40 protein-coding genes, 18 tRNA genes, 3 rRNA genes and 5 pseudogenes are annotated in these 57,671 nt (G+C 40.0%); 59 read left to right on the top strand and 7 right to left on the bottom strand.

Annotation, left to right across the window (positions count from 1 at the left end; genetic code table 11):
- From dnaA to EL076_RS00200, 40 genes and pseudogenes are all read left to right on the top strand, one after another.
- The gene (gene dnaA / locus EL076_RS00005) at positions 1-1,365 is read left to right on the top strand and encodes a chromosomal replication initiator protein DnaA (protein WP_003095243.1); all 1,365 of its coding nucleotides are present in this window, start codon (positions 1-3) and stop codon (positions 1,363-1,365) included.
- A 154-nt stretch (positions 1,366-1,519) separates the two neighbouring features.
- Positions 1,520-2,656 carry a DNA polymerase III subunit beta gene (gene dnaN, locus EL076_RS00010; RefSeq protein ID WP_003095281.1) on the top strand — a complete coding sequence of 379 codons (1,137 nt, stop codon included), beginning with the start codon at positions 1,520-1,522 and terminating at the stop codon, positions 2,654-2,656.
- Between the two features lie 51 nt (positions 2,657-2,707).
- Entirely contained in the window at positions 2,708-2,899 is a 192-nt protein-coding gene (locus tag EL076_RS00015; protein ID WP_003095294.1) for a DUF951 domain-containing protein, read from the top strand.
- 210 nt (positions 2,900-3,109) lie between these two features.
- Positions 3,110-3,505, top strand: a pseudogene (locus EL076_RS00020) (GTPase); the annotation flags it as partial.
- A gap of 38 nt (positions 3,506-3,543) precedes the next feature.
- Positions 3,544-3,735: a DUF951 domain-containing protein gene (locus tag EL076_RS00025; RefSeq protein ID WP_003095294.1), complete on the top strand. Its 192-nt coding sequence runs from the start codon at positions 3,544-3,546 to the stop codon at positions 3,733-3,735.
- Between the two features lie 210 nt (positions 3,736-3,945).
- Positions 3,946-5,061 (top strand): redox-regulated ATPase YchF, encoded by a 1,116-nt coding sequence (gene ychF, locus EL076_RS00030; protein ID WP_002883967.1) that lies wholly within the window; start codon positions 3,946-3,948, stop codon positions 5,059-5,061.
- Between the two features lie 72 nt (positions 5,062-5,133).
- On the top strand, positions 5,134-5,703 hold the full coding sequence (gene pth, locus EL076_RS00035) for an aminoacyl-tRNA hydrolase (protein ID WP_003095239.1): 570 nt from the start codon (positions 5,134-5,136) through the stop codon (positions 5,701-5,703).
- Positions 5,696-9,202: a transcription-repair coupling factor gene (gene mfd / locus EL076_RS00040; protein ID WP_126428857.1), complete on the top strand. Its 3,507-nt coding sequence runs from the start codon at positions 5,696-5,698 to the stop codon at positions 9,200-9,202. Before pth ends, mfd begins: the two co-directional genes overlap by 8 nt.
- Positions 9,203-9,387: 185 nt before the next feature.
- A complete protein-coding gene (locus EL076_RS00045) occupies positions 9,388-9,663 on the top strand; it encodes an RNA-binding S4 domain-containing protein (RefSeq protein WP_002883975.1) in 276 nt (91 codons plus the stop codon).
- Complete coding sequence (locus tag EL076_RS00050) at positions 9,647-10,018, top strand: FtsB family cell division protein (RefSeq protein ID WP_039976651.1); 372 nt, start codon at positions 9,647-9,649, stop codon at positions 10,016-10,018. The genes EL076_RS00045 and EL076_RS00050 overlap by 17 nt, the downstream gene beginning before the upstream one ends.
- Positions 10,018-10,149 (top strand): SP_0009 family protein, encoded by a 132-nt coding sequence (locus EL076_RS00055; RefSeq protein ID WP_117648668.1) that lies wholly within the window; start codon positions 10,018-10,020, stop codon positions 10,147-10,149. The genes EL076_RS00050 and EL076_RS00055 overlap by 1 nt, the downstream gene beginning before the upstream one ends.
- The gene (locus EL076_RS00060) at positions 10,146-11,438 is read left to right on the top strand and encodes a serine hydrolase (protein WP_117648667.1); all 1,293 of its coding nucleotides are present in this window, start codon (positions 10,146-10,148) and stop codon (positions 11,436-11,438) included. The genes EL076_RS00055 and EL076_RS00060 overlap by 4 nt, the downstream gene beginning before the upstream one ends.
- A complete protein-coding gene (tilS, locus tag EL076_RS00065) occupies positions 11,438-12,703 on the top strand; it encodes a tRNA lysidine(34) synthetase TilS (protein ID WP_126428859.1) in 1,266 nt (421 codons plus the stop codon). Before EL076_RS00060 ends, tilS begins: the two co-directional genes overlap by 1 nt.
- A gap of 81 nt (positions 12,704-12,784) precedes the next feature.
- Entirely contained in the window at positions 12,785-13,327 is a 543-nt protein-coding gene (gene hpt, locus EL076_RS00070; RefSeq protein ID WP_003095247.1) for a hypoxanthine phosphoribosyltransferase, read from the top strand.
- A gap of 19 nt (positions 13,328-13,346) precedes the next feature.
- Positions 13,347-15,326: an ATP-dependent zinc metalloprotease FtsH gene (gene ftsH, locus EL076_RS00075; RefSeq protein WP_003095700.1), complete on the top strand. Its 1,980-nt coding sequence runs from the start codon at positions 13,347-13,349 to the stop codon at positions 15,324-15,326.
- Positions 15,327-15,466: 140 nt separating this feature from the next.
- Positions 15,467-16,476 (top strand): annotated as a pseudogene (locus tag EL076_RS00080) (IS30 family transposase).
- A 359-nt stretch (positions 16,477-16,835) separates the two neighbouring features.
- Positions 16,836-18,383 (top strand): 16S ribosomal RNA (locus EL076_RS00085).
- Between the two features lie 54 nt (positions 18,384-18,437).
- Positions 18,438-18,510: transfer RNA gene (locus EL076_RS00090), tRNA-Ala, on the top strand.
- Positions 18,511-18,656: 146 nt separating this feature from the next.
- Positions 18,657-21,556, top strand: a 23S ribosomal RNA gene (locus tag EL076_RS00095).
- 83 nt (positions 21,557-21,639) lie between these two features.
- A 5S ribosomal RNA gene (gene rrf / locus EL076_RS00100) occupies positions 21,640-21,755 on the top strand.
- Together the 16S, 23S and 5S rRNA genes with 18 tRNA genes alongside form the textbook arrangement of a ribosomal RNA operon.
- 5 nt (positions 21,756-21,760) lie before the next feature.
- A tRNA-Val gene (locus EL076_RS00105) sits at positions 21,761-21,833 on the top strand.
- Positions 21,834-21,835: 2 nt separating this feature from the next.
- Positions 21,836-21,908, top strand: a tRNA-Asp gene (locus EL076_RS00110).
- Positions 21,909-21,927: 19 nt separating this feature from the next.
- Positions 21,928-22,000 (top strand) — tRNA-Lys (locus tag EL076_RS00115).
- Positions 22,001-22,005: 5 nt separating this feature from the next.
- Positions 22,006-22,087 (top strand) — tRNA-Leu (locus EL076_RS00120).
- Positions 22,088-22,100: 13 nt separating this feature from the next.
- Positions 22,101-22,173 (top strand) — tRNA-Thr (locus EL076_RS00125).
- Between the two features lie 6 nt (positions 22,174-22,179).
- A tRNA-Gly gene (locus EL076_RS00130) sits at positions 22,180-22,251 on the top strand.
- Between the two features lie 6 nt (positions 22,252-22,257).
- Positions 22,258-22,343, top strand: a tRNA-Leu gene (locus tag EL076_RS00135).
- A gap of 14 nt (positions 22,344-22,357) precedes the next feature.
- Positions 22,358-22,431: transfer RNA gene (locus EL076_RS00140), tRNA-Arg, on the top strand.
- Positions 22,432-22,437: 6 nt separating this feature from the next.
- A tRNA-Pro gene (locus tag EL076_RS00145) sits at positions 22,438-22,511 on the top strand.
- A 5-nt stretch (positions 22,512-22,516) separates the two neighbouring features.
- A tRNA-Met gene (locus EL076_RS00150) sits at positions 22,517-22,590 on the top strand.
- Between the two features lie 14 nt (positions 22,591-22,604).
- Positions 22,605-22,678 (top strand) — tRNA-Ile (locus tag EL076_RS00155).
- Positions 22,679-22,698: 20 nt separating this feature from the next.
- Positions 22,699-22,788 (top strand) — tRNA-Ser (locus EL076_RS00160).
- Between the two features lie 9 nt (positions 22,789-22,797).
- A tRNA-Met gene (locus tag EL076_RS00165) sits at positions 22,798-22,871 on the top strand.
- A gap of 3 nt (positions 22,872-22,874) precedes the next feature.
- Positions 22,875-22,947 (top strand) — tRNA-Phe (locus EL076_RS00170).
- A gap of 12 nt (positions 22,948-22,959) precedes the next feature.
- Positions 22,960-23,030 (top strand) — tRNA-Gly (locus tag EL076_RS00175).
- Between the two features lie 33 nt (positions 23,031-23,063).
- Positions 23,064-23,137: transfer RNA gene (locus EL076_RS00180), tRNA-Ile, on the top strand.
- A gap of 4 nt (positions 23,138-23,141) precedes the next feature.
- Positions 23,142-23,229, top strand: a tRNA-Ser gene (locus EL076_RS00185).
- A 56-nt stretch (positions 23,230-23,285) separates the two neighbouring features.
- Positions 23,286-24,116, top strand: coding sequence for a rod shape-determining protein MreC (gene mreC / locus EL076_RS00190; protein WP_039976005.1), 831 nt, complete (start codon positions 23,286-23,288; stop codon positions 24,114-24,116).
- Between the two features lies 1 nt (position 24,117).
- Positions 24,118-24,642: a rod shape-determining protein MreD gene (gene mreD / locus EL076_RS00195; protein ID WP_126428861.1), complete on the top strand. Its 525-nt coding sequence runs from the start codon at positions 24,118-24,120 to the stop codon at positions 24,640-24,642.
- A gap of 84 nt (positions 24,643-24,726) precedes the next feature.
- Positions 24,727-26,127 carry a PcsB-like coiled-coil domain-containing protein gene (locus tag EL076_RS00200; protein ID WP_003091848.1) on the top strand — a complete coding sequence of 467 codons (1,401 nt, stop codon included), beginning with the start codon at positions 24,727-24,729 and terminating at the stop codon, positions 26,125-26,127.
- Between the two features lie 238 nt (positions 26,128-26,365).
- Here the strand turns inward: EL076_RS00200 and EL076_RS00205 are convergent, their stop codons facing one another.
- The 4 genes and pseudogenes from EL076_RS00205 to EL076_RS10125 form a co-directional block, all read right to left on the bottom strand.
- The gene (locus EL076_RS00205) at positions 26,366-27,559 is read right to left on the bottom strand and encodes an IS110 family RNA-guided transposase (protein ID WP_126428863.1); all 1,194 of its coding nucleotides are present in this window, start codon (positions 27,557-27,559) and stop codon (positions 26,366-26,368) included.
- A gap of 278 nt (positions 27,560-27,837) precedes the next feature.
- Positions 27,838-29,087, bottom strand: a pseudogene (locus tag EL076_RS00215) (ISL3 family transposase).
- A gap of 141 nt (positions 29,088-29,228) precedes the next feature.
- Positions 29,229-29,453, bottom strand: a pseudogene (locus EL076_RS10530) (transposase); the annotation flags it as partial.
- 123 nt (positions 29,454-29,576) lie between these two features.
- Complete coding sequence (locus tag EL076_RS10125) at positions 29,577-29,852, bottom strand: helix-turn-helix domain-containing protein (protein ID WP_232009650.1); 276 nt, start codon at positions 29,850-29,852, stop codon at positions 29,577-29,579.
- A 254-nt stretch (positions 29,853-30,106) separates the two neighbouring features.
- On the opposite strand from EL076_RS10125, the gene EL076_RS00225 reads away from it, so the two are divergent.
- Complete coding sequence (locus tag EL076_RS00225; protein WP_003091847.1) at positions 30,107-31,072, top strand: ribose-phosphate diphosphokinase; 966 nt, start codon at positions 30,107-30,109, stop codon at positions 31,070-31,072.
- A gap of 51 nt (positions 31,073-31,123) precedes the next feature.
- On the opposite strand, the pseudogene EL076_RS00230 reads toward EL076_RS00225, so the two are convergent.
- A pseudogene (locus EL076_RS00230) lies at positions 31,124-32,358 on the bottom strand (ISL3 family transposase); the annotation flags it as partial.
- 211 nt (positions 32,359-32,569) lie between these two features.
- Between EL076_RS00230 and EL076_RS00235 the strand changes: the two are divergent.
- From EL076_RS00235 to purH, 11 genes are all read left to right on the top strand, one after another.
- The gene (locus EL076_RS00235) at positions 32,570-33,745 is read left to right on the top strand and encodes a pyridoxal phosphate-dependent aminotransferase (RefSeq protein ID WP_003098238.1); all 1,176 of its coding nucleotides are present in this window, start codon (positions 32,570-32,572) and stop codon (positions 33,743-33,745) included.
- Positions 33,732-34,505: a DNA repair protein RecO gene (gene recO / locus EL076_RS00240; protein WP_126428865.1), complete on the top strand. Its 774-nt coding sequence runs from the start codon at positions 33,732-33,734 to the stop codon at positions 34,503-34,505. The genes EL076_RS00235 and recO overlap by 14 nt, the downstream gene beginning before the upstream one ends.
- 175 nt (positions 34,506-34,680) lie before the next feature.
- The gene (plsX, locus tag EL076_RS00245) at positions 34,681-35,685 is read left to right on the top strand and encodes a phosphate acyltransferase PlsX (RefSeq protein ID WP_126428867.1); all 1,005 of its coding nucleotides are present in this window, start codon (positions 34,681-34,683) and stop codon (positions 35,683-35,685) included.
- Positions 35,685-35,915 (top strand): phosphopantetheine-binding protein, encoded by a 231-nt coding sequence (locus EL076_RS00250; RefSeq protein WP_126428869.1) that lies wholly within the window; start codon positions 35,685-35,687, stop codon positions 35,913-35,915. The genes plsX and EL076_RS00250 overlap by 1 nt, the downstream gene beginning before the upstream one ends.
- 297 nt (positions 35,916-36,212) lie before the next feature.
- Positions 36,213-36,920, top strand: a complete 708-nt coding sequence (gene purC, locus EL076_RS00255) for a phosphoribosylaminoimidazolesuccinocarboxamide synthase (RefSeq protein WP_126428871.1) — start codon at positions 36,213-36,215, stop codon at positions 36,918-36,920.
- A 55-nt stretch (positions 36,921-36,975) separates the two neighbouring features.
- Complete coding sequence (locus EL076_RS00260; protein ID WP_126428873.1) at positions 36,976-40,701, top strand: phosphoribosylformylglycinamidine synthase; 3,726 nt, start codon at positions 36,976-36,978, stop codon at positions 40,699-40,701.
- Between the two features lie 168 nt (positions 40,702-40,869).
- The gene (gene purF / locus EL076_RS00265; RefSeq protein WP_126428875.1) at positions 40,870-42,309 is read left to right on the top strand and encodes an amidophosphoribosyltransferase; all 1,440 of its coding nucleotides are present in this window, start codon (positions 40,870-40,872) and stop codon (positions 42,307-42,309) included.
- A gap of 211 nt (positions 42,310-42,520) precedes the next feature.
- Positions 42,521-43,543: a phosphoribosylformylglycinamidine cyclo-ligase gene (gene purM / locus EL076_RS00270; RefSeq protein WP_003094963.1), complete on the top strand. Its 1,023-nt coding sequence runs from the start codon at positions 42,521-42,523 to the stop codon at positions 43,541-43,543.
- Between the two features lie 184 nt (positions 43,544-43,727).
- Positions 43,728-44,276, top strand: a complete 549-nt coding sequence (purN, locus tag EL076_RS00275; RefSeq protein ID WP_126428877.1) for a phosphoribosylglycinamide formyltransferase — start codon at positions 43,728-43,730, stop codon at positions 44,274-44,276.
- Entirely contained in the window at positions 44,276-45,040 is a 765-nt protein-coding gene (locus EL076_RS00280; RefSeq protein WP_232009652.1) for a hypothetical protein, read from the top strand. The genes purN and EL076_RS00280 overlap by 1 nt, the downstream gene beginning before the upstream one ends.
- 9 nt (positions 45,041-45,049) lie before the next feature.
- A complete protein-coding gene (gene purH, locus EL076_RS00285) occupies positions 45,050-46,597 on the top strand; it encodes a bifunctional phosphoribosylaminoimidazolecarboxamide formyltransferase/IMP cyclohydrolase (RefSeq protein ID WP_126428879.1) in 1,548 nt (515 codons plus the stop codon).
- A 192-nt stretch (positions 46,598-46,789) separates the two neighbouring features.
- Here the strand turns inward: purH and EL076_RS00290 are convergent, their stop codons facing one another.
- The gene (locus EL076_RS00290) at positions 46,790-47,629 is read right to left on the bottom strand and encodes a CHAP domain-containing protein (RefSeq protein WP_126428881.1); all 840 of its coding nucleotides are present in this window, start codon (positions 47,627-47,629) and stop codon (positions 46,790-46,792) included.
- Between the two features lie 307 nt (positions 47,630-47,936).
- Here EL076_RS00290 and purD point away from each other — a divergent pair, with 307 nt between their 5' ends.
- The 7 genes from purD (at position 47,937) to purB (ending at position 55,064) form a co-directional block, all read left to right on the top strand.
- Positions 47,937-49,199 (top strand): phosphoribosylamine--glycine ligase, encoded by a 1,263-nt coding sequence (gene purD, locus EL076_RS00295; protein WP_126428883.1) that lies wholly within the window; start codon positions 47,937-47,939, stop codon positions 49,197-49,199.
- 198 nt (positions 49,200-49,397) lie between these two features.
- On the top strand, positions 49,398-49,889 hold the full coding sequence (gene purE, locus EL076_RS00300; protein ID WP_013989899.1) for a 5-(carboxyamino)imidazole ribonucleotide mutase: 492 nt from the start codon (positions 49,398-49,400) through the stop codon (positions 49,887-49,889).
- A complete protein-coding gene (gene purK / locus EL076_RS00305) occupies positions 49,876-50,967 on the top strand; it encodes a 5-(carboxyamino)imidazole ribonucleotide synthase (protein WP_126428885.1) in 1,092 nt (363 codons plus the stop codon). The genes purE and purK overlap by 14 nt, the downstream gene beginning before the upstream one ends.
- An 8-nt stretch (positions 50,968-50,975) precedes the next feature.
- A complete protein-coding gene (locus tag EL076_RS10130) occupies positions 50,976-51,275 on the top strand; it encodes a hypothetical protein (protein WP_232009653.1) in 300 nt (99 codons plus the stop codon).
- Positions 51,276-51,286: 11 nt separating this feature from the next.
- Positions 51,287-52,144: a hypothetical protein gene (locus tag EL076_RS00310; RefSeq protein WP_232009655.1), complete on the top strand. Its 858-nt coding sequence runs from the start codon at positions 51,287-51,289 to the stop codon at positions 52,142-52,144.
- A gap of 142 nt (positions 52,145-52,286) precedes the next feature.
- Complete coding sequence (locus EL076_RS00315) at positions 52,287-53,741, top strand: hypothetical protein (protein WP_126428887.1); 1,455 nt, start codon at positions 52,287-52,289, stop codon at positions 53,739-53,741.
- Between the two features lie 24 nt (positions 53,742-53,765).
- Positions 53,766-55,064 (top strand): adenylosuccinate lyase, encoded by a 1,299-nt coding sequence (purB, locus tag EL076_RS00320; protein WP_003098279.1) that lies wholly within the window; start codon positions 53,766-53,768, stop codon positions 55,062-55,064.
- 879 nt (positions 55,065-55,943) lie between these two features.
- Here the strand turns inward: purB and argS are convergent.
- Positions 55,944-57,635, bottom strand: a complete 1,692-nt coding sequence (gene argS, locus EL076_RS00325; protein ID WP_117648100.1) for an arginine--tRNA ligase — start codon at positions 57,633-57,635, stop codon at positions 55,944-55,946.
- Between the last annotated feature and the right edge of the window lie 36 nt (positions 57,636-57,671).

A 57,671-nucleotide genomic window follows, 5' to 3' on the forward strand; every position in this document is an offset into this window, starting at 1 on the left:
ATGACCGAAAAAGAGCATTTTTTTTGGAATAAGCTCTTAGAGCTGGCCAAAGAGGAACTAACACAAGCTACTTTTGATTATTATGTCCTAGATACCAAGCTCATCAAAATTCAAGATAACGTTGCTACAATTCTGCTTGAAGAAGTCAAGAAACTGTTCTGGGAAAAGAACATGCAATCTTTCATTTTGATGACTGGATTTGAAGTCTACAATAGTGAAATAAAAGTTGAATATGTCTTTGACGAGGCTCTCGTTAGCGAAATAAAACCAACTTTATCAAGCAATGACTTCAGCAATAAAAGGGAACAACAAACACCTGCTCTTCCCACTTTGAACTCGGACTTAAATAGTAAGTATACCTTTGATAATTTTATTCAAGGAGATGAAAACCGCTGGTCTGTAGCAGCCTCTCTAGCTGTAGCTGATTCACCAGGAGCGACTTATAACCCTTTATTCATTTATGGGGGACCTGGTCTCGGAAAAACTCACTTGCTCAATGCCATTGGTAATAAGGTCTTACATGATAATCCCCAAGCACGAATCAAATACATAACTGCCGAAAATTTTATTAACGAGTTTGTTTTACATATCCGTTTAGATAAAATGGATGAACTAAAGCTCAAATACCGCCATCTAGACGTGCTTTTAATTGATGATATACAATCGTTGGCTAAAAAGTCTACGCAAGCCACTCAAGAGGAATTTTTCAATACTTTCAATGTCCTTCACGATAATAATAAACAAATTGTCTTGACTAGCGACCGAAATCCAGATCAATTGAATGAAATGGAAGAGCGTCTTGTCACGCGCTTCAAATGGGGCTTGACTGTAAATATTACACCGCCTGACTTTGAAACCCGAGTTGCTATTCTTACCAATAAGATTATGGACTATGATTACCATTTTCCACCTGAAACAATTGAGTATTTAGCTGGCCAATTCGACTCAAATGTCCGCGACTTAGAGGGAGCTTTGAAAGATATTAGCTTAGTTGCAAATGTCCGCCAGTTAGATACGATCACAGTTGAAGTAGCTGCCGAAGCTATTCGTGCACGTAAAATAGATGGCCCTAAGTTAACGCTCATTCCGATTGAAGACATCCAAAGTGAGGTTGGGAAATTTTATAATGTCACGGTTAAAGAGATTAAGGCAACTAAGCGAACACAAAATATTGTCTTAGCTCGTCAGGTTGCTATGTATCTTGCGCGTGAAATGACTGATAACTCCCTCCCAAAAATTGGAAAAGAATTTGGAGGAAGAGATCACTCAACTGTTCTACATGCTTACAATAAAATCAAAAATATGCTTGCTCAAGATGACAGTTTACGCATTGAAATTGATACCATCAAAAACAAGATAAAATAACACCTGTGGATAACTACTAAAAATTATACACACTTTTCCACAAGATGTGCACAAGTCTAAAATCTTGATAAAACTATGATTTAGATACTTATGCACAATATCCACAAGACCTACTACTGCTACTAACATAATATTAATAAAATAAAGGAGCATCATGATTCAATTTGCGATTAATAAAGCTTATTTCCTACAAGCCCTTCATACAACTCGACGTGCTATTTCTTCAAAAAATGCTATTCCCATTCTATCAACTATAAAAATCGAAGTTACTAGTGATAGTATCTATTTAACAGGTTCAAATGGACAAATCTCAATAGAGAATAGTATCTCTGCTTCAGAAGAAAATGCAGGTCTATTAATTACACGACCAGGTAGTATCCTTTTAGAAGCGAACTTTTTCATCAACGTTGTCTCAAGCTTACCTGATGTTACTCTTACATTTGAAGAAATAGAACAATACCAAGTATTGCTAAAGAGTGGTAAATCAGAGATTACTCTAAAAGGAAAGGATGTTGAACAATATCCTCGTATTCAAGAAGTTGACAGCTTGACACCACTAGTTATGGACACTAAAGTGTTAAAATCTATCATTGCTGAAACGTCATTTGCAGCAAGCACGCAAGAAAGTCGTCCAATTTTAACTGGAGTTCACTTTGTTCTTTCAAATCACAAAGATCTTAAAGCTGTTGCCACTGATTCTCATCGTATGAGTCAACGTCAACTTGTTTTGGAACATTCTTCAGATAATTTTGATGTAGTAATCCCAAGCCGATCACTTAAAGAGTTATCAGCAGTCTTTAGTGATGGTATTGAAAATTTGGAAATTTTCTTCTCCGCAAATCAAATTCTATTCCGTAGTGAGACAATCTCTTTTTACACACGTCTACTAGAAGGAAATTATCCAGATACTAATCGTCTCTTGTCAGATTCATTTGAAACAGAGGTTGTGTTTGAGACAGCTAGCCTTCGTTCTGCTATGGAACGTTCCTATTTGATTTCAAATTCAAGTCAAAGTGGCACGGTGAAACTCGAAATCATCAATGGTAATGTTAGTGCTCATGTTAATTCACCTGAAGTCGGAAAGGTGAATGAAGATATTGATGTGCAAGACGTTTCAGGAAGTGATTTGGTCATTAGTTTCAATCCAACCTACCTAATAGATGCTTTGAAAGCTCTTAAGAGTGAGACTGTCCGTGTACGTTTCATTTCACCAGTGCGTCCATTTACTTTGACGCCAGCAGATGACAGTGAGAATTTTATTCAATTGATTACACCTGTAAGAACAAACTAAAATCGAAAAAGTTATCCACTGTGGATAACTTTTTTACTAGGGAGGAAGTTTATGTACCAAATTGGAAGTTTAGTTGAAATGAAAAAACCACATGCTTGTACCATCAAAGCAACAGGAAAAAAAGCTAACGAATGGGAAGTGACCCGTCTTGGAGCTGACATTAAGATTCGTTGTACGAATTGTGATCATGTAGTTATGATGGGTCGTCATGATTTCGAAAAGAAACTTAAGAAAGTTTTATAACAGCTATTATGAACGTCACTTACTACTAGATTCTTATATTAGAAAGCTATAACACTCTGGCAAAATAAAAAGTATCTAGGGCCCCTAATCGTTCTCCTTATAGCATTTTTTCTTACTTTCCTTTTTCTGATTCTCAAAGGAAAGTTGCCTATTTTTAACAATTTTTGTGTTATAATTAACTAAATTACTTTTTAATGGAGAAATAAATTAATGGCTTTAACAGCAGGTATTGTTGGTTTGCCGAATGTTGGTAAATCAACTCTTTTCAATGCAATTACAAAAGCAGGTGCGGAAGCTGCAAACTATCCTTTCGCAACAATTGATCCAAATGTTGGTATGGTTGAAGTACCAGATGAACGTTTGACAAAATTGACTGAACTTATCACACCTAAAAAGACAGTTCCAACTACCTTTGAGTTCACAGATATTGCGGGTATCGTAAAAGGAGCATCAAAGGGTGAAGGTCTTGGAAATAAGTTCTTGGCGAACATTCGTGAAGTAGATGCTATTGTTCATGTCGTTCGTGCTTTCGATGATGAAAATGTTATGCGTGAACAAGGGCGTGAGGATGCCTTTGTAGATCCGATGGCTGATATCGAAAAAGTTATCCACTGTGGATAACTTTTTTACTAGGGAGGAAGTTTATGTACCAAATTGGAAGTTTAGTTGAAATGAAAAAACCACATGCTTGTACCATCAAAGCAACAGGAAAAAAAGCTAACGAATGGGAAGTGACCCGTCTTGGAGCTGACATTAAGATTCGTTGTACGAATTGTGATCATGTAGTTATGATGGGTCGTCATGATTTCGAAAAGAAACTTAAGAAAGTTTTATAACAGCTATTATGAACGTCACTTACTACTAGATTCTTATATTAGAAAGCTATAACACTCTGGCAAAATAAAAAGTATCTAGGGCCCCTAATCGTTCTCCTTATAGCATTTTTTCTTACTTTCCTTTTTCTGATTCTCAAAGGAAAGTTGCCTATTTTTAACAATTTTTGTGTTATAATTAACTAAATTACTTTTTAATGGAGAAATAAATTAATGGCTTTAACAGCAGGTATTGTTGGTTTGCCGAATGTTGGTAAATCAACTCTTTTCAATGCAATTACAAAAGCAGGTGCGGAAGCTGCAAACTATCCTTTCGCAACAATTGATCCAAATGTTGGTATGGTTGAAGTACCAGATGAACGTTTGACAAAATTGACTGAACTTATCACACCTAAAAAGACAGTTCCAACTACCTTTGAGTTCACAGATATTGCGGGTATCGTAAAAGGAGCATCAAAGGGTGAAGGTCTTGGAAATAAGTTCTTGGCGAACATTCGTGAAGTAGATGCTATTGTTCATGTCGTTCGTGCTTTCGATGATGAAAATGTTATGCGTGAACAAGGGCGTGAGGATGCCTTTGTAGATCCGATGGCTGATATCGATACAATCAACCTAGAATTGATTTTGGCTGACCTTGAATCAATTAACAAACGTTATGCGCGTGTCGAAAAAATTGCGCGTACACAAAAAGATAAAGATTCTGTGGCAGAGTTTAATATTCTTCAAAAGATTAAACCCGTTCTAGAAGATGGTAAGTCTGCCCGTACAATTGATTTTACTGAGGAAGAACAAAAAATTGTTAAGGGACTTTTCCTCTTGACAACAAAACCAGTGCTTTATGTGGCTAACGTTGATGAAGACCAGGTTGCAAATCCTGATGATATTGATTATGTGAAGCAAATTCGCGAGTTTGCAGCGACTGAAAATGCAGAAGTAGTTGTTATTTCGGCTCGTGTTGAGGAAGAAATTTCTGAGTTGGATGATGAAGATAAGGAGATGTTCTTGGAAGATCTTGGTTTGACAGAGTCAGGAGTCGATAAACTAACACGCGCAGCATATCATTTGCTTGGTCTTGGAACTTATTTCACTGCCGGTGAAAAAGAGGTCCGCGCTTGGACCTTTAAACGAGGGATCAAGGCTCCACAAGCAGCTGGAATTATCCACTCTGACTTCGAGAAAGGATTTATTCGCGCTGTAACAATGTCGTATGACGATTTGATTAAATATGGCTCTGAGAAAGCTGTTAAAGAAGCTGGACGCCTTCGAGAAGAAGGAAAAGAGTATGTTGTCCAAGATGGTGACATCATGGAATTCCGTTTCAACGTTTAGAAAATAAAAAATAGTGCACAAGGCTGAAAAGTATTTTTCAGTCCTTTTGCTGTTTATCAAAGAGGAGAAATAATGACAAAATTAGTAGTTGGCTTGGGAAATCCTGGTTCAAAATACCATGAAACACGTCACAATGTTGGTTTTATGGCTATCGACCTAATAGCTAAAAAATTAGGATTAACCTTTTCTGAGGAAAAGACTTTTAAGGCTGAAGTAGCTTCAACCTTTTTAAACGGTGAGAAAGTTTATTTTGTTAAACCAACAACTTTTATGAATCTATCTGGTCTGGCTGTGAGAGCACTGCTAGCTTATTACAATATTCCCATGGAGGATTTTATCGTCATTTACGATGATTTAGATATGGAAGTTGGGAAATTGCGCTTTCGTCAAAAAGGCTCAGCAGGTGGTCATAATGGTATTAAATCTATCATTGCTGAAACTGGCACTCAAGAATTTGACCGTATAAAAATTGGTATTGGCCGCCCACAGAAAGGAATGACGGTCGTTAATCATGTCCTTGGAAAATTTAGTGAAGACGATTATGCCACAATTTTACTGACTTTAGACAAGGTAGAGACGGCCCTCAATCATTACCTTAAAACAAATGATTTCGAAGATACCATGAGGCGTTATAATGGCTAATACCCTATTAGATCTTTTTGAGAAGAATCATCAATTGCTTGAGTGGCGTGATAAGATAAGTTTATTGAGTAGGCAGTTGGTCATGGGATTTTCTGGTTCCAGCAAGGCAGTTGTCATGGCATCTGCTCTTTCTGAGCAGGTTCCTAAGATTTTAATAGTTACTTCAACACAAAATGAAGCTGAGCAACTGACAGGAGATTTGTCAGCTATCTTAGGAGAGGATAAGGTTTATTCTTTTTTTGCGGATGATGTATCAGCTGCAGAGTTTATCTTCGCTTCTCCAGAAAAGACCCATTCTCGTCTCGAAAGTCTTAATTTTTTAATAGATAAAGAGACAAGTGGAATCTTAGTTACGAGTTTAGTTGGTACTAAGTTACATTTGCCTAATCCTGAGGTTTATAAAGACTCCCGTATTGACTTAACACTAGGGGAGGAACATGATTTAGAGGCTCTCAGTAAGCATCTGACTCATATTGGATACCAAAGGGTAGAGCAGGTTCTCTCACCTGGTGAGTTCAGTCGTAGAGGCGATATTTTAGATATTTATGAACTGACTGCAGAACTCCCTTACCGTTTAGAATTTTTTGGAGACGAGATTGATGGTATTCGTCAGTTTGATAGCGATAGTCAGAAATCTTTAAACAATTTAGATCATGTTGTTATATCACCGGCGGATGATATTATCTTAACAAGAGAAGATTACCAACGTGCTGAGAAGGCCCTAGAAAGTGCAGTTTCAAAAGCAGAGGGTCCTCATAAGGCTTATCTTGAGGAAGTTCTATCAGTGACGATTGATGGTTACCGTCATAAAGATTTACGTAAGTTTTTGTCTCTCTTTTATGACAAAGCTTATACCTTGTTTGACTATCTTCCAAAGGGGACTCCTGTATTCGTTGATGATTTTCAAAAGATAGTGGACCGCCACGGACGTCTTGAATTAGAAGTAGCTAATCTTTTAACTGAGGATCTTCATCAGGGCAAGTCTCTGAGTTATCTAAACTACTTCGTGGATTCATTTAAGACTTTACGTAACTATCAGCCAGCTAGCTTCTTTTCTAATTTTCATAAGGGATTAGGAAATCTTAAATTTGATAAGTTGTATCAATTCACTCAATACCCTATGCAGGAGTTTTTCAACCAATTTCCGCTACTGGTTGACGAAATTCATCGTTATACTAAGAATAAGGCAACGGTTATTTTACAAGTGGGGTCTGAAAAGCAACTCAAATCTTTGAAGGAAACCTTGGAAGAATATGATTTAGATTTACCTCTTAGTAGGTTTGGAGATTTGATTCCTTATAAGCCTCAATTAGTTCTAGGAAACTTATCCAATGGTTTTTACTTTGCTGATGAAAAGCTTGTTCTGGTCACTGAACGTGAGATTTTCCATAAAAAAGTAAAACGTCGTGCGCGTGCCAGTCACGTTTCCAATGCTGAGCGTCTAAAAGATTACAATGAGCTTGAAAAAGGTGATTATGTTGTACATCAGACTCATGGTATCGGGCAATTTAAAGGTATCGAGACTATTGAGATTAAAGGGGTGCATCGTGACTACTTGACCATCCAATATCAGGATGCTGCAACAATTTCTCTACCTGTTGAGCAGATTGAGAGTCTCTCTAAGTATGTATCAGCGGACGGGAAAGAGCCCAAAATTAATAAACTCAATGATGGGCGTTTCCAAAAGACTAAACAAAAAGTAAGTAAGCAAGTAGAGGATATTGCTGATGACCTCCTAAAACTCTATGCAGAGCGTAGTCAACTTAAAGGTTTTGCATTTTCACCAGATGATGATAATCAAAGAGATTTCGAAGATGATTTCGCCTATGCTGAGACAGAAGATCAATTGCGTTCTATCAAGGAAATTAAGGCAGACATGGAGTCAGACAAGCCTATGGATCGTCTCTTGGTTGGTGATGTTGGTTTTGGTAAGACAGAGGTAGCCATGCGTGCTGCTTTCAAGGCGGTTAATGATGGAAAGCAAGTTGCTATCCTAGTGCCTACAACAGTTCTTGCCCATCAGCATTATTTGAATTTTAAAGAGCGTTTTGAAAATCATGCCGTTGAAGTAGATGAACTCAGTCGTTTTAGAAGTAAAAAAGAGCAAAATGAGACTATTGAAAATCTAGCTAAAGGACGTATTGATATTATTATTGGTACCCACCGCTTGTTGTCTAAAGATGTTAAGTTTTCTGATTTAGGCTTGCTAGTAATTGATGAAGAACAACGTTTTGGCGTGAAGCATAAAGAGAAACTTAAGGAGTTGAAAGCTAAAGTTGATGTCCTTACTCTAACTGCGACCCCTATTCCTCGTACACTCCATATGTCTATGTTGGGTATTCGTGATTTGTCGATTATTGAGACAGCACCTACCAACCGTTATCCAGTTCAAACTTATGTTATGGAAACCAATCCTGGTCTTATTCGAGAAGCGATATTAAGGGAGATGGACCGAGGTGGCCAGATTTTTTATATTTATAATCGTGTTGAAACCATTGATCAAAAAGTTTCTGAACTGCATGAGATAGTCCCTGAAGCACGTATCGGATTTGTTCATGGTCAGATGAGTGAGGTTATGTTGGAGAATACCCTCTTGGATTTTTTGAATGGCGATTACGATGTTTTGGTAGCAACGACCATTATCGAAACAGGAATTGATATCTCCAATGTTAATACACTTTTCATTGAGAATGCAGATCATATGGGCTTGTCTACTCTTTATCAGCTAAGAGGTCGCGTGGGACGTAGTAATCGAATTGCTTATGCCTACCTCATGTATCGTCCTGACAAAGTGTTGACAGAAGTCTCAGAGAAGCGTTTGGATGCTATTAAGGGGTTTACAGAACTGGGATCAGGTTTCAAAATTGCTATGCGTGATTTATCGATTCGCGGTGCAGGGAATATTCTCGGTTCTTCTCAAAGCGGTTTCATTGACTCAGTCGGATTTGAAATGTACTCGCAACTATTGGAAGAGGCTATCAATAAGCGTCAAGGTAAAACTCAGGTTCGTCGAAAAGGAAATGCAGAGTTCAATCTTCAGATTGATGCTTACCTCCCTTATGACTACATTTCTGACGAGCGCCAAAAAATTGAAATTTATAAGCGTATTCGTGAAATCGAGAATCAGAAAGACTATCAGGACCTTCAGGATGAGATTATTGACCGTTTTGGAGAATATCCAGACCAAGTTGCCTATCTCATTGAGATTGGTCTGGTTAAGGCATATTTAGATGCTGCCTTTGCAGAATTAGTTGAGCGTAAGAACGATACTATCACTGTTCGTTTCGAAAAATCCTCTCTTAAATTCTTCTTGACTCAAGACTATTTCGAAGCCATCTCTAAAACGCATTTAAAAGCAAAAATCAGTGATAACCAGGGGAAAGTAGAGATTATTTTTGATGTTCGTAACAAGAAAGACTATGAAATCCTTGAAGAATTAAAGATTTTTGGTCAGACATTTATGGAAATTAAAAAACGTAAAGAAAAAAAAGAAGCTTAAGGAAAGTTTAAGTAAGTCTCTATATACTATAAAACATCCTAAAACTTTTCTTTTTCATAAATCTCCTGAGAGGGTCGACTAGTGTCGCTCCTCTTATTTTTGTGTTTGAAAAGGCTTTAGTCACCTATTTTCTAAAAAAAATGCTATCATAGAAGAGATATCCTAACGAAAAGGAAACAGTAATATTGAGATTAGACAAATATTTAAAAGTATCACGAATTATCAAACGTCGTCCAGTGGCTAAAGAAGTAGCTGATAAAGGACGTATTAAAGTAAATGGTGTACTCGCTAAGTCATCTACAGATTTAAAAATTGGTGACCAAGTGGAAGTTCGTTTTGGAAATAAACTATTGACAGTCCGTGTTCTAGAAATGAAAGATAGTACGAAAAAAGAAGATGCGGCAAAAATGTACGAGATTATAAGTGAAACAAGGATTGAAGCAGATGAGCAAGAAGCCTAATATTGTACAGCTTACGAACGATTACATTGATAATGCCAATCAAGAGCAACGATTAGAGCGTGCCGAACATGAACAAAGAAATCGCTTCATGGGGTGGATTCTCTTTGTGGTTGTTTTACTCTTTATCTTGCCAACGTATAATCTAGTTGAAACTTATATGAATATTAAACAGCAAGAGAAGGAAGTCTTGTCATTCCAGAAAGACTATGATAAATTGTCAGATCAGACAAAGGAACGAAAGGATTTGGCTAAAAAACTTAAGGATGATACTTTCGCTGAGAAATATGCGCGTGCTAAGTATTACTATTCACGTGAAGGAGAGTCTATCTATCCTGTACCAAGCTTATTACCCTAATGAAAGATTTACTTAAAACTGTAGAAACTTTTTTAACCTATTCGGAAGCCAAGTTAGAGGAACTATCAGAAAAAAATCAGCAACTTAAAACGGATGTACAGAGGAAGGAGGAGGTGAAGAAACAAGCATGAAAAAGCTCTTAATAGCTGCAACTGCTGTGCTTGTTTCTTCCAGCCCTTTAATCCTACTTCCTATGGAGAAAGAGCTAACTCTGACCTCAAAACAGGTTCAAAAGTTGGCTCAAAATACTACAGTTAGTCTGAGTCAGTTTAAACAGATTCCTAAAAATCCACGAACAGTAACAAGTATCTTAACTTATAAGAACAAGGAATTAACAGATTTTAAGACCAATATTCAAGCAGATACCAAACTATCAATTTCTGCTATTTCTTGGAATGCTAAAGGTGAACCTGTTTTCCAACTTCAAGATGGTGATTATGTAGCAGCTAGTCAGAAATCAATTATTGATGATAGTGTCTATGATCAAAAACCAGTAGACATGACCTTATGGACTAAAGATGGCTTAACAGTTTACAAAGAACCCTACGTTTCAGGTACTGACAAAGCTGACTCTAAACTAGCTAGTTTCAAACCGATAAAGGTTAGCCGAGCTGCCCAGACGCATGCTGGTACTTATTATTTTGCAGATGGAGAAGGTTGGATCAATGCCTCTGACTTGTCAACTACTGATAATCGCATCGAGGCTGTTCAAAAAGTACTAAACGAGAAGTATAACAATCAAGAGAGCATCTCAGTTTATGTTAAGCAGCTTGATACAGACCGTATAGCAGCTATCAATGACGAAAAAAGCATGTATGCAGCTAGTGTAGCCAAGCTAGGTGTACTCTATTATGCACAGGAACGTCTGTCTCAAAAGAAATTATCATTATCAGATGAGTATCAATATACCTCTGCTGTGAATGGTTTTCCAGGTGCTTATGATCCAGATGGCTCAGGAAAGATTAGTAAGATGCCTGATGACAAGAATTATAGCTTGGAAAACTTGTTAAAGGCTGTAGCTCAAAATTCAGATAATGTGGCGACAAATATCTTAGGTTATTATGCAGCCAATCAGTATGATAAAGCCTTCCAAAAATCAGTAGATAAAGCTGCAGCAACCTCTTGGAATATGGATAAAAAAGAGTTGACTGCCAAAGCAGCAGGTACTTTGATGGAGGCTGTTTATAGGCAAAATGGGGATATTATTAATTATCTTTCAAGTACAGACTATGATGGCGAACGTATTTCAAAAAATATTGATGTCCCTGTTGCGCATAAAATAGGGGATGCCTACGACTTTAAACATGATGTCGCTATTGTCTATACAGATTCTCCCTTTATTCTATCGATTTTTACGGATAAAGAAGGCTATGACAAAATCACCTCAATTGCAGATGATGTTTATGGAATTTTAAAATAATGACAGAAAAATTGTTGCAAATGATACAAGCAAAAGGTTATTTTAACCAACACAAGAAAATTTTAGTAGCAGTATCAGGTGGAGCAGACTCGATGAGTTTGTTGCACTTTTTGTATAACCATCAAAAAGATTTGGATATTCAGCTGGGCATTGCTCACGTTAACCATAAGCAACGGCAAGAATCGGAGTACGAAGAAGATTATTTACGTCATTGGGCAAAGGAACATAAGATACCTTTTCACTATAGCGCATTCTCAGGAAAGTTTTCAGAAAATGCCGCCCGTACTTTTCGCTATGATTTTTTTAAGCAGATTATGAAAGAAGCTGACTACTCTGCTCTTGTCACGGCCCATCATGCTGATGATCAGGCCGAGACGATTTTTATGAGACTCTTGAGAGGAAGTCGTTTAAGACATCTGAGTGGGATTTGTGATGTAAGATCATTTGGCACTGGTCAGATTATTCGTCCTTTTTTGCATATTCCGAAAGCGCAACTTCCCATAACCTTTCATTTTGAAGATAAGAGTAATTCTTCTTTAGCCTATCTCCGAAATCGCATTAGACTGACCTATATCCCTACTCTATCTCAGGAAAATCCTAAATTTAAGGAGCATCTTTGTCTTCTAGCAGATGAGATTGCCCTTATGGGAAAAGCATTAGAGGAGTTAACGAAGGATATTACTATAACCGATTTGTCTGTTTTTCAACAACAGACAGATGCTGTCCAATACCTTCTTATTCAGAGTTATTTAGAATCCTTTCCTGATTTACAGCTTTCAAAAGGTCAGTTCAATCAATTGATGAGTTACCTAAGAAAAAAAACTTCAGGAAAAATGCCACTAAAAAATGGTTACGTGTTAGTCAAAACACAGACGGATTTTTTAATAACCAAAGAAGAGTCTATCCTCCTATCTCCTCCAAGTCTCCTAGAATTTGGAAAATCTATTGTGTTTGAGGAACACACATTAATTTTTTCTGAACCATATATTGTTTCTAACGTGAATACTATTAATATTTGGTCAGATGCCCCGATACTGATTCGTCATAGACATGAAGGTGATATGATTGACTTGGGTACTCACCACAAAAAAATAAGACGATTATTCATAGACAATAAAATTTCATATAAGGAGCGACAAAAAGCTATTATAGGAGAACAAGATGGTCAGATTATCTTTCTTTATGTCTCCGGGCGTCTCTATTTGAAAAAAAAGCCCGAAAATGCTATACTTTATGGCACTGTGGTGATTTATAAGAATTTCTAATCAAATGCCATGTTTAAATAACGACGATTGAAGTAAAAGTGTTATAATAAGAGAATATTGACTTCGAGAAAGGGAAACCAAATGTTAGAGAAAGACATTAAAAAAATCCTCTTTTCCCAAGAGGATATCGTAACTAAAACTAAAGAGCTAGGTCAACAACTGACAAAGGATTATGCAGGAAAAAATCCCCTTTTAGTCGGTGTTTTAAAAGGTGCTGTTCCATTTATGGCAGAACTTATCAAACATATCGACACCCATATTGAGATGGACTTTATGGTCGTTTCAAGTTATGGTGGCGGAACTGTCAGCAGTGGTGAAGTAAAGATTCTTAAAGATGTTGATACTAATGTTGAAGGACGAGACATCATCTTTATTGAAGATATCATTGATACAGGTCGTACGCTCCTTTATCTTCGAGATATGTTCAAGTACCGTAAAGCCAATTCAGTCAAAATCGCAACTCTTTTTGATAAACCAGAAGGTCGTGTTGTTGATATTGAGGCAGATTACGTATGTTACGATGTTCCTAATGAATTTATCGTTGGTTTCGGACTAGACTATGATGAAAAATACCGTAACCTTCCTTATGTCGGTGTCTTAAAAGAAGAAATTTATACAAAATAAGTAAAGGTCTAATTAATTTATGAATAATAAAAATAATAATGGCTTCTTACGGAACGCTTTTCTCTACATCATAGTTATTATTGCGGTTGTAACCGGAGTACAATACTTTGCAGGAGGAAGCCAAAGCTCAAGTCAACAATTGTCTTACACACAGTTGGTTAAGAAAATTGAAGATGGTAAGGTAAAATCTATCACTTATCAGCCAGACGGTAGTATCATTGAAATTAAAGGTAGCTACAAAAAGGCTGAAAAGATTGATACTGACCTTAGTCTACCATTTTTAGGTAGTGCATCATCAGAGACACGTAGCTTTACATCGACTGTGCTGCAGAATGAAACAACTATGCAGAAATTGCAGTCAGCATCAGAAGCAGCTAATGTTAATGTTAAAATGATACGTGAAAGTTCAAGTGGTGCTTGGATTTCATATCTTTTTAGTTACCTACCTTTGATTGGGATTGCTATTTTCTTCCTTTTCATGATGAATCAAGGTGGTAACCGCGGTGCCATGAACTTTGGCCGTAATCGTGCTAAAACCCAGTCAAAAGAAAATATTAAAGTTCGCTTTACAGATGTAGCCGGTGCAGAAGAAGAAAAAGAAGAACTTGTAGAAGTAGTAGATTTCCTCAAAAATCCACGTAAATATAAAGCTCTGGGTGCACGTATTCCTAAAGGAGTCCTCCTCGAAGGCCCTCCAGGAACAGGTAAAACCCTCCTTGCTAAAGCAGTGGCTGGTGAAGCTGATGTACCATTCTTTAGCATCTCAGGTTCTGATTTTGTAGAAATGTTTGTCGGTGTTGGAGCTAGTCGTGTCCGTAGTCTGTTTGAAGATGCTAAAAAGGCAGAACGTGCTATTATTTTTATTGATGAAATCGATGCGGTTGGGCGTCGTCGTGGTACTGGAATGGGCGGTGGTAACGACGAACGCGAACAAACCCTTAACCAACTATTGATTGAAATGGATGGTTTTGATGGAAATGAGAATATCATTGTCATTGCTGCAACCAACCGTAGTGATGTTCTTGATCCAGCCCTCCTACGTCCAGGACGTTTTGACCGTAAAGTTCTTGTTGGTCGCCCAGATGTAAAAGGCCGAGAGGCTATCTTGAAAGTCCATGCCAAGAATAAACCATTGGCTGAAGATGTTGACCTTAAAGTTGTTGCTCAACAAACTCCAGGTTTTGTTGGAGCAGACTTGGAGAATGTCTTGAATGAAGCAGCTCTAGTTGCTGCACGACGTAGTAAGACTAGAATTGATGCTAGTGATATCGACGAAGCAGAGGATCGTGTTATTGCTGGACCATCTAAGAAAGACCGCCAAGTTTCAGAACACGAACGTAAAGTTGTGGCTTACCATGAAGCGGGTCATACAATTGTTGGTTTAACACTTTCTAGCGCTCGTGATGTTCACAAGGTTACTATTGTTCCACGAGGTCGCGCAGGTGGTTATATGATTTCTCTACCAAAAGAGGATCAGATGTTGTCATCTAAAGATGAGCTAAAAGAACAATTGGCAGGTCTTATGGGTGGACGTGTTGCAGAAGAAATTATTTTCAACGTTCAAACATCAGGTGCTTCAAATGACTTTGAGCAAGCGACACAGTTGGCACGTGCAATGGTTACTGAATATGGTATGAGCGAAAAACTTGGACCAGTCCAATATGAAGGTAATCATGCGATGAATCCAGGACAATTTACGCCAGACAAGTCTTACTCAGCTCATACAGCTCAACTTATTGACGAAGAAATTCGATCACTTTTAGTTGAGGCACACGACAGAGCAGCCGAAATTATCAATGAAAACCGAGACACACATGCTCTTATTGCAGAAGCTTTGCTTAAGTATGAAACACTTGACGCTGCACAAATCAAATCAATTTATGAGACTGGTAAGATGCCAGTAGATTCTCTTGAAGATTCAGAAGAAGATAACCACGCTTTATCTTTTGATGAAGTGAAAGAGAGATTGGAAAACAAAAATAAAGATGAAGAAGAGTAGAATTTTCTACTCTTCTTTCTATTTTCAGTAAAAAGGTCTCTAAAAAATAAACTAGCCCTGTTGTAAAATGAAGTGCAACAAAAAAGACATGTTCATCTGATATACTAGAGTTGCGAAAAACAGTATAAAGGAAGATGAACATGTCCACTAATTATTCTACCACAAATCAATCATACAAGCACTTATCTGAAGCTGAGCGAGGGGAAATTGAAGCTTATTTAAGCGTAGGACTCAAACCTGCTGAGATTACTCGTAGACTAGGGAGAAATCGCTCTACTATTACTCGTGAAATTAATCGTAGTTCCATAACACAAGTGAAAAAAGTAAATGGGCAGAAGGTCTATTACCACCACTATTATGCAGATGTTGCTCATAACCGTTATCGTCATGCTAGAGAAGCCAGCTATTATCTGAAACTGGATTGTGTATCGGATGACTTTCTGAGAGCATTTACAGAAGCAATGAGAGAGAAACCAAGGGTGCATAGCGTGGATACCTTTGTTCATACCTATAGACTCCAACATGTAGATAAAGTTGTTCCTTCAACCAAGACGCTCTATAACTATATTCATCAAGGATTGTTAGAGATTAAGGTCATTGATTTGCCGAGAGCAGTGCGGATCCGTAAGAAAATTACCAAGCGCCCCTCTACCAATAAACATCTAGGAAAGTCAATTGAAGAAAGGCCAGAAGAAATCAATAATTGTTCCCGTTTTGGAGATTCGGAAATCGATTCTGTTCTGGGTGGAAAGACAATAGGAGCGCCTTCTATTCTGAACTTGGTAGAACGACAGTCACAAAGAAACTCGTGGAAAAGAAAGCAGAGTATGTCAATCAAGCAGTCTTAGAGTGTATGAAACTTTATCCCATTAAGTCCATAACTGCAGATAATGGAAACGAATTTTCATCATTGAGTAAGATAGAGGGATTAGATGTTTATTTTGCACATGCCTATTCATCTTATGAACGAGGTACAAATGAGAATTTCAATGGATCACTAAGAGAGTTCATTCCGAAGGGGTGTTCGTTAAAAGAACTAAATCAGAATCTTTTAGAGGACTATACAAAGGCTATCAATGAAAAAAGGCCTATACGAATTCATGGCTATCAGTCTGCAAAAAAGCTGTTTGAGCTAACTCAAACAGCTTGAAAGATACTCACTTAATCAGAGTAACAACTTTGTTGCACTTGACTTGACAATTAGGGGTAAAAAATAAAATAAAAATAGCGGTAAGTTATTGACAAGTTTAAGCAGAGATGATATTATAAATAAGCTGTTTCGAAAGGGACGGCAAACGCCAAGAAGTGAAAAAAACTTTAAAAAAGGTGTTGACAAGATATTCTATCTTTGCTAGAATATAGAAGTTGTCTCAAGAGAGACAAAGACCTTTGAGAACTGAATAAGAAACCAAGTGCAGGGTTATGATAGAAGAATTATAACCTGTCAATTTACAAGAATAAATCGTCAGACGACGGTAATGAGTTAACGCTCGAACAATTATTAAAGATTTTAATGAGAGTTTGATCCTGGCTCAGGACGAACGCTGGCGGCGTGCCTAATACATGCAAGTAGAACGCTGAAGAGAGGAGCTTGCTCTTCTTGAATGAGTTGCGAACGGGTGAGTAACGCGTAGGTAACCTGCCTTGTAGCGGGGGATAACTATTGGAAACGATAGCTAATACCGCATAACAATGGGTGACACATGTCATTTATTTGAAAGGGGCAATTGCTCCACTACAAGATGGACCTGCGTTGTATTAGCTAGTAGGTGAGGTAACGGCTCACCTAGGCGACGATACATAGCCGACCTGAGAGGGTGATCGGCCACACTGGGACTGAGACACGGCCCAGACTCCTACGGGAGGCAGCAGTAGGGAATCTTCGGCAATGGGGGCAACCCTGACCGAGCAACGCCGCGTGAGTGAAGAAGGTTTTCGGATCGTAAAGCTCTGTTGTAAGTCAAGAACGAGTGTGAGAGTGGAAAGTTCACACTGTGACGGTAGCTTACCAGAAAGGGACGGCTAACTACGTGCCAGCAGCCGCGGTAATACGTAGGTCCCGAGCGTTGTCCGGATTTATTGGGCGTAAAGCGAGCGCAGGCGGTTTGATAAGTCTGAAGTTAAAGGCTGTGGCTCAACCATAGTTCGCTTTGGAAACTGTCAAACTTGAGTGCAGAAGGGGAGAGTGGAATTCCATGTGTAGCGGTGAAATGCGTAGATATATGGAGGAACACCGGTGGCGAAAGCGGCTCTCTGGTCTGTAACTGACGCTGAGGCTCGAAAGCGTGGGGAGCGAACAGGATTAGATACCCTGGTAGTCCACGCCGTAAACGATGAGTGCTAGGTGTTGGATCCTTTCCGGGATTCAGTGCCGCAGCTAACGCATTAAGCACTCCGCCTGGGGAGTACGACCGCAAGGTTGAAACTCAAAGGAATTGACGGGGGCCCGCACAAGCGGTGGAGCATGTGGTTTAATTCGAAGCAACGCGAAGAACCTTACCAGGTCTTGACATCCCGATGCTATTTCTAGAGATAGAAAGTTACTTCGGTACATCGGTGACAGGTGGTGCATGGTTGTCGTCAGCTCGTGTCGTGAGATGTTGGGTTAAGTCCCGCAACGAGCGCAACCCCTATTGTTAGTTGCCATCATTCAGTTGGGCACTCTAGCGAGACTGCCGGTAATAAACCGGAGGAAGGTGGGGATGACGTCAAATCATCATGCCCCTTATGACCTGGGCTACACACGTGCTACAATGGTTGGTACAACGAGTTGCGAGTCGGTGACGGCAAGCTAATCTCTTAAAGCCAATCTCAGTTCGGATTGTAGGCTGCAACTCGCCTACATGAAGTCGGAATCGCTAGTAATCGCGGATCAGCACGCCGCGGTGAATACGTTCCCGGGCCTTGTACACACCGCCCGTCACACCACGAGAGTTTGTAACACCCGAAGTCGGTGAGGTAACCTTTTGGAGCCAGCCGCCTAAGGTGGGATAGATGATTGGGGTGAAGTCGTAACAAGGTAGCCGTATCGGAAGGTGCGGCTGGATCACCTCCTTTCTAAGGAAAAACGGAATGTACTTGAGTTTCTTATTTAGTTTTGAGAGGTCTTGTGGGGCCTTAGCTCAGCTGGGAGAGCGCCTGCTTTGCACGCAGGAGGTCAGCGGTTCGATCCCGCTAGGCTCCATTGAATCGAAAGATTCAAGTATTGTCCATTGAAAATTGAATATCTATATCAAATTCCATATGTAAGTAATTACATATAGATAGTAACAAGAAAATAAACCGAAACGCTGTGAATATTTAATGAGTTAGGTCGAAAGGCCAAAATAAGGTTAAGTTAATAAGGGCGCACGGTGGATGCCTTGGCACTAGAAGCCGATGAAGGACGTGACTAACAACGAAATGCTTTGGGGAGCTGTAAGTGAGCAATGATCCAGAGATGTCCGAATGGGGGAACCCGGCAGGTAATGCCTGTCACTCATTACTGTTAAGGTAATGTAGAGGAAGACGCAGTGAACTGAAACATCTAAGTAGCTGCAGGAAGAGAAAGCAAAAGCGATTGCCTTAGTAGCGGCGAGCGAAACGGCAAGAGGGCAAACCGAAGAGTTTACTCTTCGGGGTTGTAGGACTGCAACGTGGACTTAAAGATTATAGAAGAACTACCTGGGAAGGTAGGCCAAAGAGAGTAATAGCCTCGTATTCGAAATAGTCTTTATACCTAGCAGTATCCTGAGTACGGCGAGACACGAGAAATCTCGTCGGAATCTGGGAGGACCATCTCCCAACCCTAAATACTCTCTAGTGACCGATAGTGAACCAGTACCGTGAGGGAAAGGTGAAAAGCACCCCGGGAGGGGAGTGAAATAGAACCTGAAACCGTGTGCCTACAACAAGTTCGAGCCCGTTAATGGGTGAGAGCGTGCCTTTTGTAGAATGAACCGGCGAGTTACGATATGATGCGAGGTTAAGTTGAAGAGACGGAGCCGTAGGGAAACCGAGTCTTAATAGGGCGCATTAGTATCATGTCGTAGACCCGAAACCATGTGACCTACCCATGAGCAGGTTGAAGGTGAGGTAAAACTCACTGGAGGACCGAACCAGGGCACGTTGAAAAGTGCTTGGATGACTTGTGGGTAGCGGAGAAATTCCAAACGAACTTGGAGATAGCTGGTTCTCTCCGAAATAGCTTTAGGGCTAGCGTCGATGTTAAGTCTCTTGGAGGTAGAGCACTGTTTGGGTGAGGGGTCCATCCCGGATTACCAATCTCAGATAAACTCCGAATGCCAATGAGATATAATCGGCAGTCAGACTGCGAGTGCTAAGATCCGTAGTCGAAAGGGAAACAGCCCAGACCACCAGCTAAGGTCCCAAAATATATGTTAAGTGGAAAAGGATGTGGGGTTGCACAGACAACTAGGATGTTAGCTTAGAAGCAGCTATTCATTCAAAGAGTGCGTAATAGCTCACTAGTCGAGTGACCCTGCGCCGAAAATGTACCGGGGCTAAAACATATTACCGAAGCTGTGGATACCTTTATAGGTATGGTAGGAGAGCGTTCTATGTGCGAAGAAGGTGTACCGTGAGGAGTGCTGGAGCGCATAGAAGTGAGAATGCCGGTATGAGTAGCGAAAGACAGGTGAGAATCCTGTCCACCGTAAGACTAAGGTTTCCAGGGGAAGGCTCGTCCGCCCTGGGTTAGTCGGGACCTAAGGAGAGACCGAAAGGTGTATCCGATGGACAACAGGTTGATATTCCTGTACTAGAGTATATAGTGATGGAGGGACGCAGTAGGCTAACTAAACCAGACGATTGGAAGTGTCTGGCCAAGCAGTGAGGTGTGATATGAGTCAAATGCTTATATCTCTAACATTGAGCTGTGATGGGGAGCGAAGTTTAGTAGCGAAGTTAGTGATGTCACACTGCCGAGAAAAGCTTCTAGCGTTAATTATACTCTACCCGTACCGCAAACCGACACAGGTAGTCGAGGCGAGTAGCCTCAGGTGAGCGAGAGAACTCTCGTTAAGGAACTCGGCAAAATGGCCCCGTAACTTCGGGAGAAGGGGCGCTGACTGATGGTCAGCCGCAGTGAATAGGCCCAAGCAACTGTTTATCAAAAACACAGCTCTCTGCTAAATCGTAAGATGATGTATAGGGGGTGACGCCTGCCCGGTGCTGGAAGGTTAAGAGGAGTGCTTAGCGTAAGCGAAGGTATGAATTGAAGCCCCAGTAAACGGCGGCCGTAACTATAACGGTCCTAAGGTAGCGAAATTCCTTGTCGGGTAAGTTCCGACCCGCACGAAAGGCGTAATGATTTGGGCACTGTCTCAACGAGAGACTCGGTGAAATTTTAGTACCTGTGAAGATGCAGGTTACCCGCGACAGGACGGAAAGACCCCATGGAGCTTTACTGCAGTTTGATATTGAGTATCTGTACCACATGTACAGGATAGGTAGGAGCCTATGACCTCGGGACGCCAGTTTCGAGTGAGGCGTTGTTGGGATACTACCCTTGTGTTATGGCTACTCTAACCCAGATAGGTTATCCCTATCGGAGACAGTGTCTGACGGGCAGTTTGACTGGGGCGGTCGCCTCCTAAAAGGTAACGGAGGCGCCCAAAGGTTCCCTCAGAATGGTTGGAAATCATTCGCAGAGTGTAAAGGTATAAGGGAGCTTGACTGCGAGAGCTACAACTCGAGCAGGGACGAAAGTCGGGCTTAGTGATCCGGTGGTTCCGTATGGAAGGGCCATCGCTCAACGGATAAAAGCTACCCTGGGGATAACAGGCTTATCTCCCCCAAGAGTTCACATCGACGGGGAGGTTTGGCACCTCGATGTCGGCTCGTCGCATCCTGGGGCTGTAGTCGGTCCCAAGGGTTGGGCTGTTCGCCCATTAAAGCGGCACGCGAGCTGGGTTCAGAACGTCGTGAGACAGTTCGGTCCCTATCCGTCGCGGGCGTAGGAAATTTGAGAGGATCTGCTCCTAGTACGAGAGGACCAGAGTGGACTTACCGCTGGTGTACCAGTTGTTCTGCCAAGAGCATCGCTGGGTAGCTATGTAGGGAAGGGATAAACGCTGAAAGCATCTAAGTGTGAAGCCCACCTCAAGATGAGATTTCCCATGATTTTATATCAGTAAGAGCCCTGAGAGATGATCAGGTTGATAGGTTAGAAGTGGAAGTGTGGTGACACATGTAGCGGACTAATACTAATAGCTCGAGGACTTATCCAAAGAAAGTAACTGAGACATATTGACAACGATTTGGTTTCTTGATACAGTATAGATATTCAATTTTGAGTTGAGAATACTCAGAGTTAAGTGACGATAGCCTAGGAGATACACCTGTTCCCATGCCGAACACAGAAGTTAAGCCCTAGTACGCCTGATGTAGTTGGGGGTTGCCCCCTGTTAGATACGGTAGTTGCTTAGCACAAAGGGAGTTTAGCTCAGCTGGGAGAGCATCTGCCTTACAAGCAGAGGGTCAGCGGTTCGATCCCGTTAACTCCCATAGGTCCCGTGGTGTAGCGGTTATCACGTCGCCCTGTCACGGCGAAGATCGCGGGTTCGATTCCCGTCGGGACCGTTCAAGTAGAAATATTTGAGACTCGTTAGCTCAGTTGGTAGAGCAATTGACTTTTAATCAATGGGTCACTGGTTCGAGCCCAGTACGGGTCATATATGCGGGTGTGGCGGAATTGGCAGACGCACCAGATTTAGGATCTGGCGCTTAACGGCGTGGGGGTTCAAGTCCCTTCACCCGCATTAGAAAAAGTTAGCCGGCTTAGCTCAGTTGGTAGAGCATCTGATTTGTAATCAGAGGGTCGCGTGTTCAAGTCATGTAGCCGGCATAAAACGCGAACGTAGTTCAGTGGTAGAACATCACCTTGCCAAGGTGGGGGTCGCGGGTTCGAATCCCGTCGTTCGCTTGAGGAGCCGGGGTGGCGGAACTGGCAGACGCACAGGACTTAAAATCCTGCGAAAGGAAACTTTCGTACCGGTTCGATTCCGGTCCTCGGCATAATTTAATAATAAGCACCCTTAGCTCAACTGGATAGAGTACCTGACTACGAATCAGGCGGTTAGAGGTTCGACTCCTCTAGGGTGCATTTTATCGGGAAGTAGCTCAGCTTGGTAGAGCACTTGGTTTGGGACCAAGGGGTCGCAGGTTCGAATCCTGTCTTCCCGATTTATGGCGGTGTAGCTCAGCTGGCTAGAGCGTCCGGTTCATACCCGGGAGGTCGGGGGTTCGATCCCCTTCGCCGCTATATATGGATTACTTGGACCTTTAGCTCAACTGGTTAGAGCACTCGGCTCATAACCGAGCGGTCGTAGGTTCGAGTCCTACAAGGTCCATATATTATTTAATAATATTTGGAGGATTACCCAAGTCCGGTTGAAGGGAACGGTCTTGAAAACCGTCAGGCGTGTAAAAGCGTGCGTGGGTTCGAATCCCACATCCTCCTTATAATTAACGCGGGATGGAGCAGCTAGGTAGCTCGTCGGGCTCATAACCCGAAGGTCGTAGGTTCAAATCCTGCTCCCGCAATTTGGCTCGGTAGCTCAGTTGGTAGAGCAATGGATTGAAGCTCCATGTGTCGGCGGTTCGATTCCGTCTCGCGCCATTTTGTTGTTAAGCGGGTGTAGTTTAGTGGTAAAACTACAGCCTTCCAAGCTGTTGTCGCGAGTTCGATTCTCGTCACCCGCTTTATTTGGAAACAAATATCCAAGCATTTAGCTTGGGCGCGTAGCTCAGATGGTTAGAGCGCACGCCTGATAAGCGTGAGGTCGGTGGTTCGATTCCACTCGTGCCCATATTGGAGAATTACTCAAGAGGCTGAAGAGGACGGTTTGCTAAATCGTTAGGTCGGGTAACTGGCGCGGGGGTTCGAATCCCCCATTCTCCGTATTATGACGAATTATCTTTTAGATAATTCGTTTTCTTTTTTATAGAGGTGGCAAAATGAAAAATAGTTTTTATCGATTTCTTCTATACGCGTTTCTTCTTATTCTATTTTTTGTAATGCTTTTTTCTTTTGTTTTTACAAATAATAAATTGTCCAAGGATGTTTCTTCTAATGTCTCGGGTGTTGTGTCTAAAGTAGATTCTGTTATTTCTCTTCCATTTATTGCATTAGAAAAATCTCATGATGTTATTTCTGATTTTTTGTCAACCTATTCTGAGAATCGAGATTTAAAGAAATCATTATCTACTGTAGAAAATCAATCTGCTGTCATCTCTAATTTACAAGAAGAAAATGACTCTTTGAGAGCTTCTTTAAATCTTTCAGATAAACTTAGTCGTAATAATGTAATTACTGCTGAGGTTTCAATGCGCCCATCTGTTACTTGGTTGAAGGAATTAACGATTAATGTTGGAAAGTCTAAGAATGTTAGTAAGTCTATGTTGGCAACTTCTAATGGTGGAGTAATTGGTTTTATAACTAAAATTTATGATCATAGCACAACTATTTCTTTACTCTCTAATAGCTCAAATGATTCTTATATTGCTTCTAGTGTAAAAGGTGAGGATGAAAGTCAGATTTTTGGAATTATATCAAGTTATGATAATAAAAAGAAGCTTTTGGAAATGAGTCAGCTAAATTCATCTTCTGATGTTAAGGTTGGTTCTGAAGTGGTAACAAGCGGCCTGGATGAAGTTTCAGTAAAAAATGTCCCAATTGGTACGGTTGAATCTGTGATTGATTATGAAGGGAATCGTACGATTTTAGTTAAACCTTATGCTGATTTTGATAAAATTTCTTATGTTACTCTTGTTGGAGATGGTAAGTAATATGAAGTTTTTCAAGTTTTCTGCTATTCCATTCTTGTTGAGTATTATTCCTTTTCTATGGGATGGTCATATTTCGATGCTACTTAACCATTATTTTTCTCCAGAATTATTTCTATCGTCCCATCTCTTTATTATCTATATGTCCATCTTAACTCTTAGCCGTCCTAATAATTTTTCATTTCTATACCTTGTTTGTTTAGGATTTCTATATGATACATATTATTTCAAAACAGTCGGTATAGTAATTATAACTCTCCCACTTTTATCTTATCTATTAGCTCAACTATTGCGGTTTGTTAAGAGAAATGCTTATGTTGATTGTTTACTGGCCTTTTTATTCTTATTTTTCTTTGATACTATAAATTTTGGTTTTGCCTTATATTATGGCTTCACAAATGAGTCTATTAGTGATTTTATTATCTATCAACTCAGTCCTAGTCTAGTGTTTAATCTTTTAATTTTTATTTTGATCAAACCTATTGTCGAAAAATTATTTTTGTATCTGTCAGTTGATAGATTTAAATAAAACTGTAATATTAGCGTAACAAATTTTGTGCCATTTTTTGATACAATTAATGAGTCTTATCGAAAAGGAGTAGTATTTTATATTATGAAAAAACGTATTCTTTCAGCAGTGTTGGTAAGTGGTGTAACCTTATCAGCAGCTGCATCAGTACATGCAGAGGATTATGATTCACAAATCGTTGCTGCAGATAACGCAATTAGTAACCTTGCTTCTCAACAAGAGACTGCACAAGCGCAAGTTGCTACAATCCAATCTCAAGTATCTACACTTAGAACACAAAAATCAGAATTGGAAACTAAAAATGCTGAACTTGAAAAAGTATCAGCAGATTTGGAATCTGAAATTCAAGAATTATCAAGTAAAATTGTAGCTCGTCAAGATTCTTTGGCGAAACAAGCTCGTAGTGCTCAACAAAATAATACTGCGACTAGCTACATCAACTCTATCTTGAACTCTAAGTCAATCTCTGAAGCTATTACTCGTATCACAGCTATTTCAAAAGTTGTTACAGCTAATAATGACATGTTGACAAAACAAGAGTCTGATCAAAAAGAGCTTGCTGCAAAACAAGAAGAAAACCAAGCTGCTATTAATGAGATTGCAACTAATAAAGCAGAACTTGAAACTACAGAAGCTGGTTTGACAACTCAACAAGCAGAACTAGAAGCAGCACAAGTTGCTTTGGCTGCAGAATTGGCTACAGCTCAAGATGAAAAAACATCACTTGTTTCTGCTAAATCAACTGCAGAAGCAGTGGCAGCTTCAACTGCAGCATCAGTTGCTCAGTCTCAAGCAATTGCAGAATCAGAGGCAGCAGCACAAGCAGTAGCTTCTTCAGAAGCGGCAGCATTTGTAGCTCAATCAGAGGCGGCAGCAACTTCAGAAGCTACTGTTTCAGAAACAGCAACATCCTCAGAAGCAGCACAAGAACCTGTTTCATCAGCAACTTCAGAAACTACTCAAGCGCCTACTGCTCCAGCAACATCTGAAGCACAACTAGAATCAGCTGCTCCAGTAGCTTCAGAAGCACCAGCTCCTGCTAGCGAAGCACCTGTAGCAACTTCAGAAGCACCAGCAAGTCAAGCACCTGCAGCTTCAGAAGCACCAGCTCCAGCAGCTGAAACGCCTAAAGTATCAGCTGCCTCAACTCCTAATACATATCCTGTTGGTCAATGTACTTGGGGTGCTAAATCATTAGCTTCATGGGTTGGTAATTACTGGGGTAATGCTAAAAACTGGATTGCTAGCGCACAAGCAGCTGGCCACTCAGTTGGTACAACTCCTGTAGCCGGAGCAATTGCAGTTTGGCCAAATGATGGTGGTGGTTATGGTCACGTAGCTTACGTAACATCAGCATCAGGTGCAAATTCAATTCAAGTTATGGAATCAAACTATGCTGGTAACATGTCAATCGGTAACTACCGTGGTACATTTGATCCAACATCTTCAGCTCATGGTGGTTCTGTATACTATATTTACCCATAATGAATACAAAAAGGCGATTCGGCTATTCTCGAATCGTTTTTATTTGGCTCTTTTCTACCATTTGTCAAGTCTATCAAGGCTTTAAGTAAAAAAAGAGATAAGACAGTATCTATTCTGAGGTTACTGTCTTATTTTTAACACTTTTTGATCTATAAATGGGCATGCTAAAAAAACACCTCATCTGGTATTTTTTGAAACAAGGTGTTACAATAATACGGCATAGACAGCCTTATCGATTTTAGGCCAAAGAGTAATCATAAAGTTTGTTATGCGTAATGAGGTAATACATTGTTCGAATGAGACGATGTATAGAGGCAATCGTATGTGGCTTAGTTGAAGCTATTGTCGATTGTCTTTTTCGTTTCTCATAAAAGTCAGCGATATGGCAGGGATTGGTATGACTAGCTGAAGCGATGTTGTGAATGCACTTGAACAAGATTTTTCTGGCATAGGGATTCCCTCGTTTAGTGATGTGTTCCTTGGCGAGAAAGTTCCCAGATTCATAGTGTCTCAGGTCAATGCCAATAAAAGCGTTGATTTGATTGGTAGACTGAAGGCGACGAATATCTCCCAATTTGCCAATGATAGATGTCGCTGTGGTTTCTGCGATGCCAGGAATTGACCGTAAGATGTCATACTCTGGTAAAGGCTGAGCTAGAGCTACCATGTCGTTTAAGACAACTTGTCTGCGTTCAGAAAGACGAAGCAACTCTTGAGCATAGTAACGAACCTCTTCAAGCATTGGAGAGGTTTTCTTGACCGCACAAAAAGATTGTTTAGCGAGTTTTATAAGTTTATCAGTTAGGTAAGCAATACGCTTTTCAGAGATGCGTTTGGAGGTAGATTGACGGATAATCTCACACAAGTTACTTTGAGATAGGCTTAATACAAACTCTTTGCATGGAAAAGCCATCACTAAGTTCCAATATTGCTCTCCAGTAGGTGTGGATAATAGATTTTCCAATTCAGGAAATGTGACTTGTAGGACCTTGTGCAGACGGTTTTTAGTTCGAACAAGATCTTCTGTCATATTTTGATAGAAACGGCTTAAATCACGCAGGTGTTGATAAACTTCTTCCTGCACGTAAGTTGGTTTACGATTGTGCACAAGCTGAGATTTAGCCAGCTTTTCAGCGTCAATTTTATCTGTTTTACGAACTCGCAGACTGTCCAATTGCTTCTTAGCTTCCAGTGGATTTAGCCGTGTGTAAGCGTAACTATATTCCTCAAGAAAGGCTTGAAGACGTCGAGAATAGACGCCTGTAGCCTCAAATATAATCTCAGGGTTATGAACAGTTTTCAAGTCGCCCAACAGGCGATTGAATCCAATGGTATCATTGAGTATGGTGTAGCCATGAACCTTCTCACCATTGACTAAAATGGCCACCTCAGAACTTGTTTTACTGACATCAATTCCAAATACTGCACGCATGACATTACCTCTTTTGTCTTGAATAATTCCATGTTTTAGTGATTTTATTTTCAATACGCGACGTTTAGCGTCCTACATACTTTGATCAAACTCCACCTAAAACAAGGTGTCTTGCCAGTTTGTCAAGCGACGTCTAGCGCCATAGAGCCCTACGACTTTACAAGACACCACTACTTTAACATAAAGAAAAAGTAGTGAGTACTCTCTCCCGTCGGAGATTTCTTCACTACTAATCTTAGTATGTTTGTCAACTGTAGTGGGTGACGAAAAGCTAACATCTAGAGAGAACCTGATAGGTTTTCTCTTTTTGTATGTTCAGAGTGATGAAAACACGCTTCCTAAAGTTAATAAAGTTTCTAAAACCGAAGCCCAACCGTTTGATGTCTTTAATCAACTTGTTGGTAGCTTCCAGTTTTGCGTTTGAATAGTCTGTTTCTAGTGCATTTTGGATGTATTGTTTGTGTCTAAGAAAAGTTCTAAAGACCGTTTGAAAATAGTGATTGACTTTGCTTCTATTTTCCTCTATCAGCTCAAAGAACTCATCTACTCTCTTCTCCTGAAAGTGAAAAAGCAAGAGCTGATAGAGGTTATAATAATTAGCGAGTTTCTCTGAGAAATTCAATGTCTTCTCAACAACTTCATGTGGAGTTAAGGTTTGACCAAAGGTCTTCTAGTGAAATGATTTACAATATAACTTACGGCTGTCCTTTTGGAAGAGTTTCCAGTGATTTTTTAAAGCTCGATAAGGTAGTGACTTCTTATCGAACTGGTTCATGGTTGCAATTCTAGTCTTTAAAAATGCTCTACCAAGGTGCTGGATAATGTGGAAACGATCAAGAACGATTTTAGCGTTTGGGAAAAGTTTTTTGGCTAGTGGAATATAAGCCCCAGACATATCCATCGTGATAAACTGCACCTTTTGTCGAGCTTTCAATGGATACTTCAAAAAGTAGTTTCGTATAGTGGTTTGACGGCGATTATCAAGGATAGTTATGAGTTTGTTTGTCTCATAGTTCTGAGCAACAAAAGCTAATTCCCCTTTCTTGAACCCAAACTCATCCCAGGACATTATAGCTGGGAGTTTGTCATAATGTTTCTTGAAAGTGAACTGGTCAAGCTTACGATAGACAGTGGACGTCGACACATGAAGTCTTCTGGCAATATCAGTTAGTGACACCTTCTCAGTTAGGAGTTGTGTAACCTTTTGTCGGACTAGATTGGAGATTTGGCAGTTTTTCTCAACGATTGATGTCTCAGCCACCGTTACTCTCTTACAACTTTTGCACTGGAAACGACGTTTTTTCAGACATAGTAGTGTCGGCGTTCCCGCTTGTTCGAGAAGAGGAATTTTAGAAGTTTTTTGAAAGTCGTACTTGATCATCTTTCCATGGCAATGAGGGCATGGTGGTGCAGGATAATCCAGTTTTGCTTGAACCTCGATATGAGTATCCGTTTCAAAAACAAGAGAAATAATGATGTTAGGGTCTTTAATTCCGATTAATTCTGTGGTATTCTTAATAAGTCTCATAAGTTCTTCCTAATGATGGTTTGGTTGCTTTTCATTATAGTTCTTATGGGACTTTTTGTCTGCATTCAAAAAGCTCCATAATCTCTACAGTGGTTTTACCCACTACAGAAATTATAGAGCCTTTTATTTTATCTTGAATTGTCAAATTAAGTGTATACTTTCCCCATAGAATACTTCATAAGGTGTCTTCCTGTTAAAACATTTTCGTGCCCTATTATTAAGTTTGTTCTCCCACAGCTGAATAGCCTGCACATCAACCAATGTTAAATCACTTCCTTTTGGAAAATATTCTCTTAGTAGTCCATACGTATTCTCATTAGTCCCTCGTTGCCATGGAGTATGGGGATCAGGAAAATAGACTTCAATTTTTACATGAGATAGTGAGTTATCATCAAAATGCCCTCTGTAAATGGATCTATAGATTGTTTGATAACTAATAACAGTTTTCCCATACTCTAATCTCAACTGACCTTCTATTTCTTCAGGAGACTATTGGTAATCGAGAAATAAATGTTTGACGGTATTGCTTAAATTGTGATCTATTTCAAGCATGCGTTTCCGCCCATAGTGTGATTTAGCAATATAGTAGGATTTCTGTGCATGACTTGGAGAATAGCTTCCTTCTTTTAGATGTCGCTTCCATTCACGACTAATACTAGACGGATGACGATGAAATAACTTAGCAATTTGAGAAAAATTTAGGCCTTGCGTACGGTAAATGAGAATACTTTCACGCTCGTCTATGAAAAAATGATGATAGCTCATAAGATTTCCTTTCGTAACTAGTTCGTTCAATTCTATTTTACTAGAAAATCTTATGAGTTTTTATTGTGCACTTATATTGTATATTCAAGGTATAAATAATATCTTCAGCCTGGGAAAATAATGGTGTATGAAAAAAATCTAGACTAAGGGGAAATATTTTTATCCTTGTTAAGTTCATGTGACACCATTTATTTGGCGTTGAAAATCAACTTAAAAAAAGGTAGAATGGTTTAGTAGATATTTTGGAGGAAATCATGTCTTATACGAATTTAAAGTTATTTGCTTTGTCGTCTAACCAAGAATTAGCAGCAAAAGTTGCTGATAAAATTGGTATTGAACTTGGAAAATCAAGTGTTCGTGAATTTTCAGATGGCGAGATTCAAGTTAATATTGAAGAGTCTATTCGTGGTCATCACGTTTTTATTCTTCAATCTACAAGCTCTCCTGTAAATGATAACTTGATGGAAATCTTGATTATGGTTGATGCGCTAAAACGTGCTAGCGCTGAGACAATCAGTGTTGTTATGCCTTATTATGGATATGCACGTCAAGATCGAAAGGCACGTTCACGTGAACCAATCACATCTAAGTTGGTTGCTAATATGCTCGAGGTTGCAGGTGTTGACCGTCTTTTGACAGTTGACCTTCATGCTTCTCAAATCCAAGGATTCTTTGATATCCCAGTAGATCATTTGATGGGAGCGCCTCTTATCGCAGATTATTTTGATCGTGCTGGTCTTATGGGTGATGATGTGGTTGTTGTTTCTCCAGATCATGGTGGTGTTACTCGTGCGCGTAAACTTGCTCAATGTTTGAAAACACCAATCGCTATCATTGATAAACGTCGTAGTGTTGATAAAATGAACACTTCTGAGGTTATGAATATCATTGGTAATGTTGAAGGGAAAACATGTATCTTGATTGATGATATGATTGATACTGCGGGTACCATCTGTCATGCAGCGGATGCACTTGCTGAAGCTGGTGCAACTCATGTCTTTGCATCGTGTACTCACCCTGTATTGTCAGGTCCAGCTCTTGATAATATTCAAAAATCTGCTATTGAAAAGCTTGTTGTGCTTGACACGATTTATCTTCCAGAAGAGCGTTTGATTGATAAGATTGAACAAATTTCTATTGCTGATTTGATTTCTGAAGCAATCATTCGTATTCATGAAAAACGCCCATTGTCACCATTGTTCGAAATGAGTCATAAATAGATTAAAGCGGTTTTTTGTCAACTGTAGTGGGCGACGAAAAGCTAACATCTTGAGAGGACCGGATAGGTCCTCTTTTTATGTATGTTTAGAGTGATGAAGACACGTTTCTTAAAGTTGATGAAGTTTCTAAAACCGAAGCCCAACCGTTTGATGTCTTTGATCAATTTATTAGTTGCCTCCAGTTTTGCGTTTGAATAGTCCGTTTCTAGTGCGTTTTTGATGTATTGTTTATGTTTAAGAAAAGTCCTAAAGACTGTTTTGAAGTAATGATTGGCCTTGCTTATATTCTCCTCTATGAGTTCAAAAAAATCATCCCCCCTCTTCTCCTGAAAGTGAAACAGCAAGAGCTGATAGAGGTTATAATAATTAGCGAGTTCTTCTGAGAAATTCAGTGTCTTCTTAACGACTTCATGTGGAATTAAGGTTTGACCAAAGGTCTTTGAGTGAAATGATTTACAAGATAACTTACGGCTGAGTCTCCAGTGATTTTTTAAAGCTCGATAAGGTAGTGACTTCTTATCAAACTGGTTCATAATCGCAATTCTTGTCTTTAAAAAGGCTCGACCAAGGTGCTGGATGATGTGGAAACGATCAATAATGATTTCGGCGTTTGGGAAAAGTCTGCGAGCTAGTGGGATATAGGCTCCTGACATATCCATTGTAATAAACTGTACCTTTTGTCGAACTTTCAATGGGTACTTCAAAAAGTGGTTTCGAATCGTGGTTTGACGGCGATTATCAAGGATGGTTATGAGTTTGTTGGTCTCATAGTTTTGCGCCACAAAAGCCAACTCACCTTTCTTGAACCCAAACTCATCCCAAGACATAACAGCTGGGAGCTTGTCATAATGCTCCTTGAAAGTAAACTGGTCAAGCTTACGATAGACAGTGGATGTCGACACACGAAGTATTCTGGCAATATCCGTTAGTGACATCTTCTCAGTTAGGAGTTGTGAGACCTTTTGACGGACTAGATTTGAGATTTGGCAGTTTTTCTCAACGATTGATGTCTTAGCCACCGTGATTCTCCTACAACTTTTACACTGAAACCGACGTTTCTTCAGACGTAGCAGTGTCGGCGTTCCCGCTTGTTCGAGAAGAGGAATTTTAGAAGGTCTTTGAAAGTCGTACTTGATCATCATTCCATGGCAATGAGGGCATGATGGTGCAGGGTAATCAAGTTTTGCTTGAATCTCGATATGAGTGTTAGTTTCAAAAACAAGTGAAATCTTGATATTTTGGTCTTTAATTCCGATTAGTTCTGTGGTATTCTTAATAAGTCTCATAAGTTCTTCCTAATGATGGTTTGGTTGCTTTTCATTATAGTTCTTATGGGACTTTTTGTGTACACTTAAAAAGCTCTATAATCTCTACAGTGGTTTTACCCACTACAGAAATTATAGAGCCTTTAAAGCTAGCCTAGGCTAGTTTTTTGGTGTTTAAATGCGTTTGAGTTTTTGATATAATGTTAGGCATAATTGCAAAGAGGTGACTGTGATGGATTTAACACAACGTTTTAATAAAAATTTAGATAAGATTGAAGTCTCAATGATTCGTCAGTTTGACCAATCAATTTCAGATGTTCCAGGTATTAAAAAGTTGACGCTTGGAGAACCTGATTTTACGACTCCAGATCATGTGAAAGAAGCAGCTAAAACTGCGATTGATGCGAACCAGTCACACTATACAGGTATGGCTGGACTTCCTGATTTGCGTCAAGCTGCTGCGAATTTTGTTAAGGAAAAATACAATCTAACTTATAACCCAGATAATGAAATTTTGGTAACTATTGGGGCCACAGAAGCTCTTTCTGCGACTTTAACAGCTATTTTGGAGCCAGGTGATACGATTCTTTTGCCTGCACCAGCCTATCCAGGATATGAGCCAATTGCAAATCTAGTTGGGGCTGAGATTGTTGAAATTGATACAACAGCTAATGATTTTGTTTTGACACCGGAGATGTTAGAAAAGGCAATTTTAGAGCAAGGGAATAAGCTTAAGGCTGTTTTACTTAACTACCCAACCAACCCAACAGGTGTGACTTATTCACGCCAACAGATTGAAGATCTTGCTGAAGTTCTGAAAAAATATGATATTTTTGTTGTTAGTGATGAAGTATATTCAGAACTAACTTATGTAGATCAACATGTTTCTATTGCTGAATATTTGCCTGAGCAAACTATTTTAATCAACGGCTTGTCGAAATCTCATGCGATGACAGGATGGCGTATTGGTTTGATTTTTGCACCAGCAAGTTTGACGGCTCAGTTGATTAAGAGTCACCAGTATTTGGTGACGGCTGCAGCTACTATGGCACAATTTGCAGCTATCGAAGCATTATCTGCTGGTAAGGATGATGCACAACCAATGAAAGTTGAGTATTTGAAACGTCGTGATTATATTCTTGAAAAAATGACTGAACTTGGTTTCAAAATTATTAAACCTGATGGTGCCTTTTACATCTTTGCTAAGATTCCAGAAGGATATAATCAAGACTCCTTTAAGTTCTGTCAAGACTTTGCTCGTGAAAAAGCTATTGCTATTATTCCTGGCGTTGCTTTTGGGAAATATGGCGAAGGCTATGTTCGCTTGTCGTATGCAGCTAGCATGGACACTATTGAAACAGCTATGACTCGTTTGAAAGAGTTTATGGAAGAACATGCAGAAGCTTGAGAGTAGGGGGCTCGTCCTCTTCAATCGTAATTATCGTGAGAATGATAAGCTGGTTAAGATTTTTACTGAACAAGCTGGTAAACAGATGTTTTTTGTTAGAGGTGGTGGGTCAGGTAAATTGAGTGCTGTGATTCAACCTTTAAACATCGCTGAATTTATGATGACTGTAAATGATGAAGGTTTATCTTTCATAGAGGATTATAGTCAGGCAGAGTCTTTTAAGGAAATTACAAGTGATATTTTTAAGCTGTCTTACGCGACCTATTTAGCTGCCTTGACTGATGCTGCTATTGCTGACGGTGTGGTAGATGCGCAACTATTTGCATTTTTAGAGAAAACCCTTGAGTTAATGGAAGAGGGCTTAGATTATGAAATATTGACTAATATCTTTGAGATTCAAGTTTTGGACCGTTTTGGCGTACGATTGAACTTTCATGAATGTGTCTTTTGTCATCGTGTTGGTCTTCCTTTTGATTTCTCGTATAAGTTCTCAGGTTTACTTTGTCCCAATCATTACGAAGAAGATGAAAGGCGTAGTCATTTGGACCCTAATGTGCCTTATCTTTTAGATCGTTTTCAGGGTCTTTCGTTTGAAGAATTGAGAAGCATATCTGTTAAGGATGATATGAAACGAAGGTTGCGACAATTTATTGATGAGCTTTATGATAATTATGTTGGGATTCATCTTAAAAGCAAGAAGTTTATTGATAATCTAAATTCTTGGGGTCACATTATGAGTAAAGAAGATAGTGCTGATTAAGCATTATCTTTTTTTGTTTCACGTGAAACAGGAATGTAGAGGTTTTCAGTTTCCGGGGTTAAAATGCAGGTCAGTTCGTGCTATAATAAGAGGACAATAAGCTGAAAAACTCTGCTAGGGATAGTGACCGAGGGATGTCTATTGTTTAAGAGCAGAGGATGAGAGGGAGAATGCTATGCATGTAATTGCAGTGGATGCTATGGGTGGCGATAATGCGCCACAAGCGATTGTAGAGGGAGTTAACCAAGCTTTAGCAGAGTTCAAAGATATTGAAATCCAGCTTTATGGTGACGAAGCTAAAATCAAAAACTATTTGACAGCGAATGAACGTGTGAGCATTGTTCATACTGATGAAAAGATAAATTCGGATGATGAGCCCGTTAAAGCAATTCGAAAGAAAAAGAAAGCTTCGATGGTTTTGGGTGCACAAGCTGTTAAGGATAAAGCAGCGGATGCTGTAATCTCTGCAGGGAATACAGGTGCTCTTTTGGCTGCCGGTCTTTTTGTTGTTGGACGTATTAAGGGAGTTGAACGACCAGGTCTTATGTCAACGATGCCAAGTTTTACTGGTCAACCCTTTGATATGCTTGATCTAGGAGCTAATGCTGAAAATACAGCTAATCACTTACATCAATATGCTATTTTAGGCTCTTTCTATGCTAAAAATGTACGTGGAATTGCCAACCCTCGTGTAGGCCTACTTAATAATGGGACTGAGAAAACAAAGGGGGATAGTCTTCGTAAGGAGGCTTTTGAGCTTTTATCCAAGGAAGCAAGCATTAACTTCATTGGTAATGTCGAGGCGCGTGAAATCATGTCTGGAGCTGCTGATGTGGTAGTGGCTGATGGTTTTACAGGAAATGCGGTTCTTAAGGCAATTGAAGGAACTGGACTTGGCACAATGAAGACTCTTAAGTCAGCCATAATGAATGGTGGTCTCAAAGCTAAATTAGGTGCCTTCCTCTTGAAGGATAGACTTAAAGGCATGAAAGAGACGATGGATTACTCAAGTGCCGGTGGGGCTGTTCTTTTTGGTCTCAAGGCTCCTGTAGTAAAATGTCATGGATCTAGTGATGCTAAAGCAGTCTACTATACCATTAAGCAGGTTCGTACGATGCTCGATACTAAGGTGGTAGAGCAACTAGTTGACGCTTTCGACCCGGAAGAGGAGACTAACTGATGAGTAGAGTAGAAATTCTTCAGAAAATGCAGCTCGTTATTCAAGAGCAATTGGGTAGAGAGGATATTGTTTTAACCGAAGCTACCAAATTAGAGGACCTGGGTGTAGATTCAATAGAGCTTATGGAATTCATTATTAATTTGGAGGATGAGTTTGCCCTAGAGATTTCTGATAATACCATTGATCATATGGATAAGGTATCAGATTTGTTAGACTATTTGTCTGAGTAATTGAATAATAAATAAGAAAATTAGACTCTAGTTGTTAGATTCTAGAGGAATATAATAATGAAGCAACCATATGTTGCATGGTTATCATTTTATTGGAGTGAGATAAAAAGCTAAAAGTTACATTGATTTAGCACTATCTCACTCTTTTTTTCTATACATTTTTATTAAAAAACTCCAAGCAACACTATAAAACCGAACATTATTTATTTAATTGATAAATAAAGTTTGCTATATGTTTGTTTTTGGTTTTTCGTGTGGTATAATTAAGATGAATAAACTTGAAAGGCGAACAATACCATGTCAAACCAACTGATTTATACTGGGAAAGCTAAAGATATTTATAATACAGAAGACGAAAATGTGATTAAGTCGGTCTATAAGGACCAGGCAACCATGCTTAATGGTGCTCGTAAGGAGACTATTAAGGGTAAAGGTGTGCTAAATAATCAGATTTCGTCTCTTATTTTTGAAAAATTGAATGCTGCGGGTGTAGCTACTCACTTTATTGAACGTATTTCTGACACCGAACAACTCAACAAGAAGGTTACTATCATTCCTTTGGAGGTTGTGCTTCGTAACGTGACTGCAGGTTCTTTCTCAAAACGATTCGGTGTTGAAGAAGGTTTGGAATTGAAAACTCCAATCGTTGAATTTTACTACAAAAACGATGATTTGGATGATCCATTCATCAATGATGAGCATGTGAAGTTTTTGGATATTGCCAATGATGAGCAAATTGCTTATATCAAGGAAGAAACACGCCGTATCAATGAATTGCTGAAAGATTGGTTTGCACAAATTGGTCTTCGTTTGATTGACTTCAAATTGGAGTTTGGTTTTGATAAGGATGGCAAGATTATCTTGGCAGATGAATTTTCACCAGATAACTGCCGTCTTTGGGATGCGGAAGGACACCATATGGACAAGGATGTTTTCCGTCGTGATCTCGGTAGCTTGACAGATGTGTATGAAGTTGTATTGGAAAAATTGCAAAGCTTGAAGTAAAGTTTTACTTGGTCGTCACTACAATCTTTAAGTAGAAATAGATAAAGGAAATAAAATGGATAAACGTATTTTCGTTGAGAAAAAAGCTGATTTTCGTGTGAAATCTCACTCTTTAGTAAAAGAATTAAAGCATAATCTTCAGTTGAAAACTTTGAATGATCTTCGTATTGTTCAAGTTTACGATGTCTTTAATTTAGCAGAGGATTTGTTTGCACGTGCGGAAAAACATATCTTTTCTGAACAAGTAACCGATACTGTTTGGGATGAAGCTGTGGTTAAGACTGATCTTGAGAAGTATGCTTTCTTTGCTATCGAAAGCTTGCCTGGTCAATTTGACCAACGTGCGGCATCTTCACAAGAAGCTTTGCTTTTGCTTGGTAGTTCAAACGATGTAACAGTGAACACAGCACAACTTTACTTGGTTAACAAGGATATTGATTCGAATGAGTTGGAAGCTGTCAAAAACTACCTCTTGAACCCAGTGGATTCTCGTTTCAAAGATATCACTGTTGGCATTGCGAAACAGGATTTCTCTGAGTCTGACAAGACTATTCCAAGCTTGGATTTCTTTGAGACTTATATGGCAGAAGATTTTGCTAAGTATAAGGCAGAGCAAGGATTGGCAATGGAAGTGGATGACCTTCTATTCATTCAAGATTACTTCAAGTCTATTGGTCGTGTGCCAACTGAGACTGAGCTTAAGGTTTTGGATACTTACTGGTCTGATCACTGCCGTCACACAACTTTCGAGACTGAGTTGAAGAATATTGACTTTTCAGCTTCTAAATTTCAAAAACAATTGCAGGCGACTTATGACAAATATATCTCCATGCGTGATGAGTTGGGACGTACGGAAAAACCTCAAACCTTGATGGATATGGCGACTATTTTTGGTCGTTATGAGCGTGCCAATGGCCGTTTAGATGACATGGAAGTGTCTGATGAAATCAATGCTTGCTCTGTTGAAATTGAAGTGGATGTCGATGGTGTGAAAGAACCATGGCTTCTCATGTTCAAGAATGAAACTCACAACCACCCAACTGAAATCGAACCATTTGGTGGAGCAGCTACTTGTATTGGTGGTGCCATTCGTGACCCATTGTCAGGTCGTTCATACGTTTACCAAGCCATGCGTATCTCAGGTGCTGGTGATATTACAACACCAATCGCTGAAACACGTGCTGGTAAATTGCCACAACAAGTGATTTCTAAAACAGCAGCTCACGGTTATTCTTCATACGGCAACCAAATTGGTCTTGCAACAACTTATGTTCGTGAATACTTCCACCCAGGTTTCGTTGCTAAGCGTATGGAGCTAGGTGCCGTTGTCGGTGCGGCTCCTAAGGAAAATGTTGTCCGTGAAAAACCTGAAGCAGGTGATGTGATTATCTTGCTCGGTGGTAAGACTGGACGTGACGGTGTCGGTGGTGCGACAGGTTCTTCTAAAGTTCAAACAGTTGAATCTGTTGAAACAGCTGGTGCTGAGGTCCAAAAAGGGAATGCCATCGAAGAACGTAAGATTCAACGTCTTTTCCGTAATGGTGAAGTAACACGTCTTATCAAGAAATCAAATGACTTTGGTGCTGGTGGTGTCTGCGTGGCTATTGGTGAATTGGCAGATGGTCTTGAAATTGATCTAGACAAAGTGCCATTGAAATACCAAGGCTTGAACGGTACAGAAATTGCCATTTCTGAATCTCAGGAACGTATGGCTGTAGTGGTTCGTCCAGATGATGTAGACGCCTTCGTTGCTGAATGTAATAAAGAAAATATTGATGCTGTTGTCGTTGCGACAGTGACTGAAAAACCAAATCTTGTTATGCACTGGAATGGCGAAACCATCGTTGATTTGGAACGTCGTTTCCTTGATACAAACGGTGTACGTGTGGTTGTAGATGCTAAGGTGGTTGACAAGGATGTCAAGCTTCCAGAAGAACGTCAAACATCTGCTGAAACCCTTGAGGCTGATACTCTTGAAGTCTTGGCTGACCTTAACCATGCCAGTCAAAAAGGTTTACAAACCATCTTTGATAGCTCAGTTGGTCGTTCAACAGTTAATCACCCACTCGGTGGTCGCTACCAAATTACACCAACAGAAGCTTCTGTACAGAAATTGCCAGTCCAATACGGCGTGACAACAACTGCTTCTGTTATGGCACAAGGATTCAACCCTTATGTAGCAGAATGGTCTCCATATCATGGTGCTGCCTATGCAGTAATCGAAGCAACAGCTCGTTTGGTTGCTACTGGTGCAAACTGGTCTAAGGCTCGTTTCTCTTATCAAGAATACTTCGAGCGTATGGATAAACAAGCAGAGCGTTTTGGTCAACCAGTATCAGCTCTACTTGGATCAATCGAAGCTCAGATTCAACTTGGTTTGCCATCTATCGGTGGTAAAGACTCTATGTCCGGTACCTTTGAAGAATTGACGGTACCACCAACCTTGGTTGCTTTTGGTGTGACAACAGCAGACAGCCGTAAGGTCCTTTCTCCAGAATTTAAAGCTGCTGGTGAAAATATCTATTACATCCCAGGTCAAGCTTTGGCACAAGAAATTGACTTTGATCTTATCAAGTCTAACTTTGCTAAGTTTGAAGCCATCCAAGCTGATTATAAAGTCACATCTGCATCAGCTGTCAAATACGGTGGTGTTGTTGAAGCTCTTGCCCTTGCAACATTTGGTAACCATATTGGTGCCACTGTAACCCTTGAAAATCTTGAGACTGCTTTGACAGCTCAATTGGGTGGATTCGTCTTCACATCTCCGGAAGAAATTTCAGGTGTTGCCAAGATTGGACAAACAGCAGCTGACTTTACACTTACTGTCAATGGTGTAACGCTTGATGGACACAAACTTGACAGTGCCTTCCAAGGTAAATTGGAAGAGGTTTACCCAACGGAATTTGCACAAGCAACTGAGCTAGAAGAAGTACCTGCTGTAGCATCCGATGCTGTGATCAAAGCTAAAGAAACAGTTGAGACACCAGTGGTTTACATCCCAGTATTCCCAGGGACTAACTCTGAGTATGACTCTGCTAAGGCCTTTGAAAAAGAAGGTGCCAAAGTCAACTTGGTACCATTTGTAACACTGAATGAAGAAGCTATTGTCAAGTCTGTTGACACTATGGTTGACAATATCGAAAAAGCTAACATTATCTTCTTTGCAGGTGGCTTCTCAGCAGCGGATGAACCAGATGGATCAGCTAAATTTATCGTTAACATCTTGCTCAATGAAAAAGTACGTGCAGCCATTGATAGCTTTATAGAACGTGGTGGTTTGATTATCGGTATCTGTAACGGGTTCCAAGCTCTTGTCAAATCAGGTCTGCTTCCATATGGTAGCTTTGAAGATGCAAGCAGTACGAGTCCAACCCTCTTCTACAATGATGCCAACCAACACGTGGCTAAGATGGTTGAAACACGTATTGCCAACACGAACTCACCATGGCTTGCTGGAGTAGAAGTTGGTGACATCCATGCCATCCCAGTATCACATGGTGAAGGTAAATTTGTCGTGACAGCTGAGGAATTTGCAGAGCTTCGTGACAATGGTCAAATCTTTACCCAATATGTTGACTTCGAAGGCAAACCTAGCATGGATTCTAAATATAATCCAAATGGTTCTGTCAATGCTATTGAAGGTATCACAAGCAAGAACGGTCAAATTATTGGTAAGATGGGTCACTCAGAACGTTTCGAAGATGGTCTCTTCCAAAATATTCCAGGAAATAAAGATCAGCACCTCTTTGCGTCAGCGGTTAAATACTTCACTGGAAAATAATAGAGCGAGTTTAGCGCGCTTAGTAATGATATTTTTCGCTGTAGCGATATTCCTAGATAACTTGAGAATTTTGCAAAATCGAGATCAAATTGGAAGAATGAGACGCTAGGGATAGCTACACTCATTCTTGTTACCTAAGGAAAATATCACAAATAAAAGGTATATAAAATGACATACGAAGTTAAATCTCTTAATGAAGAATGTGGTGTTTTTGGTATCTGGGGTCACCCGGATGCTGCCAAATTAACTTATTTCGGACTTCACAGTCTTCAACACCGTGGTCAAGAGGGTGCAGGAATTCTCTCAAATGATGCGGGTCAATTGAAGCGTCATCGTGATATGGGGCTTCTCTCAGAAGTTTTCCGTGATCCAGCCAACTTAGACAAGCTGACTGGTACGGCTGCTATCGGTCATGTTCGTTATGCGACTGCTGGTGAGGCTTCTGTAGACAATATTCAACCATTCATGTTTAAGTTTCACGATGGACAGCTTGGTCTTGCTCATAATGGGAATTTGACTAATGCAGAGTCACTAAGACATGAGTTGGAGAAGAATGGGGCCATTTTTAGCTCAACTTCTGATTCAGAAATATTAGCTCACTTGATTCGTCGTAGCCACAACCCATCCTTCATGGGAAAGTTGAAAGAAGCTTTGAACACTGTTAAAGGTGGATTTGCTTACCTCCTCATGCTTGAGGACAAGCTTATTGCAGCCTTGGATCCAAATGGCTTCCGTCCACTTTCTCTTGGTAAGATGGCCAACGGTGCTATCGTGGTTTCATCTGAAACCTGCGCTTTTGAAGTGGTTGGTGCAGAATGGATTCGTGATGTAAATCCGGGTGAGGTTGTTATCATCGATGATAATGGCATCACTTACGATACCTATACTACAGATACGCAATTGGCTGTTTGTTCGATGGAGTATATATACTTTGCTCGTCCTGATTCAAATATTCAAGGTGTGAATGTCCATACGGCTCGTAAACGTATGGGAGCTCAATTAGCACGTGAGTTCAAGCATGAAGCGGATATTGTGGTTGGTGTGCCTAATTCATCACTTAGTGCGGCCATGGGATTTGCTGAAGAATCAGGTTTGCCAAATGAAATGGGCTTGATTAAAAATCAATACACCCAACGTACCTTTATTCAACCAACACAAGAATTGCGTGAGCAAGGAGTTCGTATGAAACTCTCTGCCGTATCAGGGGTTGTTAAAGGAAAACGTGTGGTCATGATTGACGATTCCATTGTTCGTGGAACAACGTCCCGTCGTATCGTTCAACTCTTGAAAGAAGCAGGGGCGACTGAGGTTCACGTGGCAATCGGTAGCCCAGCTCTTGCCTACCCATGTTTTTACGGTATCGATATTCAAACACGTAAAGAATTGATTGCCGCCAACCATACAGTTGAGGAAACACGCGAAATCATTGGTGCGGATAGCTTGACTTACTTGTCTATCGATGGCTTGATTGATTCCATTGGAATTGACACAGATGCACCAAATGGTGGCCTTTGTGTGGCCTACTTCGATGGCAAATATCCAACACCATTGTATGACTACGAAGAACGCTATTTGGAAAGTTTGAAAGAACACACTTCTTTCTATTAAGAGCAGTGCAGAAGAAAAAAAGAGGAAAAAATTATGTCTAAAAATGCTTACGCGCCACGTCTCACTACTGACTAAAAGCTAAAGCATTTGTCAGTAGACGCTTTGCCCTATGGGGCCAAAGCTAGAGACCTGACTAGTATTTTTAGATAAAAAGGTGGTTTATCTAAAAATACGTCGCAATTTTTCTCGAAAAAAGAAAAGGAATAAACAAATGACAAATAAAAATGCGTATGCCCAATCGGGTGTGGACGTTGAAGCAGGTTATGAAGTTGTTGAACGTATCAAAAAACACGTTGCCCGTACAGAGCGTGCAGGTGTCATGGGAGCTCTTGGTGGCTTTGGTGGGATGTTTGACCTTTCAAAAACAGGTGTCAAAGAGCCCGTTTTGATTTCAGGTACAGATGGTGTCGGTACTAAACTCATGCTTGCTATTAAGTACGACAAACACGACACTATCGGTCAAGATTGTGTCGCTATGTGTGTTAACGATATCATTGCTGCAGGTGCTGAGCCCCTTTACTTCCTTGACTATGTAGCGACTGGTAAAAATGAACCAGCGAAATTGGAACAGGTCGTTGCTGGTGTGGCTGAAGGTTGTGTGCAATCTGGTGCAGCCCTCATCGGTGGTGAAACTGCTGAAATGCCTGGTATGTACGGTGAAGACGACTATGATTTGGCTGGTTTCGCGGTAGGTATCGCAGAAAAATCACAAATCATCGATGGTTCAAAAGTGGCTGAAGGTGACGTGCTTCTTGGACTTGCCTCAAGCGGTATCCACTCAAATGGTTACTCACTCGTTCGCCGTGTCTTTGCTGATTACACAGGTGAAGAAGTTCTCCCAGAACTTGAAGGCAAAAAACTTAAAGACGTTCTTCTTGAACCAACTCGTATCTACGTCAAAGCGGCTTTGCCACTCATCAAAGAAGAATTGGTGAATGGAATTGCTCACATCACAGGTGGTGGTTTCATTGAAAATGTACCACGTATGTTCTCAGATGACTTGGCTGCTGAAATTAACGAAAGCAAAGTGCCAGTCCTTCCAATTTTCAAAGCCCTTGAAAAGTATGGTGAAATCAAACACGAAGAAATGTTTGAAATCTTCAACATGGGTATTGGTCTCATGCTTGCGGTTAAACCAGAAAATGTTGAACGTGTCAAAGAACTTCTTGACGAACCTGTTTATGAAATCGGTCGTATTGTGAAGAAAGATGGCGCAAGTGTGGTGATTAAATAATGGTGATATCACCATTTTGTACAGAGAAATTGTAGAAAGGAGTGTTTAGTTAGCAAGCCTAACTGAACACGGGACTCATTTTCTAGGAAAAAAGAGAAATCATTTTGTGTGCAAGCACCCAACAATGATTTCCTATTTTTCTGCGAAACTGTTCGGCTAGCCGAAACGTCCCTTTGTATCGAATATGAAGATTGCTGTTTTTGCCTCTGGCAACGGCTCAAACTTTCAGGTGATTGCGGAACAATTTCCAGTAGAATTTGTTTTTTCAGATCACCGTAATACCTATGTCTTGGAACGTGCCAAGAATCTTAATGTGGTTAGCCATGCCTTTGAACTCAAGGAATTTGACAATAAAGCAGCTTATGAAGAGGCTATCGTCAAACTCTTGGATGATCACCAGATTGACTTGGTTTGTTTGGCCGGTTATATGAAAATCGTTGGCCCAACCTTGCTAGCAGCTTATGAGGGTCGTATCATCAATATTCACCCGGCTTATCTCCCTGAATTTCCAGGGGCTCATGGTATTGAAGATGCTTGGAATGCAGGCGTTAACCAGTCTGGTGTGACCATTCACTGGGTGGATTCTGGTGTTGATACCGGTAAGGTTATCAAACAAGTCCGTGTGCCACGCCTTGAAGGTGATACCCTTGACACTTTCGAAACTCGCATCCACGAAACAGAGTACAAGCTCTATCCAGAAGTCTTGGATAGTTTGGGAGTGGAGAGATTATAATGAGTAAAAAATACAAAGAAATAGATGGTTACAAAAGATTTTTCGAATATTTTTTTGATGATAACAAGAATGATAATTTAATCGAAGAAATTTGGAAATTTACTAAAAATAATATGTATATGATAGACGATAAGAAAAAGAAAGTCGAGGCGTGGGAATCTCTTAATTTTAGAATAGATAAAAGACTTAAGAAGTCAGAGAAGTATATAAAAGATAATAACATTTCTAAAGTATATGTTAGAACTTTTGGAGATAAAGGGAAAGAAAATACGAAAGCTCTTCTAATAAGTTTTTATGAGTATATTTTTGATTATTCTGAAAAAGAAGTTATTTCTATTGATCGTTCAAATAATTCAGCTCCATCATCTACTTTAAATAGATATACAGAGTACACAAAAACTAAAAATCATAAATCTAAAAATATATTGTTTAATTACCAAGTATCTCATATTTTTGGAAAAACATTAAATTGTTATGCATTTACAGCACCTTGGAATATTGTATACTTACCTAAAATTCTGGACCCATTTACAGGTCATGAGAGTAACGGTAAATTGACTGAGCAGTTCACTCAAAAATTACAAGAATTTGCTAAATTAAATTATAAAGAACAGATTGAACAATTTAATAAACGGATGGAGGAATTAGCTCCTAAAATTAATAAATTCAAAGCTAAACTTAAATCTGAAAATGAATTTGATGAACAGTTAATTAAACAATTTTTTAAAAGTCTAGATGAAAATTTTTCTCAAATTGATTTATAAGGAGAACAAATGACTAAACGAGCACTTATTTCAGTCTCAGATAAAGCAGGCATTGTTGAATTTGCCCAAGAACTCAAAAAACTTGGTTGGGACATCATCTCAACAGGTGGTACCAAAGTTGCCCTTGATAATGCTGGGGTAGATACCATTGCCATTGACGATGTGACTGGTTTCCCAGAAATGATGGATGGTCGTGTGAAGACCCTTCACCCAATTATCCACGGTGGTCTCCTCGCTCGTCGTGACCTCGACAGCCACCTTCAAGCGGCTAAGGACAATAATATCGAATTGATCGACCTTGTTGTGGTGAACCTTTACCCATTCAAGGAGACTATTCTCAAACCAGACGTGACTTATGCTGACGCAGTTGAAAACATCGATATTGGTGGTCCATCAATGCTTCGTTCAGCAGCTAAAAACCACGCTAGCGTAACAGTTGTGGCAGACCCTGCTGACTATGCGGTTGTGCTTGACGAATTGTCAGCGAACGGCGAAACAAGCTACGAAACTCGCCAACGTTTGGCAGCGAAAGTATACCGTCACACAGCTTCATATGACGCTTTGATTGCAGAATACTTCACAGCTCAAGTGGGTGAAACAAAACCTGAAAAACTCACTTTGACTTATGACCTCAAGCAACCTATGCGTTACGGTGAAAACCCCCAACAAGACGCAGACTTCTACCAAAAAGGTTTGCCAACGGCTTACTCAATTGCTTCAGCTAAACAGCTTAACGGTAAAGAATTGTCATTCAATAATATCCGTGATGCTGATGCTGCTATCCGTATCATCCGTGATTTCAAAGACCGTCCAACAGTCGTGGCTCTCAAACACATGAACCCATGTGGTATCGGTCAAGCTGACGACATTGAAACAGCTTGGGACTACGCTTATGAAGCTGACCCAGTATCAATCTTTGGTGGTATTGTAGTCCTCAACCGTGAAGTTGATGCTACGACGGCTAAGAAAATGCACGGTGTCTTCCTTGAAATCATCATTGCACCAAGCTACACAGATGAAGCACTTGAAATCTTGACTACCAAGAAGAAAAATTTGCGTATCCTTGAGTTGCCATTTGACGCTCAAGATGCTAGCGAAGCGGAAGCAGAATACACTGGCGTTGTCGGTGGACTTCTCGTTCAAAACCAAGACGTTGTTAAAGAAAGCCCAGCTGACTGGCAAGTGGTTACGAAACGCCAACCAACTGAAACAGAAGCGACAGCTCTGGAGTTTGCTTGGAAAGCTATCAAGTATGTCAAATCAAATGGTATCATCGTGACTAACGACCACATGACACTTGGTGTTGGCCCTGGTCAAACTAACCGTGTGGCTTCAGTCCGTATCGCCATTGAGCAAGCTAAAGATCGTCTTGATGGTGCTGTTCTTGCTTCAGATGCCTTCTTCCCATTTGCAGATAACGTGGAAGAAATCGCTAAAGCAGGTATTAAAGCAATCATCCAACCGGGTGGATCAGTCCGTGACCAAGAGTCAATCGAAGCGGCTGATAAACATGGTTTGACAATGATCTTTACAGGCGTTCGTCATTTCCGTCATTAAGAATTTACAAAACATCCAAGAAGTTGGATGTTTTTTTAGATACCTTAAGTTTCCTTTAAGCTCTCCAAGTTATACTAATACCATCCTAAAAAACTTTTCTTTTTCATAAATCTCCTAAGAGCTCGGCACCCGCTGGGCTTTTTTATTTCAGCACATCAAAAAAACAACCGTTCGCACGATTGTTCAATAGATTTAAGCCTTTTCAAGGACAGACTGAGTTACCCAAGTCTTGCGATTTCCGATTTGAACGAGGACGCCATCGCTAGGTGGGTCAATGGCTAGTACTTTGAAGTTACCTGGAATAGTAAAGGTCTCACCAGGATTGAGGTATTGGTCTGATGTTGGATTGCCTTGTGCATCAACTTCAAGAACGGGTCCAGGGTCAACGATATTGTGTTTGGTTGGTGTACCTCCAGCTAAATCTTGGCTAGTGATGGTATTTCCTGATACAGATGTAACACGAAAAGTTCCTGAGAAGCGGACCGTATCACCAACTTTGATAGAAGAGTTAGTAGAATTTCCAATTTGAGCTCCTGGTTCGAGGTCTTTAAAGTGGATATAACCAGACACCTGACTCTTATGGAAACTGCGTTTATGGTATTTCTCAGGCCCTTGTCCCGCATTATAGTTGTATTCTTCAATAGTCACCTGATCACCATTTACCTCAGCTACCCAAGCAACATGTCCCATGTATCCAGCTCCGTTGACACCGTTTGAAAACCAAGCGATACTTCTAACAGCAGGATTCATATCTACACGATGTCCATTCGCTCGTGCAATTGGTCCCCAAGTGATGGCATTTCCATAACCTACAGGCAGAGTGAAACCGTTGGAGTTACTGAGGCGATAGGCCGCAAAGGATGTGCACTGACGCCAGTACATGGTCCATGGATCGACACCGATGCCACCGTATTTCCAAGAGGAAGGATAGTCATCTCCGAGGACAGCCGCCTGAGCGGAACTGCCACACGAAACCGAAATAGTCGCTAGACAAGCTAGCGGTAAGAGACAATTTAGTAATTTTTTCTTCATTTTAACCTCCACCTACCTATTCGCAGTTTTTCAGGAAAATGAGGATATTTTTGCGTTTAAGCCTCCCTTAAGCTGCTCAAGATATACTATCATCAATCCTAATTAACTTTTTTCATTTTCATAATCTCCCAAGAGGCGGTCCAAGTGGCCACCTTTTTTATGTCCAAATTTGGATACATACCCATATTTCCGAACAAATATGTTATAATGGTTATATATAATTCGTAAAAATAGCTAATTTTTTCCGAATGATTGTCGTTAACGGGCATTTGCCCCTGGTCTTATTTGATATTGAGGTATCTTTCAAATGAAACTTTTGGTTGTTGGTTCTGGTGGTCGTGAACATGCGATTGCCAAGAAATTATTGGAGTCTAAGGACGTTGAGCAAGTTTTCGTGGCTCCTGGTAATGACGGGATGACATTGGACGGTCTTGATTTGATCAATATCGGAATTTCCGAACATTCTAAGCTGATTGACTTCGCAAAAGCGAACGATATTGCTTGGACCTTTATTGGTCCAGACGATGCCCTTGCGGCTGGGATCGTGGATGATTTCAATACGGCAGGACTCAAAGCATTTGGTCCGACCAAGGCTGCGGCTGAGCTGGAGTGGTCTAAGGATTTTGCTAAGGAAATCATGGTCAAATATGATGTTCCAACAGCAGCCTATGGCACATTTTCAGATTTTGAGGAAGCCAAGGCCTATATCGAGGAAAAAGGCGCTCCAATCGTCGTTAAGGCAGATGGTTTGGCGCTTGGAAAGGGTGTTATCGTAGCTGAAACGGTTGAGCAAGCTGTCGAAGCTGCTCATGAGATGCTCTTGGACAATAAATTCGGTGATTCAGGTGCGCGAGTGGTCATCGAGGAATTCCTTGATGGAGAGGAGTTTTCTCTATTTGCCTTTGTCAATGGGGACAAGTTCTACATCATGCCAACAGCTCAAGATCACAAACGTGCCTATGATGGTGACAAGGGTCCTAACACTGGTGGGATGGGGGCTTATGCGCCGGTTCCTCACTTGCCACAGAGCGTGGTTGACACAGCGGTTGACACTATTGTCAAGCCAGTCCTTGAAGGTATGATTAAAGAAGATCGTCCTTACACTGGTGTCCTTTACGCTGGTCTTATCTTGACAGCTGACGGCCCTAAAGTCATCGAGTTCAACTCTCGCTTTGGCGATCCTGAAACGCAAATCATCTTGCCTCGTTTGACTTCTGATTTTGCGCAAAATATCACTGACATTTTGGATGGTAAAGAGCCAACTATCACTTGGACGGATAAGGGTGTGACACTTGGTGTGGTAGTAGCCTCAAACGGCTACCCATTGGATTATGAAAAAGGTGTTAAGTTGCCGGCCAAGACAGAGGGTGACATCATCACTTACTATGCCGGTGCCAAATTCGCTGAAAATGGCCAAGACCTCCTCTCAAACGGAGGACGTGTTTACATGTTGGTCACAACAGCAGACACCGTCAAAGACGGCCAAAACATCATCTACAACGAACTCAACAAACAAAACACAGAAGGCCTCTTCTACCGTACGGATATCGGTAGCAAGGCTAACAAATAATCAGCGACCGTAGGTCGTAAAAGGCGAGCGAAAGCGAGCCAAACTAAGATAATGGTCGCCGTGGTGAAAAGACCAGAACAGCATCTGTTCTGGTCGGGGAAACTTTGAGACTTTAGGCTCAAAGTTTAGAAATGAAACCGAAGGTTTGCTTCCGTCCCCACCACCTAAGACTATTATCAAAAAAGAAAAGGAAAAATTATGACTAAACCAGTAATTTCCATCATCATGGGCTCAAAATCCGACTGGGCAACCATGCAAAAAACCGCTGAAGTCCTCGACAACTTCGGCGTCGCTTACGAAAAGAAAGTTGTTTCTGCACACCGTACACCAGACCTCATGTTCAAACATGCCGAAGAAGCACGTAGTCGTGGCATCAAGGTCATCATCGCTGGTGCAGGTGGCGCTGCTCACTTGCCAGGGATGGTCGCTGCTAAAACAACCCTTCCAGTCATCGGTGTGCCAGTCAAATCACGTGCCCTTAGCGGTGTAGATTCGCTCTATTCTATCGTTCAGATGCCGGGTGGTGTACCTGTCGCAACCATGGCTATCGGTGAAGCTGGTGCGACTAACGCTGCCCTCTTTGCCCTCCGTCTCCTCTCAGTAGAAGACAAGGCCATTGCAGATGCGCTTGCTAACTTTGCTGAAGAACAAGGAAAAATCGCAGAGGAGTCTACAAATGAGCTCAACTAAAACCATTGGTATCATCGGTGGTGGCCAGCTCGGTCAGATGATGGCTATCTCAGCTATCTACATGGGCCACAAGGTTATCACCCTTGATCCAGCAGCAGATTGTCCATCTTCTCGTGTGTCTGAGGTTATCGTGGCACCTTATGACGATGTGGACGCCCTTCGCCAGTTGGCGGACCGCTGTGATGTTCTCACTTATGAATTTGAAAATGTCGACGCTGACGGCCTTGATGCTGTTATCAAAGACGGTCAACTTCCACAAGGAACAGACCTGCTTCGCATTTCACAAAACCGTATCTTTGAGAAAGACTTCCTCTCAAATAAGGCTAAAGTGACAGTTGCTCCTTACAAGGTTGTGACATCTAGCCTTGATTTGGAAGATATTGACCTTTCTAAAAAATACGTCCTCAAGACAGCGACAGGCGGTTACGATGGCCACGGTCAAAAGGTCATCACATCAGCCGACGATTTGGAAGAGGCAAATGCCCTTGCTAACTCAGCTGAGTGTGTCTTGGAAGAGTTCGTCAACTTCGACCTTGAAATTTCAGTCATCGTGTCTGGTAATGGCAAGGATGTGGCAGTTTTCCCAGTACAGGAAAATATCCACCGCAACAACATCCTCTCTAAAACTATTGTGCCTGCCCGTATTTCTGATAGTCTAGCTGAGAAAGCTAAAGCTATGGCTGTGAAGATTGCTGAGCAACTTAACCTCTCTGGTACTCTCTGTGTAGAAATGTTTGCGACAGCTGATGACATCATTGTCAACGAAATCGCGCCACGCCCACACAATTCAGGGCACTACTCAATCGAAGCCTGTGACTTTTCACAATTTGATACGCATATCTTGGGTGTTCTCGGAGCACCACTTCCAGCAATTCACCTCCATGCACCTGCTATCATGCTCAACGTCCTCGGCCAACACATCGAAGCAGCTGAGCGTTATGTCACAGAAAATCCAAGCGCCCACCTCCACATGTATGGTAAACTAGAAGCGAAGCACAACCGCAAAATGGGGCATGTGACTTTGTTTAGTGATGAGCCAGATGAAGTTGAAGAGTTTGGGGAAGGGATTGATTTTTAGAGATAAATATGAAATTTGAGGTGGAGTTATTAACTAAAAATATTAGCATTGTCAAACTTGATGAATTATTTCTTAATTCAGAGATAATTAGTATTATTTCTAGTAACCACGGTGAATTTGGTGATAAGAATGTAGCGGAGTATTCGATTGACTATAAGTGTTCTTACGAAAATAACGAATTTACGATAAATACCCAACAATTTAGAAGTGGAATAGTCGAAATTTCACTTAGTTATGAATATAGTAATTATAAATTGAAGTCGGCAAAAAAATTGATAAGTTTCTTTCAAAGTTTAGAGAATTTTTAGGAAAAAATCATTTGAAGTATTCAATTCTATCTAATAGTTTGTCTATGTATTTTTCGAATAGGCTTTATCCTAAATTTCAAGTTTATGAGTCATTATTACGGAAAATTTTTGTATTAGCTTTGTCTCCGCTCGAGGACGAGGATATCGTAAGAATTATCAAGGAACAGACTAATGATAAATTAGATTTATCAAAAATTAATACAATAGAGCATATTGAAAGACTGCAGATAGCTGAACTCCATGCATTAATATTTGAAATAAATATAAATCCAGTTAATGACTTAATTATTCATTTTAAAGATTTTCAAAATAAAAATGAATATACTCTGAAAGAAATGATAAGAAATTCGCTTCCAATCACTATATGGGAAAAACATTTTACACCATTCACTAATAGTGAAAAAGTTGATGTACTCAAAAATAACTACGATAGAATAAGAGAGTACAGAAATGACGTTATGCATTTTCACACACTAACCTATAGGCGTTACAAAAAAATAGATTTGTTGTTGTCAGATGTAATTAAAGAACTAGAAGAGCTTGAATATAGTATGATCGAGAAATGGGATTTTGAAGCAACTAGAAAACTTACAAATGATATTTTTGATCAGGAGTTTCTGGCTAGCTTATCATCTTTATCTAAAACAGTATCAGAAGTAATAAGGCCAGCAATGGATAGGTTTTATGCTAACAATCTTGATTTTAATAATGCGATTAAATCTATGATGGAGGTGTTCCATAATATTCAAGTACCTAAAATAGATTCTGGAATATTAAAGTCTATTCAAGGGCTATCTGATACTATTGGGCATTTAGGTTTACCAAACACCCTTAATGAACCTGAGAGTGAAGAGAAGGATGAAGAATAAATCTATCAATTTTGAAGCGCACAATTCTCTAATTTGGTTATTATCCCATCTCATTTTATAGTCTTGTTTTCATTAGTGAATAGATTGGTCTAAAAATTGAGAATTGCTTTTATAAAGAAAAGATATAGGGAATAGATTTTTAATGAAAAATAATTTTTTAGAGTTTAGATTGATAAATAATTTGTTGCTGCCGTCAATTAATTATGTATCTAAAAAAGATTTGAAAAAAAGAGATTTTTTAAGTATTTTATATGGAATTCTTTTTTTAATATTTACATGTATATTTGTAGTTGTAGTTTATCATCAGATAAAACCGTTTATTTTACACACAGCAGTAGCATTTGCTAATTTATACTTTATAATAGATGCAATATTTTCAGGAAAGAGTGAATTTCTACAATATGTACCATCGACCCAGAATGCACATTCTCCCATATCACTTTCTGAAATAATTTTTGATGAGTTAGTTTTGCTTTCTAAGATGTTGTTTCCAATGATAATATCACTAGTTACAATATTAATTTTTAAGAAACAAAATTTTTGGTCGAAAGTAATTATTGCAATCTTAACAATTATAATTTACACCATTATCTTCAAAGTTTATTTCCAGGTAATATTAATCATTATTTTATTTAGCATTTTAACTATTTTTCATCCTATTGGAGATGATAAATATTATACTGTTGTGCAATATTTAAATTATTTTGAAGATATTCTTTACAATTGGTGGGGGAATCGGACAAAAAATAAAAAGAGTAGAAAGAAAATCATATTTTTAATTATTCTTTTTATAACTATGAGTTATTGTCTATTTAGATTATTTCCAGTAGGGGTAGGCTTTTCTTTACTTCTAACTTTATTAGTAGTATTTATAATATGGGTCTATACTGGAAGTGCTAGCAAAGAAATAAAATTATTAAAAAAAATATTTATTTATAGTATATTTTTTGGATTTACTTTAGTTGGGAATTTAGAACTTGGTTCTGATGTTTTAAAAGTGCCAGTATTATTTATTACCTTATTCTTTGCGTTAGATCGGATTATTGTATTGTCAAAAGAAATGAAGGAAATAATTGCTGAAAAAAGTATATTGTATTATTATGAATACGAAACTATAGACAAATTACTCTTAATAAAAGAACTAATAAATATTGATATTTTACACAAAGTAGACGTGACTGAATTAGAGTTGGTAAAACAAATTGCTATTAGGATTAAACTGGGTTTCGACCAAGAAGTCCTAAAATTATCGGATATTTATAAGAACAGAGAGTTTCAAAACTATCGTCAATTTGTAGAAGGAAATATATTTTTCCTAACTTTTGATGAAACAACTTTTGATGATGCGGATTCTTTGAAATATTTAAAAGAAAGACTGTCCAATATACTTGAATTAGAAGGACAAAATATACGCTTGCCAGAGTTATCTGAAATATATGCAATAGTCTTATTTAAATTAGGGCAATTCAATGATGCTATAGTATATTTTAATGAAAGCATAATGTATATGAGCGAAAAATCGAGATTAATGTATATTGAAGCATGTAAACAAGTTGGAGATATTAGACAAGCTGAATATATACGTCGAAACTATTAATGATAGAATTAAAGGAGAAAAAACATGATCGAACGTTATTCACGCCCTGAGATGGCGAACATTTGGACTGAAGAAAATAAATACCGTGCTTGGCTTGAGGTGGAAATCTTGGCGGATGAAGCATGGGCTGAGTTGGGAGAAATTCCTAAGGAAGATGTGGCTTTGATTCGTGAAAAAGCGGACTTTGACATCGACCGTATTCTTGAAATCGAGCAGCAAACGCGTCACGATGTGGTTGCCTTCACACGTGCGGTTTCTGAAACGCTTGGTGAAGAGCGTAAGTGGGTTCACTATGGTTTGACTTCTACTGACGTGGTAGATACTGCCTATGGTTATCTCTACAAACAAGCCAACGATATCATCCGCAAGGACCTTGAAAACTTCCTTAATATCATCGCTGACAAAGCGAAAGAACACAAGTTCACGATCATGATGGGTCGTACCCACGGTGTGCACGCTGAGCCAACAACTTTTGGTCTTAAATTGGCAACTTGGTACAGCGAAATGAAGCGCAATATCGAGCGTTTCGAGCATGCGGCTGCTGGTGTGGAAGCTGGTAAGATTTCTGGTGCGGTTGGTAACTTTGCCAACATCCCACCATTCGTTGAAAAATACGTCTGCGACAAGCTTGGTATCCGTGCTCAAGAAATCTCTACACAGGTACTTCCTCGTGACCTTCATGCTGAGTACTTTGCAGTTCTTGCTAGCATCGCAACTTCTATCGAGCGTATGGCGACTGAGATCCGTGGTCTTCAAAAATCAGAACAACGTGAAGTGGAAGAGTTCTTTGCCAAAGGACAAAAAGGGTCTTCAGCAATGCCTCACAAACGTAACCCTATCGGTTCTGAAAATATGACAGGTCTTGCACGTGTTATCCGTGGTCACATGGTAACAGCTTATGAAAATGTGTCACTCTGGCATGAACGTGATATCTCTCACTCATCAGCTGAGCGTATCATCACACCAGATACAACAATCTTGATTGACTACATGCTCAACCGTTTCGGAAACATCGTTAAGAACTTGACAGTCTTCCCAGAAAACATGATCCGCAACATGAACTCTACATTTGGTTTGATCTTCAGCCAACGTGCGATGCTTACTTTGATTGAAAAAGGTATGACACGTGAGCAAGCTTACGACCTTGTTCAACCAAAGACTGCTCAATCATGGGATAACCAAGTAGACTTCAAACCACTTCTTGAGTCAGATCCAGAGGTAACTTCTCGTCTCACCCAAGAAGAGATCGACGAGATTTTCAACCCTGTTTACTACACTAAACGTGTGGATGAGATCTTCGAACGCATCGGTTTGGGTGACTAATTGAAGCAATACAGTAAAAAAGCAGGTTAGACCTGCTTTTTTTGATGGTGACATTTATGTCACCAGTTTTGTGCTCTTTTCAGACTTATAATAGAGTCATCGCTAGAAAACTGTCAGGAAGGAGAAGTTAGTAATCTTAAAAGGACGATTTAACTGTTTACCGGAACTTAGTCTCTTAATAGTAAGCATTGCTTATAATATCATCCGCATCATGAATGATCTTGGAAGTATCAAAGCCCCCTCTTGGTTTTTAGATATGGATATTCTTAATGGGTGCTTACTATTACTTATTTTACTTATTGTTTTAAAAAGTGAAGATAGAGAATAAATTTTTAAGCTACTTTTAAGTTTATGAGGATATATTATAACCATCCTAATAAAGTGGCTAGCTTTTGTGAGCTAGAGGTAAACATAATTTTTTCATAACAAATCTCCCCGAAGAAAGTCTAGAAATCTAGGCTTTTTTCTTATTTTTTTGAGGCTTTATTAGGATATTTTAAGAAAACACTTGAAAACCCTTCCAAAACAAGGTGATATAGTTATATAAAGATTCTATTGGACAAGCGGTCACCTTGGAGGATTAGGAAGAAGAGGTTGGGAAGCCTGTACAATCGTATCTTTTCAGTGGTCTTTGGACTGCTGTGAAAATCCCTTTGGGGATTTTTTTGCTGCGATTTAAGGTTTCTTTAAGGTAGGGAGGTTATACTATAAGTCTCCTAAATAACTTTTACTGAACGCTGTTCAGTAAGTCTCGTTGGCTTGCACTTTTTGTAGAACAACGAACTTTTCTTTTTCATAATCTCCAAAAGAGCTCAATATGATGTGTTGGGTTCTTTTTTTGGTCACTAAAAAAACGCCCTTAGACGTTTTAAATATGGCTTACATCTCGTCTGGAGCTTCAACACCGAGAAGGCGAAGGGCTTCTTTGAGGACTGTTGCTGTTGCGTAGCAAAGAGCTAAACGGCTGTCACGTTCTGGGCTTTCGTCCAAGATACGTGTGTGCGCATAGTATTTGTTGAAGGCTTGGGCCAAGCTGATAGCAAATTTAGCAACGATAGATGGTTCAAAGTTGTCTGAAGCACGGTTGATGATACGTGGGAAGTCTTGGATGAGTTTGATGATTTCCCAGCTTTCAACGTCGTTTAGGCTGTATGTAGCATCTTCAGATGGCGTGAAGTCGGCCTTACGCAAGATAGATTGGATGCGAGCGTGTGCATATTGAACGTAAGGTCCAGTTTCTCCCTCGAAGGATACCATAGCATCAAGGTCGAAGTCGTAACCATTCATACGGTCTGTCTTAAGGTCGTAGAACTTGATAGCTCCGACACCAACAGCATGAGCAACAGCTTCCTTGTTAGGCAAGTTTGGATTCTTAGCTTCGATTTGAGCTTGAGCACGGTTAACAGCTTCAGCGATAGTTGGCTCAAGTAAGATAACGTTACCCTTACGAGTTGACAATTTCTTACCGTTCTTAGTTACTAGACCAAAGGCAACGTGAGTCATGTCGTCAGACCAGTCGTAGCCCATTTCTTTAAGGACAGCTTTCAACTGTTTGAAGTGAGCAGATTGTTCATTACCAACCACATAGATGGCTTTGGCAAAGTCGTAAGTACGTTTACGGTAGAGGGCAGCAGCCAAGTCACGTGTGATGTAGAGTGTTGCACCATCTGATTTTTTGATGAGGGCTGGGTGTTCGATACCGTATTTTTCAAGGTTAACCACTTGGGCACCTTGAGATTCTTGGAGAAGTCCTTTTTCTGTCAAGATGTCAACGACTTCATCCATCTTATCATTGTAGAAAGCTTCACCGTTGTAGCTATCAAATGAAACACCAAGTTCATCATAGAGACGGTTGAATTCTACTAAGCTTTCGTCACGGAACCATTGCCAGAGGGCAGTTGCTTCCTCGTCACCAGCTTCCAATTTACGGAACCATTCACGAGCTTCTTCATCTACAGATGGGTCTTTTTCAGCTTCGGCATTGATACGCACATAAAGTTGAAGGAGTTCATTGATAGGGTTGGCTTTGACAGCTTCCTCGCTACCCCATTTCTTATAGGCAACAATCAACATACCAAACTGTTTACCCCAGTCACCCAAGTGGTTGATGCGGACTGGTTTGTAGCCTTGTTTAGCTACGATGTTGGCAAGAGCGTCAGCGATAACTGTTGAACGTAAGTGACCGATAGAGAAAGGTTTAGCGATGTTAGGACTAGACATATCAAAGGCGATGTTACGTCCGTGACCGATGTTTTGGTCAGCGTAGTGGCTGCCTTGAGCGATGACTTGTCCAAGAACGTCCGCTGAGATTTTTGATTTATCAAGGAAGAAGTTGATGTAAGGACCAACAGCTTCAACTTTTTCAAAGTTTGAGGCATCGATTTTTTCAGCGATGTCTGCTGCAATCATTTGAGGAGCCTTGCGCAAGACTTTAGCCAATGAGAAGGCAGGAAAGGCGAGGTCCCCCATGTCAGCATTTTTAGGGGTTTCAAGCAGATTTTGAATGTTTTCTTGTTCCAATTCAGGAACAACTTTGGCAATTTCTGCTGCAATGAGTTCTTTAGTATTCATAGGTACTCCATTTCAAATCTTGTCATTCATACCTAT

It is taken from the genome of Streptococcus vestibularis, assembly GCF_900636445.1.
GTDB lineage: Bacteria > Bacillota > Bacilli > Lactobacillales > Streptococcaceae > Streptococcus > Streptococcus vestibularis.

Excerpts from the sequence above, each read along its gene's own strand:
- dnaA (WP_003095243.1), top strand. The coding sequence starts at position 1 with ATGACCGAAAAAGAGCATTTTTTTTGGAATAAGCTCTTAGAGCTGGCC.
- dnaN (WP_003095281.1), top strand. The coding sequence starts at position 1,520 with ATGATTCAATTTGCGATTAATAAAGCTTATTTCCTACAAGCCCTTCAT.
- EL076_RS00015 (WP_003095294.1), top strand. The coding sequence starts at position 2,708 with ATGTACCAAATTGGAAGTTTAGTTGAAATGAAAAAACCACATGCTTGT.
- EL076_RS00025 (WP_003095294.1), top strand. The coding sequence starts at position 3,544 with ATGTACCAAATTGGAAGTTTAGTTGAAATGAAAAAACCACATGCTTGT.
- ychF (WP_002883967.1), top strand. The coding sequence starts at position 3,946 with ATGGCTTTAACAGCAGGTATTGTTGGTTTGCCGAATGTTGGTAAATCA.
- pth (WP_003095239.1), top strand. The coding sequence starts at position 5,134 with ATGACAAAATTAGTAGTTGGCTTGGGAAATCCTGGTTCAAAATACCAT.
- mfd (WP_126428857.1), top strand. The coding sequence starts at position 5,696 with ATGGCTAATACCCTATTAGATCTTTTTGAGAAGAATCATCAATTGCTT.
- EL076_RS00050 (WP_039976651.1), top strand. The coding sequence starts at position 9,647 with ATGAGCAAGAAGCCTAATATTGTACAGCTTACGAACGATTACATTGAT.
- EL076_RS00055 (WP_117648668.1), top strand. The coding sequence starts at position 10,018 with ATGAAAGATTTACTTAAAACTGTAGAAACTTTTTTAACCTATTCGGAA.
- EL076_RS00060 (WP_117648667.1), top strand. The coding sequence starts at position 10,146 with ATGAAAAAGCTCTTAATAGCTGCAACTGCTGTGCTTGTTTCTTCCAGC.
- tilS (WP_126428859.1), top strand. The coding sequence starts at position 11,438 with ATGACAGAAAAATTGTTGCAAATGATACAAGCAAAAGGTTATTTTAAC.
- hpt (WP_003095247.1), top strand. The coding sequence starts at position 12,785 with ATGTTAGAGAAAGACATTAAAAAAATCCTCTTTTCCCAAGAGGATATC.
- ftsH (WP_003095700.1), top strand. The coding sequence starts at position 13,347 with ATGAATAATAAAAATAATAATGGCTTCTTACGGAACGCTTTTCTCTAC.
- mreC (WP_039976005.1), top strand. The coding sequence starts at position 23,286 with ATGAAAAATAGTTTTTATCGATTTCTTCTATACGCGTTTCTTCTTATT.
- mreD (WP_126428861.1), top strand. The coding sequence starts at position 24,118 with ATGAAGTTTTTCAAGTTTTCTGCTATTCCATTCTTGTTGAGTATTATT.
- EL076_RS00200 (WP_003091848.1), top strand. The coding sequence starts at position 24,727 with ATGAAAAAACGTATTCTTTCAGCAGTGTTGGTAAGTGGTGTAACCTTA.
- EL076_RS00205 (WP_126428863.1), bottom strand. The coding sequence starts at position 27,559 with ATGCGTGCAGTATTTGGAATTGATGTCAGTAAAACAAGTTCTGAGGTG.
- EL076_RS10125 (WP_232009650.1), bottom strand. The coding sequence starts at position 29,852 with ATGAGCTATCATCATTTTTTCATAGACGAGCGTGAAAGTATTCTCATT.
- EL076_RS00225 (WP_003091847.1), top strand. The coding sequence starts at position 30,107 with ATGTCTTATACGAATTTAAAGTTATTTGCTTTGTCGTCTAACCAAGAA.
- EL076_RS00235 (WP_003098238.1), top strand. The coding sequence starts at position 32,570 with ATGGATTTAACACAACGTTTTAATAAAAATTTAGATAAGATTGAAGTC.
- recO (WP_126428865.1), top strand. The coding sequence starts at position 33,732 with ATGCAGAAGCTTGAGAGTAGGGGGCTCGTCCTCTTCAATCGTAATTAT.
- plsX (WP_126428867.1), top strand. The coding sequence starts at position 34,681 with ATGCATGTAATTGCAGTGGATGCTATGGGTGGCGATAATGCGCCACAA.
- EL076_RS00250 (WP_126428869.1), top strand. The coding sequence starts at position 35,685 with ATGAGTAGAGTAGAAATTCTTCAGAAAATGCAGCTCGTTATTCAAGAG.
- purC (WP_126428871.1), top strand. The coding sequence starts at position 36,213 with ATGTCAAACCAACTGATTTATACTGGGAAAGCTAAAGATATTTATAAT.
- EL076_RS00260 (WP_126428873.1), top strand. The coding sequence starts at position 36,976 with ATGGATAAACGTATTTTCGTTGAGAAAAAAGCTGATTTTCGTGTGAAA.
- purF (WP_126428875.1), top strand. The coding sequence starts at position 40,870 with ATGACATACGAAGTTAAATCTCTTAATGAAGAATGTGGTGTTTTTGGT.
- purM (WP_003094963.1), top strand. The coding sequence starts at position 42,521 with ATGACAAATAAAAATGCGTATGCCCAATCGGGTGTGGACGTTGAAGCA.
- purN (WP_126428877.1), top strand. The coding sequence starts at position 43,728 with ATGAAGATTGCTGTTTTTGCCTCTGGCAACGGCTCAAACTTTCAGGTG.
- EL076_RS00280 (WP_232009652.1), top strand. The coding sequence starts at position 44,276 with ATGAGTAAAAAATACAAAGAAATAGATGGTTACAAAAGATTTTTCGAA.
- purH (WP_126428879.1), top strand. The coding sequence starts at position 45,050 with ATGACTAAACGAGCACTTATTTCAGTCTCAGATAAAGCAGGCATTGTT.
- EL076_RS00290 (WP_126428881.1), bottom strand. The coding sequence starts at position 47,629 with ATGAAGAAAAAATTACTAAATTGTCTCTTACCGCTAGCTTGTCTAGCG.
- purD (WP_126428883.1), top strand. The coding sequence starts at position 47,937 with ATGAAACTTTTGGTTGTTGGTTCTGGTGGTCGTGAACATGCGATTGCC.
- purE (WP_013989899.1), top strand. The coding sequence starts at position 49,398 with ATGACTAAACCAGTAATTTCCATCATCATGGGCTCAAAATCCGACTGG.
- purK (WP_126428885.1), top strand. The coding sequence starts at position 49,876 with ATGAGCTCAACTAAAACCATTGGTATCATCGGTGGTGGCCAGCTCGGT.
- EL076_RS10130 (WP_232009653.1), top strand. The coding sequence starts at position 50,976 with ATGAAATTTGAGGTGGAGTTATTAACTAAAAATATTAGCATTGTCAAA.
- EL076_RS00315 (WP_126428887.1), top strand. The coding sequence starts at position 52,287 with ATGAAAAATAATTTTTTAGAGTTTAGATTGATAAATAATTTGTTGCTG.
- purB (WP_003098279.1), top strand. The coding sequence starts at position 53,766 with ATGATCGAACGTTATTCACGCCCTGAGATGGCGAACATTTGGACTGAA.
- argS (WP_117648100.1), bottom strand. The coding sequence starts at position 57,635 with ATGAATACTAAAGAACTCATTGCAGCAGAAATTGCCAAAGTTGTTCCT.